The sequence below is a fragment of the uncultured Dokdonia sp. genome (genome assembly GCF_937910895.1).
Classification (GTDB): Bacteria; Bacteroidota; Bacteroidia; order Flavobacteriales; family Flavobacteriaceae; genus Dokdonia.
In genome coordinates, this window is record NZ_CALEMI010000014.1 from 1 (window position 1) to 43,016 (window position 43,016).

Sequence of the window (43,016 nt, forward strand, 5' to 3'; positions counted from 1 at the left end):
CAGAATTCAAATTCATTCCTAGAGCAGCTTAGAAAAACTTATATTTAGAAAAATATTGGCAGTTTTGAGACAGACTGACGTTGCAAGCCATAAAGAATAAGAGATGTCCAAAAAGATATTTAGACTTCATACGAGTAAGGTTGAAAATGATTGGTTTACATCATCAATTCAGCCAGCACATTTTGACGTGTTTGGTGAAAAAATTGAATCAAAACCACGATTTGATGACAATACTATTATCTGGCGGTATCTTGATTTTAGCAAGTTTATTGCACTTTTAGAAACAAAACAATTACACTTCACTCGATTAGATGACTTTTATGACAAATTTGAAGGAGCATACCCACCTTCTGATTATGAAAGATTTTTATCTGATGACTTCTTAGCAAAGATTGAAAAATCATTGCTTTCACAACTAATTGACATTTTGGTTCGCCTAGGCAACTTTGCATCTTGTTGGCACATTAACAATTATGAAAACTATGGAATGTGGAAGTCTTATATTAACACTAACGAAGGAGTTGCAATAAAGACTACTGTTGGCAACCTTATGAAAAGCCTCCAAAATTCAAAAAATTCAATTGTATATGGAAATGTGGAATATGTAGATTTTAACAAGTTAGACATCAGAAAGTATTTTGAACACAAGAAAAGAAATGGAGTTCAAGTTATGCCAATTCCATCATTCTTTAAAAGAAAAAGCTTCTCATTTGAAAATGAATTTAGAGCAGTTATTTATTTTGAATTTGGAATCACTAATGCAAATTTGATAAATCAAGACTACATAGATAATCTAATTAAATCACAGAATCGTTTTTATCAAGAACCCATAAACTTAGATGATTTTTGCAGTGAAATTTATATACATCCAGATTCACCGAAATGGTTTGATGTTTTGGTTAGAAAAGTAGTGGATAGATACAAGATAAATCCAGTAATATTAAAATCTGAAATATAAAATACGGCTTACAACACCGGTAACCGTTGCACACCTCCATAATTTTGATAAAAACGACTCATTCTGAGCCTCTCTCCCGAGGCTTTTTTTATGCCATCTGATATTCAGGTCTGATTTAAAAAACGGTTATATAAAGTAAAATCGCTTGTCAAAAGTGATTTTATAAAATCCAGACAAAAGCCTCTTTCCTATCCCACTTTTTACCTTTTTATGAGTAAATTTGAGATACTTCTTCAAGTTATACGCTATTGAAGATAAGCGCATTACCTTATTAGCTTGATATATTCCTATCGTATTGATCTTCCTCAGCTCCATAAATTGAGCCATTTTACAATTCCAAAAAAAGCTATGCTACCTCTTTAAACACCTGTAAAAATTAGTTGAAGGAACTCGGTCATTTAATTGAAAACTATTGGATAATTTCCCTTGATCATTCTTAAATCGTTGCATACCACAAGTTACTAGTTTTATGTATTTTAGCAAAACTTGTGTAATAGGCACCACATATAAAATTATTACCTATCTATTAAGCACAAACTCCTTTTACCTAAAATATGAACAAATCATTTCAATTATTTATAATAGCCATTTTAATTTCAAGTTTCTCGTTTTCCCAGAATCAAGAGCCTAACCTTAATGATATCAAATATTTTGATGAAAATTATGATCCAATTTCAAAAACGGAATATGAAAAAAGAAAATGGAAAAACTACACAATACTAAGTATTCAGGGAGATTCTATCAATCATAAAATACTCTCGGTACGAGAAAATCAGGGGACTTTACTAAATAGAAGCTATTTAGATTCATTACTAACATTAGCATCAAATAGAAAAATTGATTCAACAAAACCGTTAGTTATCATTTATTATCCAGGTAAAGACCCTTGTAATTCAAGTGGTACTGCAACTAGAAGGACAAGAAAAAGTTGGTATAATCAGATGGAAAAAGGAATTAATGAAATAACAGAATCAAATATAGTCTATGTCTATAAAGAAATTGATGGGTTATTTGGTAGAAACGACGGGTTTAAAGAATGGATTAAAGACCCAAAACAAACGATAGAACGACTTTTTTTCAAACGGCATTATCCGTGTAGCAGCTTTGTTGTTGTTTCCGAAAAAGGAGAATTTATAAGTTACTTTGGAGAATTTGCAAAAGAACAAATGTATAAAGCCGTTAAAATAGTTACAGATAAATAAAATATCTGCTACAACTCCGTATAAAATTCATTTCTTGTCCTCACCTACTTACAAAATTCTCCCACGCCCAAAAGCGTGGCAAGTCTGGATTTTAAATTTGGTTTTCATTTGCTGGTTAGATGGATAAAAATGTAAATTAGCCCTAAGTCATACAGCGCAGATATCTTCACTTCTTTATTATCAATCTATCCACGTTTTAAAATCCTTTACACGCTCTCTACTCACGATAATTTCTTGCTCGTTCCAATGGTTTAATTTGATTTGTAAACGAGAATTGGTATAGGAAATAATGTCTTTAATCGCATTGATATTTATATAAAACTTTCGACTGACTCTAAAGAAGGTCTTCGGTTCTAACTCTTCTTCTAGCTGTTCTAAAGTCGTATCCAATAGATAATTTCTTCCTTCAGTAGTACCGACATAGGTGCCTTTATTTTCGCTGTAAAAGCATTCAATTTCATCGACAGGAATCATCTTCAAGTGTTGTCCAATTTTTGTAGTGAAACGTCTTTTATATTCGCGTTCTACGGCGGTAACACCTAATAGCTTTTTGATATCTTCAAAGTTAAGGGCAACATCTTGATGTTTGGGAATGCGCTCTTTATATTTCGCGACAGCTTTCTCTAAATCCTCGTCATCAATAGGCTTTAACAAATAATCAACGCTATTTAACTTAAAAGCTTGTAAAGCATATTCGTCAAATGCTGTGGTAAAAATAATAGCGCTTTTCACTTCCACTTGATCAAAAATCTCAAAGGACAAGCCATCTGACAATTGGATATCTAAAAAGATCAAATCTGGATGTGCATTCTTTTGAAACCACGCTACCGCTTCTTCTACAGAATGCAACATTTCATTGACGGTAACATCAAGTTCGGCAAGCATTCTATGCAATCTACGTGCAGAAGGTTTTTCGTCTTCTATGATCAATACATTCATCATAATCGTGTATGCTATCTGTTTTTATAAAAGTATGTTACGTTTGAAACAACATCTAATCGTTGTTTATAAGCTATTCGTTTTGATTTCTTTTTTGCTTTCGCGAAAGCGAACACCTGTAAAATTACTATTTAAAAATAGTTTTTATAGATGTTTGCGTAGGATTATTTTTCAACGACAACTCCTGCTTTCCAAATAATTTCTATACTGGAAATATGTTCCATAGTCTCCAACGGACTTTTTGAAAGTAATAATAAATCGGCGATATATCCTTCTTTGACAAAGCCCGTTTTTCCTATATCAAATTTTGTAGCGGGTAATGACGTAGCACTTTTTAATACATCTACAGCAGGGATTCCAGCTTTGCTAAAGAGTAGTAATTCTTTATACAAATCGCTACCCATGTTGATATTCGCATTTGGGGGATCTGTTCCTGCGAGTATAGGGATTCCAGCATCATAAAGTCGTTTTACTTCTTTTAGAATTTTTGCTTCGACTTCGGCAGTTTCTTCTTCGTTTTTTCCAAAAAATAGGGGTTGCACCAGTACATTGGTCAGCACTGTAGGAATCACGAAGAAATCTTGATTTTTAACGAGATCGTCCAAATGTTCTTGAGGCATCTCTATATCGGTCCAGATGTGGACTAAACCATCGGCTCCGTTTGACACTACTTGATAGGCGTCTTCTTCTTTTGAGATATGTACGACGGCAACTTTATCATTGGCATGCGCTTCTTCTATCACTGCTTTTGCAGTCTCTTGGGAAATGGTCTCTTTCCAAGGCTCCACTATAATTTTAATATGATCTACACCTGCTGCTACACGATCTGCGACCCATTGTTTTGCATCTTCTGGCTTTTCTAATGTAGGGACATCAAATCCATATTGTGTCCCGTGACCGCCAGGTGCTGTGGCTGCATATCCAGCTCTGTACAATCTTGCTGTATTGGGCTGATCGCGCATCGCCGTCATATACTGTTGTACAGGTTCATATCCGTGCATATCTAATAGATTAAGCACTCCTGCTTTTGCGGCTTCCTGTAATTGTGTAGCGATAAATGCGTGTACATGAGCATTGGTCAATGCAGGCATTAAAAATTTATTCTTCCCATCTATGATCGTATAATCCCCTTTGATCCGTTTCCCAACTTTTGTAACGACACCGTTTTCTACAAGAACAGACGTTTTTTCTATCACCGTTTCTCCATCAAACAAGGTCACGTCCTTAATCACAAAAGATGCTTGTGCGTGAGCTCCTAAAAAAGTGAAACACATAAGGAAAAGGATACTATATACTTTCATACTACTATTTTTTGATTGATTATTTGTTTTCATTCCCTCGAAGGAGAGAATCCATGATGTTACTTTTTAATGATATGTGTAGAATCTTCCTCCTCTTCTTCCATATACTCTTTGATTTTACGCGCTTCCCATTTCTTATAGAAGAAATTAAAACGGAATCCCTTAAATACATATAACCAATGTAAGAACAAGCCGATTCCCCATAAGGTCGGTGTTATTAAACGTGTCCAAAAAGGGATATACGAAGTAAACATTCCATCATCAAAAACACCTGCGTAAAATAACTGCTCTATGGTACAAAAAACAATATAAGCAAAGAGATGTGTATACCACGCTTTTTCATTTTCTACCTGCTTCTTAGCACGCTCATACTTTTTTTCATTCATATCTTCCATTGATCCTTATTTAAGCATTTCTATTCATTCCCTTGGAGAAGGGAATCTATTCCTTTTTCTTTCTAATATTTCGTGTAAAATCTTCTTCCTCTTCTTCCATAAACTCTTTGATTTTACGCGCTTCCCAATTTTTATAAAATTGTATAGAACGTATTTTTTTAAACGTTTTTAGCCAATGTCCAAATAAACCGATACCCCAAAAGAAAGGTGTTGTAAAATGAACCCACCACGGCATATACCCTGTGATTCTTCCATCATCAAAGAGTCCAAAATAAAAAAATTGTAAACATATATTGACAATGAGGTATACAAAAAGATGTGTGTACCATCCTTTCTCATTTTCTACCTGCTTTTTTGCACGTTCCAGTTTTTCTTGATTACTATGTTCCATTATCATCTTTGTTGAGTATTCTTTTTCATTCTCTTAAATAAAGAAATCTATTTAGTATATTTTCTAATCGTATGTGTAAAATCTTTTTCCTCCTCTTCCATATACTCTTTAATCTTGCGCGCTTCCCATTTTTTATAAAACCCATCAAAACGCAACTTTTTAAAAGCATAAAACCAATGTATAAATAGATTAAGTCCCCAGAAAAATGGTGTTGTGATACGTACCCACCAAGGAATATAATCTGTAAACTTTCCTCCGTCAAAAATACCTGCATACAATAATTGCAATACAATATTCATAACCAGATAAATAAAAAGATGTGTATACCACTCCTTTTCAATACGTACCTGCTGCTTCGCACGTTCTAGTTTTTCTTGATCTATATGTTCCATTAAAACCACGTTGAAGATTCTCTATTTTCTTTTTCCATTTGCTCTTTGATCTTACGTTGTTCCCAGTTTTTTCCTAAAAACAAGTCGGTTCCAAAAAGTTTAAATGCTTCGATTCCGACTCCTAATCCCCAAAATCCTACGATCCATAAAAACCAAGGATATCGCAATCCGTTTGAGTAATAATTGAAGCCTAGAAACAAGAGTCCAAATAAAAGGAAACCTCCTAACTTCCCGTAAAATCTTTTGAGTTGAGCGACTCTCTTTCTCGCTCTTTCGTATTTATTTTCTTGATCTTCCATAATTTCTATTTTTTAAAATTCATCATCACGTAACAATTCATCTATTTTGCGTTTCTCCCAATCTTTATTAAACAATGGGTTCCATCCAAAGGTTTGCGCTCCGTGACTGAATACACCAATTCCCCAACCTACTATCGGAAATATTGCCCATGGAAAAGAAGTTGTATAGTAATTTATAAAAATAAATACAGGTACCATAATGAGATAGCTAATTAAGTGCGTGTAAAACTCTTTTAATTCGGTGACGTATGCTTTAGCTCTGTCATATTTATAATCTCTTTGTGTATCGTTCATGAGTTCTATGTTTTTGTTTGATGGTGTAAAGATGCTATAAACCGCTCTTGTTAAAAAGTAAGAATCACCGAATTGTAATTTTTTAAGGATGAATTGTCGTTAGAAGCTAGAAGTTGAATACTAGGGCTATGAAGTTGGGTGCTGAGAGCTAGAAATTAAAAATAGCGTAGTACTCTAAAATAGAACAATACTCTATTTTTTAAATATTCGTTTTTACGCTTTCGCGAAAGCGTATATTTTGATAACTAATCTTATAAGAGTCTTCCTTCCAAGAAAGGCGCTGTGCTGAGTTTGCTGAAGTAAGGGCTAGGGAGGTGTTTTTATGTATTCATACCCACGAAGGCAAGTATCCCATTGATCAATAATCTCCAATCGTTAATTTTCACTTCGTCATTCAGAGTTCGTCGTTTAAAATCACATATAATATGCAGGTTGATTCCGCTTTCGCGAAAGCGTAAAAAACCCTATTTTAGCATGACGATTTTGCTTATGAAATTTAAACTACAATCCGACTTTAAACCTACTGGAGATCAACCTACTGCGATTCAATCGCTTGTGGAAGGTCTAAATGCAAAAGAACCGTACCAAACCCTACTTGGTGTGACGGGAAGTGGAAAAACCTTTACCATTGCAAATGTGATTGAACAGGTACAAAAACCTACGCTGGTATTAGCTCACAATAAAACACTAGCTGCTCAATTATACAGCGAGTTTAAGGCATTCTTTCCTGAAAATGCGGTAGAATATTTTGTCTCTTATTACGATTACTATCAGCCAGAAGCCTTTATTCCGTCGTCGGGTGTGTATATAGAAAAAGATCTTTCTATTAATGAAGAGATTGAGAAAATGCGATTGAGCACCACCTCTTCCCTACTTTCGGGAAGACGCGATGTATTGGTCGTGGCATCGGTATCTTGTTTATATGGTATTGGAAATCCCGCCGAGTTTCAGAAAAACGTGATTGAAATCAAACGAGATCAAGTGATTGCGCGTACGATGCTCTTAAAAAAACTTGTACAAAGTTTGTATAGTCGTACCGAAATGGAATTTAATCGCGGTAATTTTAGAATCAAAGGAGATATCGTAGAGATTTTTCCTGGGTATGCAGACATGGCATTTAGAGTTCATTTTTTCGGAGATGAAATTGAAGAAATAGAAGCTTTTGACCCTAAAACGACGGAGGTGATTGAGACGTATGAAAACTTACGAATCTATCCAGCGAATATGTTTGTGACCTCACCAGACGTACTTCAAGGGGCAATCAATCAGATAGGAGAAGACCTTGTTAAACAAGTCGATTACTTTAAAGACATCGGTAGACATCTGGAAGCAAAACGTCTGGATGAACGCACCAATTTTGATTTGGAGATGATTCGCGAACTCGGCTATTGTTCAGGGATTGAGAATTATTCTCGCTATTTGGACGGGAGAGAACCTGGTACCAGACCTTTCTGCTTACTCGACTATTTTCCAAATGATTACCTCATGGTGGTCGATGAGAGTCACGTAACCGTTTCTCAAGTGAGTGCTATGTATGGTGGAGATCGAAGTCGTAAAGAAAATCTTGTAGAATACGGATTTAGATTGCCTGCCGCGATGGATAACCGTCCGTTGAAATTTGAAGAATGGGAAGCACTACAAAATCAAGTGATCTATGTTTCTGCAACGCCCGCTGATTATGAATTACAAAAATCTGAAGGTACGTATGTGGAGCAAATCATACGTCCTACAGGATTACTTGATCCTATTATAGAAGTTCGTCCTAGTTTGAATCAAATAGACGACCTCATTGAAGAAATTAATAAAGTAGTAGCGAGAGATGAGCGTATTTTGGTCACCACCTTAACCAAACGTATGGCGGAAGAGTTGACCAAGTACCTTTCTCGTATTGACATACGTACGCGATACATTCACTCTGATGTAGATACGCTAGAGCGTGTGGAGATTATGCAAGATTTGCGTAAAGGATTGTATGATGTGCTCGTGGGTGTCAATTTACTACGTGAAGGATTGGATCTTCCTGAAGTATCACTCGTGGCGATTCTGGATGCTGATAAAGAAGGTTTTTTACGGAGTAACCGTTCCTTAACGCAAACCATAGGACGTGCTGCACGTAATATTAATGGAAAAGCTATTATGTACGCAGATAAGATTACCCGAAGTATGCAAGAAACCATTGATGGAAGTGACTACCGAAGGAATAAACAAATTGCCTACAATACCGCCCACGGACTCAAACCAGAGGCGATTATAAAGAGTTTGGATAATGCGCTTACGCGAAAGGCAACGTATTCGCTAGAAGCTGAAAACCTCATCAATCTCGCCGCCGAAGATGCTGCCACCTATCAAACCAAACCTCAAATAGAAAAGAGTATCAGAGACACCCGCAAAGCGATGGAAACAGCTGCCAAAGAACTTGACTTTATGCAAGCGGCAAAACTTCGCGATCATATCAAAGCACTACAAGAGAAGTTGAAGGAGTTGGTGTAAGGGTTTCTGATTTTTTACGCTTTCTAGGAACATAGTGACGCAGAAGTTTATACTGAGCGGAGTCGAAGTACGAAAGCGTGTAAAGAAATATAGTAACGTAAAAGTTTATACCGAGCTAAGTCGAAGTACGAAAGCGTGTAAAGAGATATTTACACATTACATGGAGTTACCTCAAAGCACTCCAAGAAAAATTGAAGCAATTCGCTTAGTGTATTTAAGTTATTAAGTTGTTTGTATATTAGTATATCACTTGATACACGCTAATAAACCTAGACTTTCAAAATGCACGCTCGCTTCCTATCGAGATTTATCCTTTTTTCTATTCAGTTTATGCTGGGTTGTATCTGGTGTACAACCATACTTGTTGCTCAAACGTCATCTCCTCCTCAGAACCAAGTAGATCGTGAACTCGCTGACAATTATTTAGCGCAAGCGAAAACAGCATTGCGAGAGAGAGATACCGAAACGGCACTTCCGTTAATTCATAAAACAGATTCTTTATATCAACAACTAGAACTTGCGCAAGAAGTTGTTGAAGTCAAAATTCTGGAACATAGCTGTTTTCTTTTTTCAAAACCCGTATCACAATGGGGAAATCCGTTATACCAAGCCTTACCTTTTGATAAAGCGCTGAAGCAACCTAGTATGACGAAGGTAAAATTATATGCTGCGTTAAGTAAGAATGCAAATATGAACAACCAGCCTATTATTGCTCACTATTACGGATCAAAAGCGCTTAACTTACTTCAAGAAGGTGATATAATCCAAGACCCAGAGTATCTTACCTACTATGTATCTACCTTATATAGAATGGGAAAAGTAGAAGAATTCCAGCATAATTATAAGAAGGCGGAAGATTTCTATATGCAATCCCTAGAAAAAGCAAAGCAACATAAAGCACCATTATACTTAAGTTATGGAGGGCTTTTTAAAATGTATACCATCACCAATCAGCATCAAGAGATTGCTAACATGGTTAAAGAATTTGAAACTGAAAACTTTGCACACACCCAACCCCTATTCTTTGTGTACGATTTTTATAGCCATCATATAGATTATCTCATAAAAAATACGCTTTACGAAGAAGCACTGAATCAATCTTTAGCCTTAAAAAAACTGATTAGTACGGATGCCTTTAAATCTCACTTTTCTGAATGGTTTTTAAGCGAACGTATCGCCGATATTTATAATGCTCAAGGAAACTATCAAAAAGCGATCAATGAGTTGCTAGGTACCAAAGCCCTACAAGAATCGCTGGAATATAGAAACGCAGAAAGAGCAGGACTTTTTATTAAACTAGCTAAAAATTATCTGGACCTTAAGGATTATAAAAACGCCCAATATTATAGTGAAGAAGCGCTTATTTTGAATACTGGGGCAGAAAAAGTTACCACTTCTTTTCATACCCCTCTTGATCTCAACAACATCGAGAAAGCTCATAAAAATATACTGCTCGATAATCTATTATTTAAAGCCCAACTCGCCGAAGCATTATATACCAAAACAAAAGACAGCACGTATCTTAAAACGAAAAGAAAGTCCTACGAAACAGCGCATGAGTTGATTAAATTAATGGGTGGAATTAGTGATGAAGATGCTTTTCTGGATGAAGCCCAATTCAAAAATGTATACGGTAATTTAATGCAGATCTATCAAGAAGAGTGGAAAACGACAGAAACTAAAGAAACGTTTGAGAAAGCACTACAATTACGTTTAGAAAGCCAATATGTGACCATACTCAATGAGCTTAAAAGTGCACAAAAACGCAAGGAGATTACCTCAATTCCATTTATAAAAAACCTGAGAGCAACCTATCAAGGATATAATACGGTATTTTATTTCTGGGGACAAGATGCTATCTATGTGCTCAACGAAAATGAAACAACACAATACTTTGATAAAATCCCACTGACAACAGTACTCGAAGACGCTATCAACGAAGTCAGTTCTGGAGTTCGGAAAATAGAGACCCCCATAAACAAGAAAGCACATCAACTGATATACAAAACACTCTTTGAAAAATATATCCAACCTGATGCAAAAACGGCGATACTGCTGGATGATAAATTACATCTTATTCCTGTAGCATCTTTATGGATGGAAGATGAAGGAACCTATCTATTACAAAAAACTCCTGTGGTGCATATCACAACCACCATACGCCAAAAAGAAACAACAACATCCCATCAGGCATTATTAATGGCTCCTTTTGCTACACAGCAAGGGATTTTTAATAGCCGCCTTACCAAAAGTGCTGACGAAATCAAAGCGATCGGACAGTATTTTAATCACGATGCCTATATAGATCAATACGCCTCAAAAACAGCATTCCTCGACAAAGTAGCTACGGCTTCTATCATTCATCTGGCTACGCATGCTGTTGCAAATACAGAGAATCCATTACAAAGTCACATTCAGTTTTATGAAGAAGAAATCATAGACCCAGCACAGACGAGTTTGACACTACCTGAAATTTACGGACTACAACTAAATGCATCTTTGGTCACTTTAAGTGCTTGCGAAACAGGTATTGGCAAAGAAATCAAAGGAAAGGGAATACAAAGTATGGCAAATGCTTTTACGCATGCTGGTGCCTCAAGTACCCTCATGAGTTTATGGAAAGTACCTGATACAGAAACCACGACGATTATGACAGGCTTCTACAAATATCTTAGCGAAGGAATGTCTAAAGATGAAGCACTTCAACAATCTAAACTAGATTACCTCAACTCCAATATGGATTATCCTACCTTGCAACATCCTTACTACTGGTCGGGTTTTGTGATTTCTGGAAATCCAACGGCTATTAGTCAGCAAGGAAGTCCTTGGATAAAAATCCTACTCATTGTCGGAGCTATCTTTCTATTCTTATTCCTGTTTAGAAAACGCCTATTCCAACGATTTTAATAGCGCTGTTGCATCTTTATTCTTAAAACTCGAATTAGTTTGAAGTAATGTATTTAAGTAACTTTTTGCGGCTTCTTTATTATCTAGTTTTAAATAACTCAATGCTAAGTACCACTGCGCTTCGGCATAGATGGTGTCTGTTTTTTTAATTTGAGACTTCAAGGTTTCGATGGCAGCTTCCGTTTGATCTATTTGTAGTTGGGCATTCGCTTTATATAGCGCGAGTATCGCCTCTGGTTTATCTTCCAAAAGTTCATTTATATGTACAATCGCGGTATCATAATCTCCGTCATCATACGCCATAAAGGCAAGTACTTTTGTCGTCTTTATAGTTTCCCCACGTACGGTGGGTTGTACTACATTTTTATACGGTTCAAAATAGTGAGCATACAAAGTTTCGGTAGAATTGATTGTATTCAAAAACCACAAGCTTCCTAACCCCATAAGCACTAAAATAGTTGCAGCTATCGACCATTTTCTCCATACAGATTGCTTTTCTTCTTTATAAAAAGACTGTAACTGTGATTTTGTCTGTTCATAGTCCGCTTTCGCGAAAGCGTAATGAAGTCCCTCATAAAAGGGAATATCCTTAGCAAAGGAAGGGTCTTTCTCGAGATACTCTTGGAACAATAATTCCTCGGATTCGCTTAAAGTACCTTTTAAATATTTTTGAATCAATAGATCTTTATCCATAACTGGGAGATTGAACGAGTGTCTTCAAACTTTTAAGACATCGGGATTTTTGACTTTTGGCTACATCCTTATTACTATAATCTAATTTCTCTACAATTTCTTCGAGACTAAAGCCTCGATAATAAAATAAATACAGGATTTCTCGGCATTTACCACCTAATTTTTCCAATGCTAACTGCATTTGATCACGCTGTTCATCCGTATGCATTGTCGCTTCAACTATGTCAGTCATTAGGGTTTGTTCTTGATACATTTCTGAGAAGTCCTCTACAAGATGTACTTTTTGTTGAGCACGCAATTGACTATAAATTAAATATTTACCAATACTAAACAAATAGGTTCTGAGTTCGCTTTTTAGATTGTCAAGTTTTCCCTGACGTGCATTATCTCTTAAGATAATAATGGCATCTTGATAAACATCTTCAGCCATAGAGGTTGTAATCGGATACTTCTTTGCATAACGTAAGAAAGCCTTGCGATGTGCAAGGTAGATGTCGCGTAATGCTTCTGGTCGATCTTCTTTTAATCCAGTAATAAGGCGTTGCTTTTTCATATTAGTGCATTACAGAAGATAAAGTAAACATCATCTTCCTTAAAAGTACTAAAAAAGTGTGTGTGTTCTAGAAACCAATGATACTCCACTTTATATTTTACAATCAAAACACTGATAATCAAAGTGCTAATTTTAGATTATTAAAAATATCAAATCTGGATGTTTACTTTTTAAAAACGAGAACACCAATGAGTAAACTAACCTGTGTCTTGTATGAAAACCTTTCAGAAATTATTATATGTGTGCTGTTGTGTACTTCCTTTCTATTTGGGAATGGCACAATCGCAGTCTATCAACTATAAAGCGATTATTCGCGACAATACTGGTAGTATTCTAAGCAACGACCTTATCATTATTCAATTTAGTATTCTACAAGGTACTGATCAGACAAACGTCTATACTGAAAATCATACCCCAACGACAGATGCTAATGGACTCATTGTTCTCAATATTGGAGAAGGAACGGTACTCAGTGGAGACTATGCAACGATAGACTGGACAGCAGACGATCATTTTTTAAACGTACAAATCAATACGGGAGGTGGTCTTTTAGATCTGGGAACGACGCAGTTTCTCTCTGTACCCTATGCATTACACGCTCAAACAGCACAAAATGTAACAGGTTTAGAGGCGCTAGATGAAGGCAATGGTATCGGATGGCGATTGGTAGGTGTCGGTGATAATTCTAGTGAAGGTTACGGAGCAGTTGGATTTAATGCGATTGACCTCAGCGTTTCTGATGCTAATGGTGCAACCCTTGTATTTCCGTACGGTGCCACGGGAGAACACGCTTTTGCTACGGGTATCAACACGATTGCTACAGCTCCTCGTGCTATTGCTATGGGATTTCAAAACAGAGCCTCTGGTGCGAATGCTATGGCCATAGGCAGTTCAAATGTTGCTTCAGAAACCAATTCTTTTGCTTTTGGAGTTAATAACACAGCTTCTGGATCATCCTCTTTTGCAGGAGGTGCGAGTAATACTGCCTCTGGTTCTGGAGCTGTTGTTTTTGGTAGTACTAGTAATGCCATAGGTCTCGTTTCATTTGCTCAAGGGATAGGATTACATACAGATGCCTATCTATCTGTCGCTTTTGGACGTGGTAATATAGGTGGAGGAGACCCTTTAGTTTGGGTACCTACAGATCCTTTGTTTGAAATAGGAAATGGTGCTCCCGTGGGAAGTTCTGATAGCAATGCCTTAACCATTTTTAAAAATGGAAATATTGCTATGGCAGACTCCACGATCAGTGCAGATGGTACCACAGGAGAATTGGCCATTGCCTTAGGTCATAATACAACTTCTAATGGGCAATACACATTAACAGCTGGAGAAAGTACCCAGGCTAGTGGTCAAGGTGCTGTCGCATTTGGAAATCAAACTAATGCTTCTGGAGTAGCATCTTTTACTACGGGTCTTACGAGCATAGCAACTGCTACTGGCGCTGTGGCTATGGGGGCTTCTACGGAAGCATCAGGAAATGTTGCATTTGCCATCGGATCTAATACTGAAGCTACAAGTTTTAATTCAGTCGCCATGGGAAATAGTACTGTCGCTTCAGGATTTGCAGCAGTATCCACAGGTAGTCAGACAAGTGCTTCTGGTAGTAGTGCTTTTTCATTAGGACGTCAATCCAATGCATCTGGGGATCAAGCTATAGCTGGCGGGGATCAAACCATTGTACTTGGAGATAATGCCGTTGGTTTTGGCTTTGCTTCACAAGCTTTTGGGGACAATTCTTTTGCGATGGGAACAAGTGCTATTGCTCTCTCCGATTCTGAATTTGTGATTGGTCGTTATAACACACTATATACCCCTTCTACAAATGGAGTAGCAGGAACCGATAGAGTATTTGTGGTAGGCAATGGTACAAGTATTTCTAATCAAAGTAACGCTATGACCGTCTTGAAAAATGGCAACATCGGTGTAGGCACTTCCAATCCTCAAGAACGTTTACATATCGCCAATGGGCGCCTGCGTATTGGTTCTGAAACGGTAGAAGATACAGGAAACAATCGCTTGGAATGGAATAGTAGTTTGTTTCCAGATATCGATAATAGTTTTCAACTGGGTGGGTCAACACTTCGCTGGACAGCTGTTTGGGCAACAGACGGTACGATCAATACCTCAGATCGTAGAGAGAAAAAAGATATTCAAAATTTAAAATATGGCTTACGCGAAATTTTAAACCTCACCCCAGTACGTTTTCGCTGGAAAGCAAAACCAGAACAAGGCGAAAAACTAGGGCTGATCGCTCAAGATGTATTGGAGGTGATTCCAGAAGTCGTTAAAACACACGAACTAGTAGCTGTTGATGAAGAAGGAACCTTTGAGAAAAAAGAACTAGAGCGTTTAGGGGTGTATTACTCAGACTTAATTCCTGTGTTGATTAAAGCCATTCAGGAACAGCAAGAAATTATTGAGACACAAAAAGGAACCCTTGGAACACAAGAACATCTTCTTAAAGAGCTTGCCTTACGAGTATCTCTGCTAGAGAACAAACAAATCAACTAATATGAAAAAGTATTTATTTTTAATCCTGTTACTCCCTATTGTCGCTATTTCTCAAACTATAGGAATGAGTTATAAGGCCATTGTTCGGGACGATGCAGGAGTGGCTATGGCGAATCAAGAATTACGGGTAGAACTCACTTTGACTATTGTACCCATTAACTTTCCAGCCTATATAGAAACCCATACGCTCAATACCAACGAAAATGGTCTTATGATACTCACCATTGGTGAAGGAACCCCCATAAATGGAACATTTTCTTCATTGGATTGGTTAAACGATCGATTCGAACTCAATGTGCAAATTGATCCTGGAGATGGTCTTATAGATTTGGGAAGTACGCCCATGTATTCGGTGCCTTATGCGTATCATGCACAAACTGCTGTAAGTGCAGAAACTGCAACCATAGCGACCGATGTAGAAAATATCCCAGGTTTAGAACCCTTTGACGAAGGAAATGGTATTGGATGGCGTTTGGCAGGTCAAAATCCAGCTAATTATGGCCCAATAGGTCGTAATGCAGTCGATTTAAGTTATTCTTCCAATCCTGGAAATGATCGTGGAGCGCTTGGAGAACGATCATTTGCAGCGGGTAGCTCTGTGGCTAGTGCTAGTAATGCTGTGGCGATGGGATTTGACTCGTACGCTACTGGAAATACTAGTATTGTTCTTGGAAGTCAAAGCACCGCATCTGGTGCTTATAGTATGGCAGTTGGATTTAATGCAAATGCTTCTGGAGCTCACTCAATATCGCTAGGAGGCGGAAGTGATGCTAATGGAGACTATTCGTTTGCAGGGCCAGAAGGAAGATCTGATGGAGATTATTCGTTTGCTGGACCAGAAGCAAGCTCTAGTGGAGATTATGCAGTAGCTTTGGGGAATAATGCTTCGGCTTCAGGCTTTAATGCTGTTGCATTAGGTTCTTCCTCAGCACAAGCAGATAGTAGTTTTGCTGCTGGATTTAGTAATATTATTTTTCCAGATGCTGTAGGTTCCATTGCCTTAGGTTTTGAAAATGCATGCAGAGCAAATAACAGCATTACGATCGGGAATTATGTATGGTCAGATTCGTATCAATCTATCATATTAGGTACATACAATACAATAGTTGGTGGGAGTGATTCTTTTTTCTTACCAGGAGATCCCTTACTTCAGGTAGGAAATGGCACCAGTTTCTCCAATAGAAGCACAGCCCTTATGATTCTAAAAAATGGAAACGTAGGGGTAGGTACCACAAACCCAGCCGAACGATTTCACATAGATGGGGGTCGGTTACGCATAGGTACCGAAACGATTGAAGATACGGGGAGTAATGAATTGTCATTTAATGCAGGGCTTTTTCCTGATAGTGACGGTGCTTTTAATTTGGGTAATTCTAGCTTTCGTTGGAATGCTGTCTGGGCACAGGATGGAACAATTAACACCTCAGATAGGAGAGAAAAAGAAAAAATTCAAATTTTAAATTATGGCTTACGCGAAATTTTAAATCTGCATCCGGTACGCTTCCAATGGAAAAATAATCCCCAACAAGGAGAAAAATTAGGATTGATTGCGCAAGATTTATTGAAAGTGATTCCAGAAGTCGTTAAAACCCATGAGTTTGTTTCGGTAGATGAAGAAGGAACCCTTGAGAAAAAAGAGTTAGATCGATTGGGTGTGTACTATTCAGATTTAATTCCAGTACTCATCAAAGCCATTCAAGAACAAAACAAAATCATTCAGAAGCAGCAAACCAAGATAGAAACCCTAGAAGCCAAGGCTACAGAAATAGCGGAATTAAAAAATCGAATGACACAGCTAGAAGCTTCCCTTAAAACTACTATCAAATGAGAATTTTATATACGCTTGCTTTTTTCAGTATTTTTTGTGCAAGCAACGCACAAAGTATTGATCGCTTTAGTATTGACAGTGGTGGTACTAGTACCTCCGCTGGAGGAATCCAAATCGTGTACACGATAGGTGAAGTTCATGTCGCTGAACGTACGTCTGCTACCCTTTCTCTTTCAGAAGGTTTTATTGTTCCGCAATCCGTAAGTATCCGTGTGAATCCTATTGTTTTCCTTCAAGGCCCTGGAACAGATCCTTTTGCTGGAGAATTAGGATTAATGCGCGACAACTTGCGTAGCGCAGATCCTGTTTTAATTCCAACGACGTCCCCCTATGACAGTTCGATTTGTGATGCTTCAGTATTCTCTGTTACAGGTGAAAATGCTATTGTCGATTGGGTTTTTGTGGAACTTAGAGACGCTACAGATCCTTCCGTTATTGTTGCTTCCCAATCGGCATTATTACAACGCGACGGAGATGTTGTCAGCTCAGATGGTAGTACCTCCTTACAATTTTCAATCCCCGAATCATCCTATTATATCGCGATTACCCACCGTAATCATCTCGGCATTCTATCGGCAAACCCAGTGGCTTTAGATAACACAACCACTATGGTTGATATGACTCAAAACCTAAGTAGTATTTCTGGTGGAAGTCTTGCCGTTGTGCAGCTTACCAATGGTCAATATGCATTGATCGCTGGAGATGTTACTCCTGATGGACAAATTCTCACTACGGACTATTTGAATAGCCTTCCTTCCATTGGATTATCTGGCTATCTCACTACCGATGTGAATATGGACGGACAAGTACTCAATACAGATATTCTCTTACTCACGTTACCTAATGTTGGTCGAAGTCAACAATATTAAAGAACACCTAAAACCAAACTATGAAAACATTCATTACAATACTCACTTGTTGTTTGACCTTGTCTTATTCCGTTGGACAGAACATGACCTTATCTTTTGAAAATGCACAGATCATTAATGAAGTAGATAATGATTTCTATCAAGTAGATATCTTTATCCAATCCGATACCGATTTTATTCTAGGACCTGGACAATTTTTCATCGACTATAATGAAGCAGCTTTTGGTACAGAAATTAGTGCCAATGGAAATTTATTTTTTGAACAACCAGACGGTTCTATTCTTGCTTCTTCTAGTTTTAGTGTTGGAAACTACAATAATTTCAACACCAATGATAGTGGCTCCACACGCGCGAGTTTAAACTGGCTACAATTTTGGAGTTCGGGAACTATTGCAACCAATAATGTAGGAACGACTCCCGCATTTCTCGGACAAATTCGGATACAATTTGCAGATAGCATGATACCTCCAGATGTTTGCTTCAATACAGAAGACCCGAGAGATGATCAGTTTTTTACGGCCTGTGGTCCTTTTACACCTGCACCTGCTGGGGCGGATTGTGCTGGAGATATTGGCACACAACTCTTTGACTATACACCAGATTGTTCTGGTTCGACAATTCCTACGGTAGCCTGTACTGGTGGCACCACCACCTATACGATTGCAGGTGGATGGGACAATGGAACTCCTAATGCTACGATGACCGCTATCATTGCCGAAGATTACAATACAGCAACCATGGGATTGGGAGATATTAATGCCTGTGAGCTTACGATCAATCCCATGGCAACCCTTACAGTAACCGATGGAAACTTTATCAACATCCAAAATAATATTATCATCGATGGAACTCTTATCGTAGCTAACCAAGGAAGTGTCGTTCAAGTAGAAGAAAACGCTATAACGATCAATAACGGATCGATCTCCGTTTCTAAAACAACACCAACAATAGACGATCGTAATTTTGTCGCCATGAGTAGTCCTGTGACTGCTGAAGCGAGAGATCGAGTGTATGGAAATTCTAGAGCCGTTTTTAGTATTATCCCTGAAAATTTCATCCCCTTCCCTATCGATCTCATGACATTTCCAGAATTTGAAGGAGCTGAAAATTTCTTGGATGATGACAATGATTACTTACTACCAGTAACTGGAAGTACTGCCTTACCTCCTGCGGGAATTGGTCAGCTGATTTTCCCACAACCTGAAGCTAATGTTGGAGACGGAGCCTATACACTTACCTACACACAAAATCCTTCAAATCCAGGGACGTTAAACTCAGGAACCATTACCGTACCTATTAATTACAATGGTCCTGCAACCATTAATAATTACAACTTACTAGGAAATCCGTACGCATCGGCGATTGATGTCGCTGAGTTTATTAGTACCAATGATGCGGTAAATGAAGTCTACTATTGGGATCACTTGACGAATCCTACAGCTGCATTACCAGGATTTGGAACGAGTAATTTCTCTATGAATGATATTTCAATGCGCAATGCGATGATGGGTGTAGCCGCAGTCAACGGAGGGACAGCGCCTGGGCAGTTTATGGCATCTGGACAAGGATTTGGGATCAAGGCAGACCAATCACAGGCGGGAGCCAATACCCCTGTGGTATTTGCAAACAGAATCCGTGTGACAGGTAATAACGATGGGTTTAGATCGAGTGCTGTAGAAAACAATATAGATAAATTATGGTTAAATCTAACAACAAATGCCTACGAAGAAGCACAATCACAAACCGCCATTGGGTTTACGGAAAACGCTACGCAAGGATTTGATGCTGGGTATGATAGCAAACGCCTTGGGACGTTTCTTTCGCTATTTACAAATCTAGATGGAGCGTATTTAGCCATTCAAGGAAGAGAAGCTTTTGATCCTACGATAGAATTGACATTAGGATTTTCTACTTCAATAGAAACGGAAGAAACTTATACTATCAGTATCGATCATCTGGAAGGTATTGCTATTGAAAATGCGCCTATATTCCTAGTTGATCATTTAGAAAATACAGTCACAAATTTAAAGGAAAATAGCTATTTATTTACAGCGAGTAAAGGCATACAGTCGGATCGTTTTACAGTTATTTTTCAAGAACGTGATGTATTGGGTGTAGACGAAGTTCGCTTTCGCGAAAGCGTAACCCTCCATCCTAATCCTGCGACAAATCAGGTCACACTTACCTATTCTGGACAGCAGCAATTGCAAAAGCTTACCGTTACCGATATGAACGGGAGACTCATCAAAACAATGAATCTTAGAAGCTTTAATCATTCACTAAACATTCAAACTAGTAAATTAGCTAAAGGAATGTATTTTATACAGATTCAATCAGACAGCAACAGCATCACACAAAAATTGATTATCAAATAGAAGTATCAATCTAAAAAAATAGCACTCACTAATTAAAAAACCACCTTCACTAAAAAAAATAGACTGCTCACCCTCATCACGCTAACTTTAAGTACTCGCAATAAATAATCAACATATTATGAAGTACACATTACTATTTTTAGCATTGATCTTTGGGGGATCTACAATCAATGCGCAAGCACCTAATGATGAGTGTGCAGACAGAGAAACCATCACGGTAAATACTACTGAAGCACTCCAATACACCATTGATACTTCAACAGCTACAGAAAGTATCAATGCTTCTTGTGAAAATGTCAATACAGACAATCTTGATGTGTGGTATGAATTTACCATGCCCGTCAATGGAAATGTACGGGTAACCAATATCCCAAATACAGTGAGTGTAAGTATTTTTGACACGTGTGGAGGTACAGAAATTAGTTGTTCTTTTAACAATGGGTTTATTTACGGACTCCAAGAAGCTACCAATTATATTATGAGGGTGAGTGAGATTTCTACCTTTGCAGGCGAGGTTAATTTTAGTCTACAAGCTTTTGAAACTCCCACAAATGACGAATGCGAAACACCTCAAAACATACAAGTACTTCAAGAAACGACAACAGTCATCCCATTGGATAATCGTGGAGCTACAGAAAGTATAGATGCATCTTGTGATACTGTCAATACAGATAATCTAGACCTGTGGTTTAGTTTCACTATGCCTGTAAATGGATCTATTGAAATCTCTAATGTCTCAAACACAGAAGGGTTTTCATTATTTGACGAATGCGCTGGAGAAGAGTTAGGATGCTTTTATAATGACGGAAGCTTCTTTGAACTCATCAACGGGAATCCTTATCTCTTGCGTGTGACAAAGAGTTCGTCCTTTTCTGACGCCTTTGATTTTACCATACAAGCCGTAGAGACCACACCACAACCTTGCTCAGACAGTACGATTTGGGACGGTAATACTTGGTCTAATGGGGTTCCTGATAACACAAAATCGGCGTTGTTTAATGGAAATTACAATACCAACTTTGACCCTGAGAATATTAATGCCTGTAGTTGTACAATTGCTTCTGGAAGAACCGTCACTATAGGAGATGGTTTTTATTTACGGTCTGTATTTGATATTACTGTAGAGGGAACTCTTAACGTAGCTCATCAAGCAAGTGTCATTCAGGTGGCTGAAGATGCAATTACCATTAATAACGGCAACATTAATGTTACCAAAACAACACCTCCTGTAGCTGGACGTAATTTTATTGCGCTTAGTAGTCCTATGAGTGCTGAAACTAGAGATCAGGTATATGGAAATGCGCGCGCCGTTTTTGGGATTATCCCAGCCAATTTTGTGCCTTTTGATATAGATTTGATGGAATACCCAGAATTTGCTGGTGCCGAAAATTTCTTAGATGACAACCTTGATTATTTAGATCCGTACGCTGGAAGTAGAGCCTTACCAGACGCAGGTATAGGATTATTGGTATTCCCTTCTCCTGCAGACGATACGCCCGAAGCTCCCTATAACTTGACGTATGATCAAGGAACTTTAAACTCTGGAACAATCACTCTTCCTATCAATTACAACGGACCTGAAACCACCAATAATTACAATTTATTAGGAAATCCGTACGCTTCTGCTATTGATGTAAATGCATTTATTACCAGTAATGATGCTGTCAATGAAGTGTATTACTGGGAGCATATTACAAACCCTTCTGGAGACTTACCAGGATTTGGTTCTAGTAATTTCTCAATGAATGATATTTCCATCCGCAATGCGTTGGTCGGTATTTCGGCAGTGAATGGGGGGGCATCACCAGGTCAGTTTATGGCGTCTGGTCAAGGATTTGCCATCAAAGCTGATCAAGCACAAGCCATGAGTAATACGCCTGTAACCTTCACAAATAGTATTCGTGTGATTGGAAATAACGACGATTTACGCTCAGCAGAAAACTCAAGTAGTACAGATTTACTATGGCTCAATATGACCACCGATGTGTATGAAGATGCAGTATCACAAACGGCTGTGGGCTTCATCCCACAAGCGACGCCCGGTTTTGATCCTGGGTATGATACGGTGCGTTTAGGAACCTTTATCTCTCTATTCACCACGCTAGAAACTGGAGAGCAATTAGCGATTCAGGGAAGAGAGGTTTTTAATCCTTCGATAGAATTGACCTTAGGATTTTCTACGACCGTGGAAACTGAAGAAACATATACCATAAGTATCGATCATTTTGAAGGTGCTAACATCACAAATGCACCTGTATTCTTAATCGATCATCTTTTCAATGCTGTAACTAACTTAAAAGAAACTGATTATCAATTTACAGCACAACGGAGCATACAACCAGAGCGTTTTACGATCCTATTTCAAGAACGAGATATATTGGATATAGAAGAAGTACGCTTTCGCGAAAGCATAACCCTCTACCCTAACCCTGCTACAGATCAGGCGACTCTTACGTATGCTGGACAGGAACAGTTACAACGACTTACAATTGTGGATGTACAAGGGAAAGTCGTTCAAATCATCGAGCTTCAAAATTTTAATAACACTAGAATTTTGAATACAAGCAGATTAGCAAAAGGAATGTATTTTGTCCAAATCCAATCCGATAGTGCTACAATCACTCAAAAACTGATCATTAAGTAACTGTAGATAAGAATTATATATCAAAAAGGGAAGCTGAGATAGCTTCCCTTTTTTTGTCTAAAAACACGGTCTCTCTACCTTTAACACGTATTTTCTTTAGACTCTTAAAAAGAGTACGCCTAAATGTTAAAGTCATTTTTTTTGGTAACATTTTGCTAACAACAGACGTCTTGTTGTTATAATTACGATAGAATGCGTCATTATAGTATGTTATACAAAGTATTGTGCATAACATACATTCATCAATCAAAATCAATCAGAATATGAAACAATTTATCTTAGCACTCGTGCTATTATGGGGTAGTTTTACCTATGCCCATCCAAAGAATCCAGTAGACAAAATCGGAACGATTAAAGGAAAAGTACTGGATAAGCAACTACAAGAACCGCTTCCCTTTGTAACAGTTTCTATACTAGATGCTAAAGGCGAGCTCATCACAGGAGGAATCACAGATGATAATGGTCTGTTTGAAATTAAAGGAATTCCCGAAGGAGAAAATACAGTAACGATTCAGTTCATAGGCTATAAAATATACAGTACACCTATTAACGTGAGTCGAGAAAACAGAGATATTGATTTAGGAACTGTTACGCTAGAAGAAGAAGTTACGGGTCTGGATGAAGTAACCGTTGTTGCAGAGCGTACAACCATACAACAAAAAATAGATCGTAAGGTGATTACTGTTGGAAAAGATTTGACCACCTCTGGTCCTACTGCTGGAGATATTATGAATAATCTCCCATCAGTAACGGTAGATCAACAATCTGGGAATTTATCGCTGAGAGGGAATCAGAATGTACAAGTGATGGTAGACGGAAAGTTATCTAATGTTCCTGTTGCTCAATTATTAAAGCAAATCCCTTCTACATCTATTAAGCAAATTGAGTTGATTACCAATCCTTCAGCAAAGTACAATCCTGAAGGGATGAGCGGCTTGATCAATATCATTTTACATAAGAATGCCAATCTAGGAACAAATGTAAATATCAACACAGGCATAACCTATCAAGACAATCCAAAATGGAATACAGGAATTGATGTTAACTACAGAAACGGAAAATTCAATCTCTTTGGAAGCTGGGGTGGTAACTATAACAAAAATGCCAACTTTGGTTTTGTAGACCGTGAGCAAGATCAGATTTTTCAGGATTTCGATTTCTTTGACGATAGTAATTCTAACTTGTTTAAAGTAGGTGTCGATTATTATATCAATGATAAAAATACCTTGTCTGTTTTTACCAATCAAAACCTCTTTAACGGTTTTGTAACAGGAACGACAGTTGTAAATTTCCCAACAGATGCTAATGATGTGAGTCAAATTTTTGATAACAGAAATGACAATACCTCCTCCCAATATAATGTGGATTATAAATTAGCATTAGCCAAAGAGGGAAGTTCTATTGAGCTGGAAGTAGATCACAATATCTTTACAGGGGATGAGAATGGACTCTTCCTTTTTGACGGCGAAAATGTAGCTCAAGATTATGTAGATGCTATCAATACAGATCGTACAAGAACGACGATTAACTTAGATTATGTAAATCCGTTATCTGAAACGTTAAAGCTAGAAGCTGGCGCACAAGCACGAATCTTTGCCTCTGAAATTGAACGATCTACAGATCAGTTGGTGATTAATCCGTTTAACCTTTCGACAGATCCAGATACGTTTATCAATGCACCAGCAACCAACTTTGATTATGCAAGAGATATTTACTCGTTATATGCTTCTGTGAATAAGAAATGGGAGAAATGGTCTGCGCAATTTGGACTTCGTTTTGAGTCTGTAAATGTGACTGCCAATACGAGAGAAACCTTTTTAGAAGGTGTTGTTACCGATGATTTATCAAATTTTGATACTGATCCTTCCGTACAAGTATCTCGTGATGGGAATAGCGTACTTCGTAATTTCGGAAATGACTATACGCAATTATATCCGTCGGCGTTTATTACCTATAATCCCTCGGAGAAGAATCAGTATCAGTTAAGTTATAGCAGACGTGTGGATCGTCCTGGGATTGGGCAAGTAAATCCGATTAGAGAGTTTAGTACCCCGTTGATTTCGGCATTTGGAAATCCGTCGTTGATTCCGCAATTTACCAATTCGTTAGAAGTGAATTATACGCGTAACCTAGAAAAAGGATCGATTACGACTGGCGTATTTTATCGCTCGGTATCAGACTTGATTAATCAGGCGTTGTTGTACAACCGTACCGATCCGAATTTAAATAGTTTGATTTTTACAAATGATAACTTTGACGATACGTCTTCGTATGGATTGGAAATATCGGCGAATTATAAGCCATTGTCGTGGTGGAATTTTAATGCAAGTTTTGATGTCTTTTCTCAAACACAACAGTCGTTTGCAGAAACCGTAGATCCAACAACTGACAATCCAACAGTGAATGATATTACAAGTAGCAATTTTGAAATAGACAATGTAGTGTGGAATTTTAGAGTGTTCAATAATTTTAAAGCCACCAAAAAATTGACCTTTTCTGCCTTTGTTATGTATCGTGGGGCTAATGAGAATATCCAGTTTGAAGTAGACCCTATGTTTATGACCAACATCGGAGCACGATACAATTTCTGGGAAGGAAAAGCAACCGCAAGCTTGAACTACAATGACATCTTTAATACGATGAAGTTTCAAGGGACAGGAACCCGTCCATTTAATCAAAATATCCAGTTCAATTGGGAAAGTAATACAATTAATGCAGCATTATCGCTTCGTTTAGGAAGTAATAAATACCGTGCAAAATCCAGAAAGCGTCGTGATAAAGATGAGAAAGAAGGTGGCGGAATTTTTTAGATTGCTTTACATAAGTAAAAATATCTAGATACTGTGACCTAACTTCCAATGGTACCCTTGCAGTATCTATGATTTGAAAACCGAAGTTTGATCGCTTCGGTTTTCTTGTTTTTTACGCTTTCGCGAAACTGCCTGCAGGTAGGAGCGTACTCTGTAACAACACCTATAAAATACTTATTTAAAAAAGCATTTTAAAAATGTCAAACTGAGCTTGTCGAAGTTTTTAACATACTGATTTACAAGCCTCCTTCGACAGGCTCAGAATGACAATCAGTTTGTTTTTGGAACATTTTAGATACCCTACATATATAGATCGTATCTCTATAAAAAAGTCTAATTATAAAAACGCTTAAAAATCTCAACAAGGCGTGTAGAAGGAATCATCTTGTTTTCGTGATCATCCATCTCGCTTAAGATTTGCTCAATGGCTTCTGGGCGAATTCCCAATTTTAACCCATAATTACGGATGGCGTCTAACTCTGTAAAATGCGTCTCTTGATCGACGTTCATTAATAATAAAAGTCTATGAAACTGAGTGATACGTTGTAACTCGGTACTGAGTACACTTATTTTTAAAGGGTTGGCGTGAAGGGTATCTACCTCTGTTTTAGAAAGTCCTAAACGTGCTGCTACGGCAAGGATAAATTCGTACTCACGCTCGTGTAATATGTTATCAGCTTTTGCCAAACCAATCATATCTGAAATAATCTGTTTTTTCTCTGTACTCACAACGCTTGTTTTTTGTCGTGCAATATAAGCGTTATTCTGTTTTTATGAAAATGGGGAGTTTACAATAATAATAACTTATTAAATGAAATTAGCAAATAATCTTTGGAGCAAGCTTCGAGGGATTGGATACCCAATCTAAAATTAGGATAAGTCTTAGATCTCGCTGAAAAAAGCGGGATTAATTCAACTAGCTGTTTTAAATTTTATTGCTTCACAACTCTTTAAAAACAGCGTTTCACTAAAAAAACAGCAAAAAGGGCATACACCCTTTTTGCTATTATCAACAAATCAGGCACTCTCTAGCACCCCCCTAAACCACTACAAGGCACTTCTATTCCATCACAGAAACAAGTAACCCCTTCGCCAGGTCGACCCCAGTTTCCGCTAACTTCTACTGTCATATAGTCATCTTCATACACAACATATCCTCCTTGAATTGACTTTTGCTCTTTTGTACTTAGTGCTGTTCCTAAATTTGAAATCTTTCTTAACATAATTATACATTTTATTTTTCCTACTCTATTTAGAACTAGGCTTTTCGGATACCGCCTTTACTTGAAATTTTAATTCCCTACCCTTAAGAGCACTATTTGATATTTTGTTACCCTCTTATTTTAAAAAAATTACGAGTACTGCTCATAAAACAATATGTAACTTCGCCCCCGACCTTCTAAAACCCTACCTACTTAGGTATCTATATGATCATCATCCATACCCGAAAAACCATCTTTATTCACATCCATAGAACAGGAGGTTCTAGTATGATTTCACTCTTAAAAAAAGCACTTCCTAATCAAGTAGCAGTTATCGCACAGCACGGAAATGCCTCAACAATGGAAAGGAAGTTCCTTAAAGAACATCCTGAGTATTTTATATTTAGTATGGTACGTAATCCTTGGGAAAGACTGTTTTCTTGGTACTCGTTACTTTATAAATGGGATCCGCTAAATCTAGAAGAAGAACGTATACGGTTTGAAGAATTTCTCATTAATACAGCACAAGACAACGGTAATGATTCTTTTCTTTTAAATCAATTGGATTATTTTAAAAATACCACGCATAGTATGGATGATGTGACCATCTATCGCTATGAAAACTATATGGAAGAAATAAAGAAAATAGCAGATCGCCTTGGAATTGACATACAAGAGATTCCGCTTCTTAATGAAACCACACCTAAAAATTATAGAGCATATTATACCGAAAAAGGAAAAGCATTGGTCGCCCAAAAATGTGCTAGAGATATTGACCATTTTGGGTATTCGTATTAAGCCCTCAAGCCTCCTTGCCCCCAAAGTGGGAATAAATCCCCTAACCCCAAAGGGGGACTCTTACGCTTGCTTATATAGCTCAAAATATATATGATAAATAGAGACTACTCTAAAATAGAGTACTACTCTATTTTTAAAACCCTCATTAGAGTTTCCCCTCTAGAAAGAGGGGATTGATACCTATTTAATTTTAAAATGTCGTGTCCAAGGCGTAGTTGTTTTTTATTCTAAAGACGCTACGATTTTATTGCATAGCCTTAGCTACGGAATATATGAGTAAGGAATTTAGAATGAAAAAGAACAAGCTGACATTGCGACATTTTACGATTAAATTGGTATGAGGGGTGTGTTCTCATGAACTCACAAATTACACAGTAAAAACACCTCCCTAACCCTCCTTCTTAAGAGGGAAACTCAAACGTAAAAACAAAACTTTAGCAAGGTTCCTTTTTAAGAAGGATTTTTTTTGGAAAATGTGATGTAGAAAATAACAAGAACAACAATTAACATAATCCGTTAAACACTATTTAGGGAAGGTCAAAAACTACCGACTACTGACTAACAGCTACCTACTAAAAACTAACAGTCAACAACTTACTCAAACCGAATCGACTTCACTGGGCTAATCTTCGTGATGATGTAGGAAGGAATTAATAGCATAAAAAGACATAACGCAAACACGCTGACATTAAGGACTAAGATCTGTCCAAAATTAATATACACGGGAGCGACTTTCACGTAATACGTTTCGGGGTTGAGGGTAATGATTTCAAAATACCGTTGCGCATAGAGCAGCCCTAATCCGATGAGATTTCCCCAGAACAAGCCCATCCCGATCAGGTACATCGCATTGTATATAAATATTTTTCGGATACTATAATCAGAAGCCCCTAAGGCTTTTAAAATTCCAATCATACGCGTTCGTTCTAAAATCAGTACGAGTAACGCCACAATCATATTAATACCCGCCACAATAATCATAATGGCGATAATCAGCCCGATATTAAAATCAAACAACTTTACCCATTCAAAAATATTACGATTACGCTCTACCACGGTCATCGACCGTAAAAAGGAACCTGTATTTTGATACACATAATTATTAACTTCTTGCACCTCATCAAAATCATCTACAAACACTTCAAAAGCACCCACCTCATCATTTTTCCACTTATTAATCCGTTGGATATGGCGGATATCTGCCATAAGATATACCTTATCAAACTCCTGATACGCACTCTCATAAATCCCCACAATATCCAATCGCAACGGGCGTGGTGTATCCGATCTGTTATCTATAAAATAGACAATTACCTTATCGCCGAGTGAGAAACCGAGTCTGTTAGCGAGATATCGACTGATCAGCATTTCGGTATTGAGTTCTTCTGTAAATATGGGAAAACGTCCCTCTACGAGATAATCATCTATCCGATCCCAATCATAATCGGCGCCGAGCCCTTTGACAAGTACGCCTTCAAAATCGGTAGCGGTACGGATGATTCCAGATCGGGTTGCCACCGCTTGTATGTGCGTTACTTCAGGAACAGCATCAAAATCTGGATAAAAATCTTGTGCTCTCGGGATAGGATTTACTGTTTCTTGGCTATTATTTCCATCAAAATTAGACACCAAAATATCACCATTAAAGGCAGATACCTTCTCTCGTATCTTTTTTTGTAATCCTAATCCGGTTGCAATCGCGATAAGCATGGTGATCATTCCGATGGCAATCGCAATGATCGCAATTTTTATAATCGTAGTAGAAGCACTACTTTTATACGATGTTGCCCCATGTAATCGTTTTGCTATAAAATACTCCAGATTCAAAATGCAGATTCTTTTGTTCAAAAATACCTTTTTTTTAACGCTCTTTCTCTTAATTTCTTGTGGAAATGGGAATCACGTTTCTAATTCTACAGATCGTAAGGAGGTTTCCGCTTTCGCGAAAGCGGACTCAAACGCAGCAAATTCGAAAACGGAAATACAAAATACGAAAGATCAGCAGAACCTTCCGATTATTGTAGGTGCCAATCGAACGACTGAATATTTGCCGTTATTACAAAACAAAAAAGTGGGCGTCGTGACCAATCAAAGCGGACTCATTTTTAAAACCGAAACACATAGCAAAGAAAAAAGCACCCATTTGGTAGATTCGCTACTCAGCCTTGGAATTGCTGTCAAACACGTGTATTCGCCAGAACATGGGTTTAGAGGTGATGCAGATGCAGGCGAAAAAGTAAAAGACAGCAAAGACCCAAAAACTGGCTTGCCTATTGTTTCCTTGCACGGTAAAAATAAAAAGCCGACACAAGAACAATTACAAGATATTGATATTTTAGTATTTGATATTCAGGATGTGGGCGTACGGTTTTACACTTATATTTCTACACTGACATACGTGATGGAAGCCGCCGCAGAAAAAGGAATTCCTGTGATTGTGCTCGACAGACCCAACCCAAATGCACATTATATAGATGGCCCAACTTTAGAGCCTGAGCATAGTAGTTTTTTAGGAATGCATCCTATTCCACTAGTCTACGGAATGACGATTGGAGAATACGCACAGATGGTCAATGGAGAACGATGGCTGACTGATGGAATTCAATGTGACCTTACCGTGATTCCGTTACAAAACTGGAAGTATGATACTCGCTACTCCTTACCCACACGACCTTCACCCAATTTACCGAATGACAAGAGCATTAACTTGTATCCAAGTCTCGGCTTTTTTGAAGGTACGACCATCAATGCAGGACGAGGTACCGAAATACAATTTCAAATTTTTGGCTCTCCCCTATTACCTGCTGCGTATTTCCCTTTTGAATATACACCGCAATCTAATTTTGGCGCCAAAAACCCAAAAGAAAAAGGAAACCTTTGCCATGGACTCGATTTACGAGAGCAAGACTATCTGGCGCGCGTGAATTTAGAATGGCTTGTGGAAGCTTATACAGCACATACGGATAAAGAAAATTTCTTTAAAACAGCAAGTTTTACGTTGCATGCGGGTACCAAAAAATTACAAGAGCAAATTGAAAAAGGCTATACGTTTAAAGAAATAAAGAAAGGTTGGTATGCCGATATCGACACCTTTAAAAGCATCCGAAAAAAATACCTTATCTATCAATAAAAAAATTTACTTGCAAATAAAAAATTTGAAAAAATGAAAAAAATGAAATTTTTAGTGATAGGATTTCTAGCTTCCCTCACGATGGTAAATTGCTCTGATGATCTTGATGATGTCATCAGACCCGCAAGCAATTTAGAAATCTCACAATTTATTTACAGAGGGCTTAACTTCTGGTCGCTGTATAAAGAAGATGTACCTGATCTCGCCAATGATCGGTTTACAAGTGATGCAGAACTGAATGATTTCTTAGATGATTTTGAATCTCCAGAGGCGACCTTTGAAGCGTTACTTTCACCTAACGATCGTTTTAGTATCCTGAGAGACGATTACATCGAATTAGAAAATGCACTAAGTGGGATTCGTCGTTCTACAGGAATGCGTTTTGCGTTATTTAATGACCCTTCTGGTAACGGCGACGTATTTGGACTTGTGCGGTATGTGATTAATAACAGCCCTGCACAAGATGCAGGCGTACAACGCGGAATGATCTTTACAGGTATAGATGGCATTGCACTTACGAGTGACTCTGACTTTGACGCTATCTTCGGTCAAGATACCTATACCCTTAATCTCGCCGATTATGATGCAGACACCGAACTCTTTACACTCAACGGTACCGACATCACACTCAATCAGGTAGAACTGACGATCAATCCTATTCATACTGCCAGAACACTGACGGTAGAAGGACGACAAATAGGGTATTTACATTATACTGGTTTTACCAATGAGTTTGATGACCAACTCAATAATGCCTTTGCACAGTTTCAAGCAGAGGGTGTGACCGATCTTATTTTAGATATACGTTATAACGGAGGGGGTTCTATCGAAACCGCCAATGACTTAAGTAGTATGATTACAGGACAGTTTAACGGGGAGTTATTTATTAGACAAACCTATAATGAAGATCGTAATCCTGACAATCAATTTGATCGGCTTTTTAACTCGAATATTGGAAGTGGTAATGATGGTGCAGGTATCAATAGCCTGAATTTAACAAGAGTATATGTGATTACTACAGGAAGTTCTGCTTCTGCTAGCGAATTGATTTTAAGTGGTCTCGATCCGTATATCGAAGTAATTCAAGTAGGTACCACCACCGCTGGAAAATTTGAAGGATCTTTTTTATTATATGACTCACCTAGTTTTAGAAGAACAGATGCGATTAATCCCAACCATCGATATGTGATGTTACCTTTGGTATTACGCTCGGAAAATGCCAACGGACTCACGGATTATTTTGATGGCTTTACGCCTGATATTGTGATTGGAGAGGACTTTGCAAATCTTGGACAATTAGGTGTACAAGGAGAACCGTTACTAGATGCAGTGATTAACGAAATTCTTTTAGGAAGAAGCGCTGCCGCCAATTATAACACACGCGAATTACCCGCCGTATTCTTCAGTGATCAAAATGATATTTTATATCAACGGATGTTGAATGAGTAGGCCCCCTAGCCCCCGAAGGGGGAATTTCTTACTGTTGTGTGTATTTCTTTTGGGGTATGCTTTCGCGAAAACGTGAAGAAACAAAACAACGCGAGTCTGCTCCCTAATGCAATCTTGCGCTTTCTTAATTAACGTAAGTTCGATATACGTTATTAAATTTTTCTTCTTTTTCTTCAGTATAGAAATGATTTCCTGTTAAAAAATTTTGAAGCCTTGGAAACGACAAAGTGTTAGCTTTGGGCGAGGAGAAGCGATGGCAGAAACTTCTTGCGGTTTTTTACCTTAAGCGAAAAAATACCTAAGGAATCGAAGATTCATAAGTTCCAAAACTTAAAATAAAAACCACACGCATAAAAAGTGTCTTTTCTTTTGGTTCGGTTTTCTTTGGACAAGCGAAGAAAATGAACAAAAAATATCATTCTGAGCTCGTTAGATGATTTTCAAATAAATCACGTAAAAAAACTAAACTGTTATTTAAGTCAATCTCACATAAAAAACGCGAGTCTGCTCCCTAATGCAATCTCGCGCTTTCTCAATAAGTAGAAAAATACGACTATGGATTCACGTACACGTTGTCAGGAATAATCCCAACATTTAGTGTAGTCGTTAAGCTATTATCTCCTAAATTATAAATCTCCAACGTTCCGTTACTCGCAAAATCTCCAGCATTACATCCTATTAAAGTGGCACCGCCGTTCACTACAAACATATTAAAGAAGTTGACTCCTGAAAGTTCAGGTGTTGCTGGGGTTTGAAAGTTAACCGTGGTTGTTTTAAAAACACCACCATCTAGGAAATAATAAAGATCACTTCCAGAAATATTCAAATAGTTAGGATGATCATTCAAACCAAAAAGAAATGTAGTAATCACTTGATTGCTCGCTGTATTAATTCGTGTGAGAGTTCCTGGAGTTTCATTCCCAGTAAATGCTGGACTTCCGCCGGCTAGCACCCATAAATTTCCATCTGTATCAAGTTGTAGAGAATTAGGCACATCTCCTACAATAATTGTACTCGACACCATATCAGTGGTTGGATCAATCACGGTTACCGTATTATTCACGCCAAAACCACCTTGGTTTGCCACATACAAATTAAACCGATTAAAGATCATTTCTTCTGGACCTTCCCCTACAGGAATTGTTCCTGTCACTTCATTGGTAGTGAGATCAATCACAGCCACATAATCGTCGGTCGCGATATTAGGATCACCCCAGTTAGAGACATACCCTTTTCCATTGGCTTCTACAAAATATCTTGGATTCTCAAGCCCCGTTTCAATTCGTGCCACCTCTTCAAACGTAAACCGATTGACCACCGTAATCCGATTACTTACATTCGCAACCACATACGCTAGGTCTCCCGAAAAACCAATAGATTGTACTACATTTCCTAAATTATCTCCATTTACGTCTTGATAAATATCAGTATCTGCTGTCGTCAAGGTTGCATCAACAAAGTCAACACTTCCAAAACCTGTGTTAAATGGTCCCTGATTGGTGACCAAAAAACCATTTTCAAAAGCGAGCATTTCTTCTGGGTCTGGATTTGGATCTATGACCACAATACCGTCGTCATCATTACTACAAGCAAATAGAAAAAGGGTTCCAAAAATGGCAATCAATAAAAATTTGTAGAATTTCATAGTTAAAATGTATAGGTTGTTTGTATTAAAAAGTTACGCCCAGGATTTGGCCTAAAGGCAATAGTTTGATAGTTTTTATTTAATATATTTCTCGCTTGAAGCGAAAGTGTAATTTGCTGTTCTTGCTTCTTTACCAACGAATAATTTACGCCTAGATTAGAAACCCCATACCCCGCTACCGAATCTGAGTTGTCTGTCGTTGTATACACTTTATCATTGTATAATATCTGATAAAACGCTGACAAACGATCGAAAGTATAGCCAACGCTTCCTGTAATTTTTTGTTTAGGCACATACAAAAGCTGATTTCCCGTCTCTCTATCTTCGGCGATAGTGTATCCATAATTCCCTGTCGCTGTTAACAAATGTGCTCCTAACTTGTAGGAATACTCGGCAGTCAACTCAGTACCATAATTACGTGTTTCAGATAGGTTTTCTGGGCTCCAAATTCCCGAAAAATCAGGTCGCCAAACAATCAAATCTTGTGTCAGTATATAATACGTGTTGAGTCGTAGGTTTAGATCTTTGTAGGTAAAACGATGTCCTATTTCTGCTTGGATACTCGTTTCTGGAATTAAATTTGGATTTCCTCTGGCACCAGCACCTTGCCAATACACGTCATTATAGCTTGGGATTCTATAATTTCGGGAGGCGTTGATGGAGATTTTATACGCTTTCGCGAAAGCGTACTCAGAACTCATCCCAAATAACAACGGACTGTCAAATGTATTGGTCACCTCTTGTCTAGCTTGAATGCCATAATTCCATTTTTTGGTCACCTGATGATGCCACAGCGTACTTGCCGAAAAGGCATTCCGTGTCGCTTGCTGAATATTACTTCCTTCACCATCTACGGTCGTGTAATCCAATGTTGTTTTCAGGCGTTTATCGTTCCCAAACCGATAGGTGAAATCATAATTTGCCGTATACCTGATGGCTTTCCCAATTGTAGAAATAGATCGATTGTCTTCGGTTGGAAAATAGCGAAATTGTTCAAATACATGCGCCACTCGTAGCTTAGAATCATACTGTGTATCACTCGCTTGCCATTCGACAAGCGTTCGTGTGTTTCTGTCTTGATACGAGTCGTCAGAAGGTGCCGTGAGCGTTCCCGAAAAATTGCGATCGCCTAGAAAGGTATTATGGTACACCTTGATGAGCTGATTTCGCGACAGCGTAAACCCAAAATTCGCGTTGAGATTAGTGTTTTCAAACTGTCCGTTTTCGTTCAACTGATCAGTATCAAGATATTCAAAATCATTATCACTTCGTGTATAATCTACCGCGACATCACCATAGAATTTTTTAGTGCCAAAGCGAGATTTAAAATTTCCCGAAGGGGTATTAAAACTTCCATAACTCAGCACCAGTCTATTTTCAAAACGAGGCGCAAAGGAAATTTCATTATTGAGATGAATACTCCCGCCTATCGCTCCTGAACCATACGGAATACTTCCGCCACCGCTTCGTACATCAATATTATCGTAATTACGGCTGGATATGGTATTAAAATCGGTTTGCCCGTTGAGTTGAGAGTTGATGTTGATACCGTTCCAAACCACCGCAGTCTGCTGTGCAGACGTTCCTCTAAAAGACGCTGATGACACCCCGCCTGGTCCGTTTTCTCTTAAGAAAACAAGAGTTTGATAGCGTAAAACTTCGGTGAGTGCCGTTTTGGAATTGCTCAAAACAGAATCCGTCACTCTGGCTACGGTAACGCCTTGAGAGAAGTCGCGTAACTTCACGTCACTAAGGATCACTTCAGGCAATACCTGTAAGCTATCTATTTGCGAATGTGCCGTACTGATGCAAAAGCATAGTACCATCACGATGTACGAGATTTTTTCTTTCATCATCTGTGACCTTTTACCCGAAAGTCAGTCGATATTAATTATAAATCGTGGCAGGTCTCCTGGCTTGCTTCTTGTTAAATGCCTTCCCATCTTGACACCTCAAGACAGTGGCGGTGTAGTATTTTTAACAAGTCCTATACGTGTATAGGCACAGCTTACAGTTGCGGGAACAGCTTTTGCGTTTAACAAAATTCCCTTTTAATTGGTGAGTATGTGTATACTCTCCAAACCATAATTTGGTACAAAGGTATGGCTTTTATAAGAATATAGAGAAAAAAGAATATAGAATATAGACTCAAAATAGAGTAGCACTCTATTTTAGAGTGTTACTCTATTTTGGAAACTGAAACTGAAATCGAAGTTGAAGTTGAAGTTGAAACAAAACTACCCCCTCCGTCTGTATCTCGTTACCTCGATACAGCCACCTCCCCTCGTTGAGGGGAGGAGCTATGTTAGTAGTTCTATTCATGTAAGTGGTAAAAGACAAAAACTTCTCTTTGGGGGCTAGAGGGCTTTTCCTTATTTAATCAATTGTCACACTGAGCTTGTCGAAGTGCTTTCTTACTATTGAAATTTATATACTAGGTCTTCGATAAGCTCTGACTGACAAAGCATTAAGAGGTATATTCTTACATACATCTAAAAACCAAAAACACCTCTTTTCATTCCGACTTGCTTTTTCTCTTTTTTAAATACTACTTTTGAAGAATGAAAAAATCCTATCTGTACATTCTTTTGCTTCTCTTTCTTTTTACAGGAATCATGTCTTGTAAAAAAGATGAAAAAGAGACGATTCTTGAAACGCCAATGGAACAGGAATTTACAGTGGATTATGCAACGGGATTTACGATCAAAGAATTTCCAGAGTACACATTACTAGAAGTTTCAGGGGCTTTTCCAGGTACCGAAAACGTATATCGATATGCTTTGGTCAAAGAAGGTGCTTCCTTACAAAAAAGTAGCGACAGTAATCCTGAATCTCTAACGAGTTTACTGGCGTCAAACAAAATAGACGCGATTATAAAAGTTCCTTTACAATCGGTCGTAGTGACCTCAACGACACATATTCCTTCTCTGGAAATGTTAGGTGTTGATCAGACCTTGACAGGGTTTCCCAATCTTGATTATATCTCCAGTGAGCAAACGCGTAAACGTATAGATGCTGGGCAGATTAAAGAACTCGGACAAAACGAAGCGATCAATACAGAAGTCGCTATCGACTTGAATCCTGATGCGGTGATTGGCTTTGGTGTCGATGGTCAAAACAACTCTTTAAACTCTCTAGAAAAAGCAGGAATTCCTGTCTTATACAACGGGGATTGGGTAGAGAAGAGTCCGTTGGGAAAAGCAGAATGGATTAAGTTTTTTGGTGCTTTATACGGAAAATCAAAAGAAGCAGATAGCATTTTTAAATCCATAGAAACAGGTTATCTAACGACTAAACAACTCACTCAAAACGTTACCAAACGCCCTACGGTTTTAAGTGGTGCCATGTATAAAGACGTTTGGTATTTACCACACGGCGAAAGCTGGCCAGCGCAACTCATTGAAGATGCGGGAGGCGATTATCTTTGGAAAGATACCCAAGGGACAGGAAGTATTGGATTAAGTATAGAATCAGTGCTCGACAAAGGACAAAACGCCGACTTCTGGATTGCACCGGGACAGTTTGGAAGTTATAGCAGACTCGCAGAAGCGAATCCTGTCTATGCGCAATTTGATGCTTTTAAAAATAAAAAAACATATACGTTTACGACCAAAAAAGGAGCAACAGGCGGCATGCTGTATTACGAATTGGCACCTAACCGGCCTGATCTGGTGTTGAAAGATTTGGTGTACTATTTACATCCTGAGTTGCTGCCTGATTATCAACCTTATTTCTATACGCCTTTTGAAGACTAATCGCTCCTATACCATCCCATTGATTGCCTTGGCTATCGGTCTGGTGTGTTGCTTTTTTATCAACATTAGTCTAGGGTCTGTAGCGATTCCGCTGTCAGATGTTTTCAATAGTTTAGTGGGAGGTGAGGTTTCAAAATCGTCTTCAGAATTTATTATTCACGACTACCGACTTCCCAAAGCTATCATGGCGATAATGACAGGAAGCGGACTAGCGGTGACAGGGCTTTTGATGCAAACGTTATTTCGGAATCCGCTGGCAGGCCCTTTCGTCCTCGGAATCAGTAGTGGCGCTAGTTTGGGTGTTGCTTTATTTATTTTAGGCGGGACTGCATTTGGTATTACCAGTACGATGGCTTTTGGAAAATGGGGGCTGATTATCGCTTCGGCGACAGGAAGTTTTTTAGTGTTTTTAATTGTTTTAGGTGTGGCGTCAAGAGTACGAGATACGATGGCATTACTCATTATCGGACTCATGGTCGGAAGCTTGACCTCTGCAGTCGTCAGTGTGCTTTCCTACTTTAGTAAAGCCGAAGAATTACAGCAATATATCTTTTGGTCGTTTGGGAGTTTGGGTGATGTCTCGTGGCAGAGTATTCGGTTGCTTTTTTACTGTTTTATAGCGGGGCTGATTTTGGCGATGACACACCTTAAAGAACTCAATGCTTTATTACTCGGCGATACTTACGCCAAAACATTGGGCGTGAACTATACGCGGAGTCGGTTTGTGATTATTATTGCGACCAGTCTTTTGGCGGGAAGTATCACTGCTTTTGCGGGGCCTATTGCGTTTATAGGACTTGCGGTACCGCATTTGATTCGTCAAATCATCCCCACCTCCAATCATCGGATTTTATTTCCCGCGGTGATTTTGGGTGGTGCGATCCTGATGCTGATTTGTGATACGATTGCGCAAGTGCCGCTCAGCGAGTACACACTTCCAATTAATGCAGTGACTGCCTTGGTGGGTGCGCCGGTGGTGATTTGGTTGTTAGTTCGTAAAAAGAAATTGGTGTTTTGATGGAAAGCCAACCCATACATACCGTCCTTTCTACTGAAAATCTTAGTATTGGCTATTCTTCTAAGCAAGGAGATACGATGATAGCCTCCAATATTGATCTCGCGATACCACAAGGTCAATTGGTGGGACTGGTAGGCATTAATGGTGCAGGAAAATCCACACTCATACGTACGTTGGCTGGTTTACAAAGTTCCCTTTCGGGAAATATTTCTCTGAATGAAACCTTGATTCCCAACATCGAACCGCAGGCCTTGGCAAGACAACTCAGTGTTGTGCTCACGGGACAAGCGATTTCTAAAAATTTAAGTGTCTTAGAATTGGTCAGTTTAGGAAGACAACCGTATACCAATTGGTTCGGATCGCTCTCTGAATCCGATCTTCAAAGCATCACCTCCGCCCTCAAAGCTACCGACACCGAAACACTCAAAAACAAGAAGTGCTACGAACTCAGCGACGGGCAATTACAACGGGTACTTATTGCACGTGCGTTAGCACAAGATACCGCTATGATGATTTTAGATGAGCCGATGACGCATCTAGATTTACATCACAAAGCGTCTGTTTTAAAACTTTTAACAAACATCGCTCACGAGCAACAAAAACTCGTCCTCTTCTCTACCCACGACATCGAACTCGCCATCGCGCAATGTGATCAGATGATTGTACTACAAAATGGAAAAGCGATTATAAACACCCCAAAACAACTGATTCAAAAAGGGGTATTTGATGCTTTGTTTCCTTCGGAGAATGTAAGGTTTGATTCTAAGGCTGGTAGGTTTGTGATTGGGTAGTTAGCATTTAATATCAGAAAAGTTAATCACTATTATTTTTCACGAAAGTGAAAAATAATAGTGATTTGACATATTTACACAACAAATAGAGTTATCCAATTATTGTTTTAAAACTTTTACTGAATAACTGTTTAAATCATCCTGAATTGAAACCAAATATAATCCGTTAGTTAAATTTGACAAGTCAAATTTTGTTTTATTTTTCGTTATGTCATCTAAAACAACTCTGCCTAACATATCATATATTTTTATAGTACAATCTTGTGAAGATAAACTCTCAATATTAATAATTCCTTTTGTTGGGTTTGGATAGACAGCAAATAACTCTGACTCTTCATCGTTTATGGACAAACTACAATTGTTCTCAGTTTCACTAATACTATTACACCCTGTATTATTGCTTTCAATTGTTGCATTGCCGTCATTAAACAAATGAGAACAGACAGTGTCAATACTACAATCGCTTAAAAGGTCGTTAAACTGAATGACTATAAATTGAGCAATAGATTCAATATTAGCGACAGCGTCTATATTAATTAATATTGGATTGTCAAAAATCCTTAAATCATTCATAGGAGAAGTAACATTTTCTAGACCATTTAAATTTACAAGGTTTGGATTATTACTCAAAGACATAAAATTAGTAACAGTATGTAAATTACTTAAATCTGTAAAATCTGTTAGTCCTGTTACGATAAATTGTAAATCTCTAGTGGACTCTAAATTATTAAAGCCAGAAATATCATTAAGACTTGTAGCACCACCAAAGAATAAATTAGACTCAAGATTAACCATATTAGTAAAGCCACTTACGATTTCTAAATTTGGGTTATTTGAAAAAAGTAGTCCAGAATTCCCGTCAAATTGATTTATAGTGGTTAAACTATTGAAGCCGCTAATTTCAAATAACATAGCATTATCTATAAACAACACACTCTTTTCTACTACCGATAATTCCTGAAAACCATCAACGTTTAACAAGTTAGGATTGGAATCAAATCTCAATTCATTACCTACAGAAACTAATTGATTAAATCCATTCATCTCTAACAATTGTGCGTTGTCTTGAATAATTAATGACCAGTTTATAGAAATTACACTATTAAATCCATCTAAAAGAGTAATGTTATCGTTATTAACAATAGATATCCTATTTCCCACATTGGTTAAATTATTGAATCCAGACAATGTTTGTAAAGAAGAACCCGTTATTGACAAATTATCTCCTACCTCTAATAGGTTTTCAAAACCTGTTATTTCACTAAAATCAGAAAATGATATACTTAAAAAACCATCAACCTGACTAAGCTGATTAAATCCATCCAATGCATTGGTCCCACTGTTATTGGATATCGAAAAACCTCCTTGAATTTGTTGAAGATTGTCAAAACCTTCAAAATTATCAATAGCATTTAAACCTATAAAAACATCTGAACCTATGACTTCTAATGAGCTAAAGCCTGTGATTTCGTTTAAATTTTCATTGGCAATAATAGTGAAGGCAGAACCTATAGAATCAAGTTGATTCAAACCAGATATAGTGATTAATGCATCGTTATTTTGTATGCGTAATTCACCTTCTAGTTGGGTAGCTGAAGACATTCCGCTAATTTGCAATAAGCTAGGATTGTTTGAAATACTAAAATCACCTTGAAAAGCCGCTACTGAATTAAAACCATCAATCTCATTTAAATTCGTAAAATCTATTGTAAAATTTGATTCTATAGAAGTTACTTGATTAAATTCTGGTAATGAACTCAAAATAGGATTTCCAATTAGTTGAAATTCTCCAGCGATGGTTTCCAAACTACTAAAGCCACTAAATGAAGCTAATTCCTCGTTATCAAATACTATAAAATTTGAGCCTATTGACACAAGACTATTAAATCCATTTATTTCCAACAAAGAATTATTCCTATCTATTGAAAATTCGTCACCTACAGACAATAAGTTTTCAAAACCAATAATATTTACACTACTGTTTTGGTTAAAAACAATTCCTCCACCAACAGAAACTAAACTTGTAAACCCACCTAATGTTGTTGAGTTATTTGCTGTAAAATTAATATCTCCATTTATAGTTTCTATATTTGAGAAACCATTGGGATCAGAACCCATATTGAATTCAAAATTAAAATCACCACCAACAACATTAAGGTTATCCAAACCACTTAAATCTACTGATTCATTAAGACCTGTTATGATAATATCTCCTACTACTGAATTAATACTATTCAGACCGTTTAAATTTTGTAAGTCATTATCACTATTATTTATCAGTAGAGAACCATTGATTTCACTACAGTTTGGAAAGTCAATTATAAACGAATCAATGTCTGCTTGTGTAAAAAAGAAAACATTTCCTGTTGGACACTGAGCAAAAGAGATATACGATATTAACAAAAAACAAATTACAATACTTTTTTTCATTTTATTTTTCAACAAAACTACATATATTTTACTTAACTTAAATAAAGTGTAATTGAAAAAAAAATCTCTTGTAATTTTCCAACTACCTTCTTTAATATTAATTTTCAGCTAGTTACCCTTCATACGATCTCATCCAAAAAATCTAAATTATTACCTGATTTTTTAAATACTGGTGAGATAGCTTTCGCGAACCTGCCAGCCGCCGACAGGAGCGTAATTACCAAAAGACAGAAGCGTAATGATATAGTGTGTGAGATCTTAGGGTTTGTATCATCGCTAGCATTCTAGCTAAAACCAATTATATACGTATCTTGATGCTTGATAATGAACATTTTTGATATATTTAAAAATTAGAAAATGAAAAAGATCATCTTTATCACTATGTTTTTGACTTGCCATGTAGTGCTATGGAGTCAAACGCATACCTGGACAGGAAATGGAGATAATTATTTCTGGTCAGATCCTTTAAATTGGGATATGGGAACTATCCCTTTGCAAAATGGGGAAGGAACTGTTATCATCCCTGAGGGAGTGGAAGTATATTCAACGTCTGCCATCGTTTTTACTAAAGGAGTGTTTACAGGCGGAGGAACATTGAACAGTAACGGCACTTTTCTAGCAATCCATATCTCAGAAACAGATGCAACCAAAACGTTATCAAATTTCACATTAAAAAATACAGGAGCGCTCACCATAACGAAGGCAGCTGGGATTTCAAACCCAGAGCCTTTTTTTATAAATGAACAAGCTAGCTTAATCTCTCAATCGCAACAGGGCTTTATAACACTAGACGGTGTTGACATCAGTTTTAACACCCCTAATCCTGGTTTATTAAATATCACGAGCCCACTTTTAAAAAATGGTGCTGGCACTGTTACTATTGATACAGATATGTATATCTGCTGTTATGATTTTACCGTAGCCGAGGGAACTTTGCTTATTGA

At 37.7% G+C, this 43,016-nt stretch carries 32 protein-coding genes and 1 riboswitch; of the genes, 17 read left to right on the plus strand and 15 right to left on the minus strand.

The genetic code is table 11. The annotated features are described in order from the left end of the window. Nucleotides 1-103: 103 nt before the first annotated feature. Both Q0505_RS01035 and Q0505_RS01040 read left to right on the plus strand, forming a co-directional pair. Nucleotides 104-958: a DUF2971 domain-containing protein gene (locus tag Q0505_RS01035; RefSeq protein WP_299207846.1), complete on the plus strand. Its 855-nt coding sequence runs from the start codon at nt 104-106 to the stop codon at nt 956-958. Nucleotides 959-1,512: 554 nt separating this feature from the next. Next, nucleotides 1,513-2,160: a hypothetical protein gene (locus Q0505_RS01040; protein ID WP_299207848.1), complete on the plus strand. Its 648-nt coding sequence runs from the start codon at nt 1,513-1,515 to the stop codon at nt 2,158-2,160. 180 nt (nt 2,161-2,340) lie between these two features. Here the strand turns inward: Q0505_RS01040 and Q0505_RS01045 are convergent, their stop codons facing one another. The 7 genes from Q0505_RS01045 to Q0505_RS01075 all read right to left on the minus strand — a co-directional run bounded on the left by Q0505_RS01045 (nt 2,341) and on the right by Q0505_RS01075 (nt 6,171). Continuing rightward, entirely contained in the window at nt 2,341-3,099 is a 759-nt protein-coding gene (locus tag Q0505_RS01045; protein WP_299207903.1) for a LytTR family DNA-binding domain-containing protein, read from the minus strand. 164 nt (nt 3,100-3,263) lie between these two features. Continuing rightward, complete coding sequence (locus tag Q0505_RS01050) at nt 3,264-4,400, minus strand: amidohydrolase family protein (RefSeq protein WP_299207850.1); 1,137 nt, start codon at nt 4,398-4,400, stop codon at nt 3,264-3,266. 59 nt (nt 4,401-4,459) lie between these two features. Further along, a complete protein-coding gene (locus Q0505_RS01055) occupies nt 4,460-4,795 on the minus strand; it encodes a 2TM domain-containing protein (RefSeq protein WP_299207852.1) in 336 nt (111 codons plus the stop codon). 46 nt (nt 4,796-4,841) lie between these two features. Beyond that, nucleotides 4,842-5,186, minus strand: coding sequence for a 2TM domain-containing protein (locus Q0505_RS01060; protein ID WP_299207854.1), 345 nt, complete (start codon nt 5,184-5,186; stop codon nt 4,842-4,844). Between the two features lie 47 nt (nt 5,187-5,233). Further along, nucleotides 5,234-5,578, minus strand: a complete 345-nt coding sequence (locus Q0505_RS01065; RefSeq protein WP_299207856.1) for a 2TM domain-containing protein — start codon at nt 5,576-5,578, stop codon at nt 5,234-5,236. After that, on the minus strand, nt 5,578-5,877 hold the full coding sequence (locus Q0505_RS01070) for a 2TM domain-containing protein (RefSeq protein WP_299207858.1): 300 nt from the start codon (nt 5,875-5,877) through the stop codon (nt 5,578-5,580). The genes Q0505_RS01065 and Q0505_RS01070 overlap by 1 nt, the downstream gene beginning before the upstream one ends. Nucleotides 5,878-5,889: 12 nt before the next feature. After that, nucleotides 5,890-6,171: a 2TM domain-containing protein gene (locus Q0505_RS01075; RefSeq protein WP_299207860.1), complete on the minus strand. Its 282-nt coding sequence runs from the start codon at nt 6,169-6,171 to the stop codon at nt 5,890-5,892. A 489-nt stretch (nt 6,172-6,660) separates the two neighbouring features. Here Q0505_RS01075 and uvrB point away from each other — a divergent pair, with 489 nt between their 5' ends. Together uvrB and Q0505_RS01085 are read left to right on the plus strand one after the other, a co-directional pair. Beyond that, nucleotides 6,661-8,661 carry an excinuclease ABC subunit UvrB gene (gene uvrB / locus Q0505_RS01080; RefSeq protein ID WP_299207862.1) on the plus strand — a complete coding sequence of 667 codons (2,001 nt, stop codon included), beginning with the start codon at nt 6,661-6,663 and terminating at the stop codon, nt 8,659-8,661. Nucleotides 8,662-8,943: 282 nt separating this feature from the next. Beyond that, the gene (locus tag Q0505_RS01085; RefSeq protein ID WP_299207864.1) at nt 8,944-11,568 is read left to right on the plus strand and encodes a CHAT domain-containing protein; all 2,625 of its coding nucleotides are present in this window, start codon (nt 8,944-8,946) and stop codon (nt 11,566-11,568) included. On the opposite strand, the gene Q0505_RS01090 is transcribed toward Q0505_RS01085, so the two are convergent. Beyond that, complete coding sequence (locus Q0505_RS01090) at nt 11,551-12,261, minus strand: tetratricopeptide repeat protein (RefSeq protein ID WP_299207866.1); 711 nt, start codon at nt 12,259-12,261, stop codon at nt 11,551-11,553. The two genes, Q0505_RS01085 and Q0505_RS01090, sit on opposite strands and share 18 nt — an antisense overlap. Further along, nucleotides 12,254-12,814, minus strand: a complete 561-nt coding sequence (locus Q0505_RS01095; protein WP_299207868.1) for a sigma-70 family RNA polymerase sigma factor — start codon at nt 12,812-12,814, stop codon at nt 12,254-12,256. Before Q0505_RS01095 ends, Q0505_RS01090 begins: the two co-directional genes overlap by 8 nt. Nucleotides 12,815-13,027: 213 nt before the next feature. Here Q0505_RS01095 and Q0505_RS01100 point away from each other — a divergent pair, with 213 nt between their 5' ends. From Q0505_RS01100 to Q0505_RS01125, 6 genes are all read left to right on the plus strand, one after another. Then, a complete protein-coding gene (locus Q0505_RS01100) occupies nt 13,028-15,328 on the plus strand; it encodes a tail fiber domain-containing protein (protein ID WP_299207870.1) in 2,301 nt (766 codons plus the stop codon). Nucleotide 15,329: 1 nt separating this feature from the next. After that, a complete protein-coding gene (locus Q0505_RS01105; protein WP_299207872.1) occupies nt 15,330-17,156 on the plus strand; it encodes a tail fiber domain-containing protein in 1,827 nt (608 codons plus the stop codon). After that, the gene (locus tag Q0505_RS01110; RefSeq protein ID WP_299207875.1) at nt 17,153-18,025 is read left to right on the plus strand and encodes a hemagglutinin protein; all 873 of its coding nucleotides are present in this window, start codon (nt 17,153-17,155) and stop codon (nt 18,023-18,025) included. The genes Q0505_RS01105 and Q0505_RS01110 overlap by 4 nt, the downstream gene beginning before the upstream one ends. Nucleotides 18,026-18,045: 20 nt before the next feature. After that, entirely contained in the window at nt 18,046-20,400 is a 2,355-nt protein-coding gene (locus Q0505_RS01115; RefSeq protein WP_299207877.1) for a T9SS type A sorting domain-containing protein, read from the plus strand. Nucleotides 20,401-20,518: 118 nt separating this feature from the next. Beyond that, nucleotides 20,519-23,044 carry a T9SS type A sorting domain-containing protein gene (locus Q0505_RS01120; RefSeq protein WP_299207879.1) on the plus strand — a complete coding sequence of 842 codons (2,526 nt, stop codon included), beginning with the start codon at nt 20,519-20,521 and terminating at the stop codon, nt 23,042-23,044. A gap of 263 nt (nt 23,045-23,307) precedes the next feature. After that, the gene (locus Q0505_RS01125; RefSeq protein WP_299207881.1) at nt 23,308-25,854 is read left to right on the plus strand and encodes a TonB-dependent receptor; all 2,547 of its coding nucleotides are present in this window, start codon (nt 23,308-23,310) and stop codon (nt 25,852-25,854) included. Between the two features lie 333 nt (nt 25,855-26,187). Here the strand turns inward: Q0505_RS01125 and Q0505_RS01130 are convergent, their stop codons facing one another. Together Q0505_RS01130 and Q0505_RS01135 are read right to left on the minus strand one after the other, a co-directional pair. Next, entirely contained in the window at nt 26,188-26,607 is a 420-nt protein-coding gene (locus tag Q0505_RS01130; RefSeq protein ID WP_299207905.1) for a TerB family tellurite resistance protein, read from the minus strand. Nucleotides 26,608-26,882: 275 nt separating this feature from the next. Then, entirely contained in the window at nt 26,883-27,077 is a 195-nt protein-coding gene (locus tag Q0505_RS01135; protein ID WP_299207883.1) for a hypothetical protein, read from the minus strand. Between the two features lie 204 nt (nt 27,078-27,281). On the opposite strand from Q0505_RS01135, the gene Q0505_RS01140 reads away from it, so the two are divergent. Then, the gene (locus Q0505_RS01140; RefSeq protein WP_299207885.1) at nt 27,282-27,854 is read left to right on the plus strand and encodes a sulfotransferase family 2 domain-containing protein; all 573 of its coding nucleotides are present in this window, start codon (nt 27,282-27,284) and stop codon (nt 27,852-27,854) included. 594 nt (nt 27,855-28,448) lie between these two features. Here Q0505_RS01140 and Q0505_RS01145 read toward each other — a convergent pair. Next, nucleotides 28,449-29,681 (minus strand): FtsX-like permease family protein, encoded by a 1,233-nt coding sequence (locus Q0505_RS01145; protein WP_299207907.1) that lies wholly within the window; start codon nt 29,679-29,681, stop codon nt 28,449-28,451. 1 nt (nt 29,682) lies between these two features. Between Q0505_RS01145 and Q0505_RS01150 the strand changes: the two genes are divergently transcribed. Then, nucleotides 29,683-30,984 (plus strand): DUF1343 domain-containing protein, encoded by a 1,302-nt coding sequence (locus Q0505_RS01150; protein ID WP_299207887.1) that lies wholly within the window; start codon nt 29,683-29,685, stop codon nt 30,982-30,984. Between the two features lie 33 nt (nt 30,985-31,017). After that, nucleotides 31,018-32,433, plus strand: a complete 1,416-nt coding sequence (locus Q0505_RS01155; protein WP_299207889.1) for a S41 family peptidase — start codon at nt 31,018-31,020, stop codon at nt 32,431-32,433. Nucleotides 32,434-32,986: 553 nt separating this feature from the next. On the opposite strand, the gene Q0505_RS01160 is transcribed toward Q0505_RS01155, so the two are convergent. Next, a complete protein-coding gene (locus tag Q0505_RS01160) occupies nt 32,987-34,078 on the minus strand; it encodes a DUF5074 domain-containing protein (RefSeq protein ID WP_299207891.1) in 1,092 nt (363 codons plus the stop codon). Between the two features lie 2 nt (nt 34,079-34,080). Continuing rightward, the gene (locus Q0505_RS01165; RefSeq protein WP_299207893.1) at nt 34,081-35,934 is read right to left on the minus strand and encodes a TonB-dependent receptor; all 1,854 of its coding nucleotides are present in this window, start codon (nt 35,932-35,934) and stop codon (nt 34,081-34,083) included. Between the two features lie 28 nt (nt 35,935-35,962). Continuing rightward, nucleotides 35,963-36,180, minus strand: a riboswitch (cobalamin riboswitch). Nucleotides 36,181-36,639: 459 nt separating this feature from the next. Here Q0505_RS01165 and Q0505_RS01170 point away from each other — a divergent pair. Genes Q0505_RS01170 through Q0505_RS01180 form a run of 3 tightly spaced genes read left to right on the plus strand, consistent with a single transcriptional unit; the run spans nt 36,640 to nt 39,642 of the window. Continuing rightward, nucleotides 36,640-37,833: an ABC transporter substrate-binding protein gene (locus Q0505_RS01170; RefSeq protein ID WP_299207895.1), complete on the plus strand. Its 1,194-nt coding sequence runs from the start codon at nt 36,640-36,642 to the stop codon at nt 37,831-37,833. A 43-nt stretch (nt 37,834-37,876) separates the two neighbouring features. Continuing rightward, nucleotides 37,877-38,851, plus strand: a complete 975-nt coding sequence (locus Q0505_RS01175; protein WP_299207897.1) for an iron ABC transporter permease — start codon at nt 37,877-37,879, stop codon at nt 38,849-38,851. Next, nucleotides 38,851-39,642 (plus strand): ABC transporter ATP-binding protein, encoded by a 792-nt coding sequence (locus Q0505_RS01180; RefSeq protein ID WP_299207899.1) that lies wholly within the window; start codon nt 38,851-38,853, stop codon nt 39,640-39,642. Before Q0505_RS01175 ends, Q0505_RS01180 begins: the two co-directional genes overlap by 1 nt. A 99-nt stretch (nt 39,643-39,741) precedes the next feature. Here Q0505_RS01180 and Q0505_RS01185 read toward each other — a convergent pair whose 3' ends face one another. Next, complete coding sequence (locus Q0505_RS01185) at nt 39,742-42,072, minus strand: T9SS type A sorting domain-containing protein (protein WP_299207901.1); 2,331 nt, start codon at nt 42,070-42,072, stop codon at nt 39,742-39,744. 357 nt (nt 42,073-42,429) lie between these two features. Here Q0505_RS01185 and Q0505_RS01190 point away from each other — a divergent pair. Next, nucleotides 42,430-43,016: hypothetical protein (locus Q0505_RS01190; protein ID WP_299207902.1), on the plus strand; the 587-nt coding region annotated here is incomplete at its 3' end.

Bases quoted from the DNA above. Each gene is read 5' to 3' on its own strand.
- Q0505_RS01165 (WP_299207893.1), bottom strand. From the start codon at position 35,934: ATGATGAAAGAAAAAATCTCGTACATCGTGATGGTACTATGCTTTTGC.
- Q0505_RS01140 (WP_299207885.1), top strand. From the start codon at position 27,282: ATGATCATCATCCATACCCGAAAAACCATCTTTATTCACATCCATAGA.
- Q0505_RS01070 (WP_299207858.1), bottom strand. From the start codon at position 5,877: ATGGAAGATCAAGAAAATAAATACGAAAGAGCGAGAAAGAGAGTCGCT.
- Q0505_RS01155 (WP_299207889.1), top strand. From the start codon at position 31,018: ATGAAAAAAATGAAATTTTTAGTGATAGGATTTCTAGCTTCCCTCACG.
- Q0505_RS01180 (WP_299207899.1), top strand. From the start codon at position 38,851: ATGGAAAGCCAACCCATACATACCGTCCTTTCTACTGAAAATCTTAGT.
- Q0505_RS01170 (WP_299207895.1), top strand. From the start codon at position 36,640: ATGAAAAAATCCTATCTGTACATTCTTTTGCTTCTCTTTCTTTTTACA.
- Q0505_RS01040 (WP_299207848.1), top strand. From the start codon at position 1,513: ATGAACAAATCATTTCAATTATTTATAATAGCCATTTTAATTTCAAGT.
- Q0505_RS01120 (WP_299207879.1), top strand. From the start codon at position 20,519: ATGAAGTACACATTACTATTTTTAGCATTGATCTTTGGGGGATCTACA.
- Q0505_RS01150 (WP_299207887.1), top strand. From the start codon at position 29,683: ATGCAGATTCTTTTGTTCAAAAATACCTTTTTTTTAACGCTCTTTCTC.
- Q0505_RS01135 (WP_299207883.1), bottom strand. From the start codon at position 27,077: ATGTTAAGAAAGATTTCAAATTTAGGAACAGCACTAAGTACAAAAGAG.
- uvrB (WP_299207862.1), top strand. From the start codon at position 6,661: ATGAAATTTAAACTACAATCCGACTTTAAACCTACTGGAGATCAACCT.
- Q0505_RS01090 (WP_299207866.1), bottom strand. From the start codon at position 12,261: ATGGATAAAGATCTATTGATTCAAAAATATTTAAAAGGTACTTTAAGC.
- Q0505_RS01035 (WP_299207846.1), top strand. From the start codon at position 104: ATGTCCAAAAAGATATTTAGACTTCATACGAGTAAGGTTGAAAATGAT.
- Q0505_RS01110 (WP_299207875.1), top strand. From the start codon at position 17,153: ATGAGAATTTTATATACGCTTGCTTTTTTCAGTATTTTTTGTGCAAGC.
- Q0505_RS01105 (WP_299207872.1), top strand. From the start codon at position 15,330: ATGAAAAAGTATTTATTTTTAATCCTGTTACTCCCTATTGTCGCTATT.
- Q0505_RS01185 (WP_299207901.1), bottom strand. From the start codon at position 42,072: ATGAAAAAAAGTATTGTAATTTGTTTTTTGTTAATATCGTATATCTCT.
- Q0505_RS01060 (WP_299207854.1), bottom strand. From the start codon at position 5,186: ATGGAACATAGTAATCAAGAAAAACTGGAACGTGCAAAAAAGCAGGTA.
- Q0505_RS01055 (WP_299207852.1), bottom strand. From the start codon at position 4,795: ATGGAAGATATGAATGAAAAAAAGTATGAGCGTGCTAAGAAGCAGGTA.
- Q0505_RS01045 (WP_299207903.1), bottom strand. From the start codon at position 3,099: ATGAATGTATTGATCATAGAAGACGAAAAACCTTCTGCACGTAGATTG.
- Q0505_RS01075 (WP_299207860.1), bottom strand. From the start codon at position 6,171: ATGAACGATACACAAAGAGATTATAAATATGACAGAGCTAAAGCATAC.
- Q0505_RS01125 (WP_299207881.1), top strand. From the start codon at position 23,308: ATGAAACAATTTATCTTAGCACTCGTGCTATTATGGGGTAGTTTTACC.
- Q0505_RS01050 (WP_299207850.1), bottom strand. From the start codon at position 4,400: ATGAAAGTATATAGTATCCTTTTCCTTATGTGTTTCACTTTTTTAGGA.
- Q0505_RS01085 (WP_299207864.1), top strand. From the start codon at position 8,944: ATGCACGCTCGCTTCCTATCGAGATTTATCCTTTTTTCTATTCAGTTT.
- Q0505_RS01100 (WP_299207870.1), top strand. From the start codon at position 13,028: ATGAAAACCTTTCAGAAATTATTATATGTGTGCTGTTGTGTACTTCCT.
- Q0505_RS01095 (WP_299207868.1), bottom strand. From the start codon at position 12,814: ATGAAAAAGCAACGCCTTATTACTGGATTAAAAGAAGATCGACCAGAA.
- Q0505_RS01160 (WP_299207891.1), bottom strand. From the start codon at position 34,078: ATGAAATTCTACAAATTTTTATTGATTGCCATTTTTGGAACCCTTTTT.
- Q0505_RS01065 (WP_299207856.1), bottom strand. From the start codon at position 5,578: ATGGAACATATAGATCAAGAAAAACTAGAACGTGCGAAGCAGCAGGTA.
- Q0505_RS01115 (WP_299207877.1), top strand. From the start codon at position 18,046: ATGAAAACATTCATTACAATACTCACTTGTTGTTTGACCTTGTCTTAT.